This window comes from Actinoplanes solisilvae (assembly GCF_003999975.1).
Taxonomy (GTDB): domain Bacteria; phylum Actinomycetota; class Actinomycetes; order Mycobacteriales; family Micromonosporaceae; genus Actinoplanes; species Actinoplanes solisilvae.
In genome coordinates this window covers 1,138,836-1,194,841 of record NZ_RJAC01000001.1, presented here as the reverse complement: position 1 = coordinate 1,194,841, position 56,006 = coordinate 1,138,836, and the positions used below count along the sequence as shown (strand labels likewise).

The window sequence follows — 56,006 nt, the reverse complement described above, 5'->3', positions numbered from 1 at the left end:
GCCGGACGGGGTGAAGATGCCGCGGCCGAGGTGGCGGCGGTCGACGGCCGGGTCTTCGCCCGAGCGAGCCGTCACGTAGGGCGCGGTGAACGTGTCGACGCCCGTGCCCAGGTGAGCGCCGGGGCGGTAGGTCACGGTGACGGCGCGGGGAGAGGCTGCCTCGATGACGCCGGCGCGCCAGCCGTCGCGGTAGACCCACACGCGGTCGGAGGGGTGGTAGCTGTCGGCGGGCGCCACGTCCGCCGGGTCGCGCTGGGGCGGAGTGATGGACGGGGTAGACGTCGGTGCCGTGGACATCGAGATGACCCTCCAAGATCTCGGGACTCGTTCGCACGGATGGCGGGGGAACGCCACCGCGGCTTGCGTGTCGGCCGAGAAGCCGAACATTCAGCACGCTGTGTCAGCAGACGGTGCGTGTCTGTCAGCTATCATGCTCGCGTACAAGGGCGTTCGCAAGGCCGGATGCACGTGCATCCGCATTGGGCAGACGCCCGAGCGCATGCCCGAGCTGTTTCGTGTTGGACGATCTCCCCCTTAGGATGCTGAGGGACTGCGGCCAGGCAGCCCCTTGACGAGCGATGACGAGGAGCCAGGTGAGCGCGGGTACGCAGCAGGAGGAGGCGCCGACCGGCGGACCCACCGTCCTGCGCATCCTCCTCGGAACCCAGCTTCGGCGACTGCGCGAGGCCAAGGCCATCACTCGCGAGGACGCCGGGTGGGAGATCCGGGCGTCCGGATCCAAGATCAGCCGCATGGAGCTTGGCCGGGTCAGCTTCAAGGAGCGCGATGTCAGCGACCTGCTGACCCTCTATGGAGTGACCGAGTCGCACGAGCGTGAAGCTCTGCTCGTGCTGGCCCGCCAGGCCAACAACCCGGGCTGGTGGCAGCAGTTCAGCGACGTCATGCCCGGCTGGTTCCAGTCCTATCTGGGGCTCGAGGCGGCCGCCACGCTGATCCGCACCTACGAGATCCAGTTCGTGCCGGGCCTGCTGCAGACGCCCGACTACGCCCGCTCGGTCATCATGCTCGGCCACGCCGGCGTGACGCCCGAAGAGATGAACAAGCGCGTCGAACTGCGTCGTCAGCGGCAGCAGATTCTTGACCGCCCCGGCGCGCCGCAGCTCTGGGCGGTGATCGACGAGGCGGTGCTCCGCCGGCCGATCGGTGGCGTCGAGGTGATGAAGGCGCAGATCGAGTTCCTCATCGAGGCGTCGAAGAAGCCCAACGTTCGGCTGCAGATCATCCCGTTCCACGCGGGCGGTCACGCCGCGGCGGGCGGCCCGTTCGCGATCCTGCGCTTCCCCGAGCCCGAGCTCCCCGACGTGGTCTACGTCGAACAGCTCACGAGCGCGATCTACCTGGACAAGCGCGAAGACGTCGACCAGTACGCGATGGCGATGGAGCGGGTCTGCATCGACGCCGAGCCGCCGAACCACACGCCCGAGATCCTGGGCAAGCTGCTGCACGAGGTCGGGCATCCCGCCTGATCTTCCGGCGCGACTGTCTGGAACCGCGCGCCGACGCGGGGTAAGCTCTGCGATCTCGCCTTCGGCCACGAGGCCGGGGTGAGGCATTGGTAAGGGGCTCGTCCACGCCCGCTGCCGACGACCGTGGACGAACCGTTCTACCGTTCTGGGTCCTGCCTGGCTTGAACCGCTAGGCAGGCCCATCTCTTTTTCGGGTACGCGTTCATGATGATCGCGTCGCCCGGCTGTGGGCTGTTGCGATCGGATCGAAGGCTCGTCGGCCGCGACGCGGAGATGGGCGCGTCACGCCCGAAGCGGCCGGCCAGAGGCCAGCGCCTTTCCAACTGTGCCGGTTCGGTGCGGGCCGGCTCGGTGTTCGCCGACTCGTGCCGTACCGGATCGTGATTGTCCGATGCCATCCGAGGCGAACCCTCGCCGGAGGAGATTCAGGCTTTCGGGGTACGCCGGCTCAGGCGAGCAGGTTGTCGAAGTCGCCGTCGCGGACGCCGCCGAGGAACGCCTCGATCTCGGCCCGGGTGTAGATGAGCGCCGGACCCTCGGGGTCGCGGGAGTTGCGCATGGCCACCTCGCCGTTGGGGAGGAGGGCAGTCTCGACGCAGTTGCCGCTGGGGTTGCTGCGCCGGCTCTTCTGCCAGGTGACACCTTCCAACTGGCCGGCGGGGATGCCGTTGACCGCGTACGTCATGTTGAAGCTCCCTTGATTTGCTCCGGCCGGCGATCGTCCGGAGTCAGATGCTCTCCTGTGTGCAATCGTCGCCTCACACCTTGTGCAAATGCACGTGCATTTGGCCTTGCGTACTCACGGGATTGTGAGCATGATAACGCACGTACGCATTTTGCGGGTGTCACTTAGGGTGACATCTTTGTGTGACTGATCGGTCGCGGAAACGGCGTCTGCGGCCCTCGACGCAAGGCTCCCTGGCGGGGGCGTCCTAGCGAGAGGTAACGAGATGGCCGTTCCGAACATCGGTCCCGAGCACTTCGACCAGGGCGACTCCGATACGGGCGAACCGCGTCGGGGGAATCCCGCGCCGCTCTACCGCGACGAGCCGCTCACCGACGACGTCAGTGCCGCGACAACTCGCGCCGCCGTGGTATCACACCGATTCGGCGGGGTTCGGTACGCATTGACCCGGCCGCCCGCCCGCCCGGCGGACCGTCCGCAGTCCACCGAGGAGGAAGAGTCTGATGCCGGCGATTGACGACCGAGCACACTCGACTCCGGAGATGACGGGGCGTCAGCGTTGATCACTTTCCGTGAAGAGAACGGACTCGGTGACGCATCGCCCGCGGCGGACGGTCGCGGGCGAGCCACGGTTACGGACCGTCGCCGCGATGTGGCGCCCGGCGGCGGCCGCGCAAAGTTTGCTTGCCGGACGGCAAATTCCCGAACGCGAGGTCGTCTAAACCTCAGTTGATGAAAATTTCACGACGCCTCACACGAGCGTGCAGGCGTTGTCCGGCTCCGGCCGGGTCGTCCGGTTCCCCCGTGCCGGTCGGCCCGGCCGGTTGAGCCCTCAGGGCTTGCGCGCCACGCCCGACCAGTAGTACGCAGCCTTCGGGTTGTCGACCGGCTCGTCGGGGCGCCAGCTCGAGACCGGCACCAGGCCCGGCTCCAGCAGTTCCCAGTCGCCGAAGAAGCGGCGGACCTGCGACTCGGTGCGCGCGACCAGGGTCATGCCCGCACCGGTGGCGGCGGCCACGGCTTCGTTCACCTCGTCGGGAGCGAAATCGGCCGTCGGGTGGGTGATCGCCAGCAGGCTGCCCGAGGGCATTTTGTCGCGCAGGACGTCGACCGTGGACCAGGGGTCGTCCTCGTCGGCGATCAGCATGAGGATGGCGATCAGCGTGAGACCGATCGGCTCCGAGAAGTCGAGGGTTTCGTTCAGCACCTTGTCGGCGAGGATCGACTCGGGATCGCGCAGGTCGGCCGAGATGTACTCACTGCGGCCCTCGTCGGTGCTGATCATCAGGGCGCGTGCGTGGACCAGCACGATCGGGTCGTTGTCCACATAGACGACGCGGGCCTCGCGCGCGTGCCGCTGGGCGATCTCGTGCAGGTTGGGCCGGGTCGGAATGCCGGTGCCGACGTCGAGGAACTGCCGGACGCCTTCCTTCTTCACCAGGTCACGGGCGACCCGGTGGACGAACTTGCGGTTCTCGCCGGCCATGTAGCGCATGCCGGGAATCGCCTTGATCATGGCTTCGCCGACCGCGCGGTCGACGGCGAAGTTGTCCTTGCCGCCCAGCCAGTAGTCGTAGATGCGGGCGGAGTGGGGAACGTTGATGTTGACGCCCGGAGGCGCGACCTCGGGGGTGTCGCTCACATCCGCCTCCTCGCCCGACCCGCACCGGGCCGACAGTCCGTCAGTGCGGTAAAGAGTAACGGTCGAGGGCGATCAAAATCACGCCCGTCGCTGGGGCGAGAACGCGCAGCTCAGGCGGCCGAGGCGCGATCGCGGTAGGTGCGGGTCCTATCCGGATTGGGGGCTCCGCATACCACCCGGTCGCGGCCGCCGTGCTTCGCGGCGTAGAGGTGGCGGTCGGCTGTGGACAGCAGGCTCGGCTGCGAGAGCGTCTCGGCCTCGCCGACCCCGGCCACGCCGATGCTGACGGAGACTCGCAAGCCGCGCGTGATGCCGGCCCAGTCGTAGGCCGCGACCGCACGCCGGATGCCATCGATCTTGCCGCAGGCCTTCGACGGCGGACAGCCGGGCACGACGAGCAGGAACTCCTCGCCACCCATGCGGGCGACGAAGCCCTCGGGCGACACGGCGGCCAGCTCGGTCTCGAGCAGCTTCGCGACCTGCACGAGCACCTGGTCACCGACGTCGTGCGAGAGCTGGTCGTTGATCTGCTTGAAGTGGTCGAGGTCGACCAGGGCGACGGTCAGGTCGGGGTCAGCCCCGATCAGGCGCGGGAGCTGCTCGTCGATGAAGCGGCGGTTGCGCAGGCCGGTCAGCGGGTCGCGCCGGGCCTGCTCGCGGAAGCGCTCAGCCTCCTGCCGGGCCTCGGCGGTCTCGAAGAGCGCCTGCCGGGTGCGGGCCTGCGCCTCCTGCTGCCGCGACCGCAGCGCCTGGTGAGCCTCGAAGAACATCTTGTGAGCCTCGTACGCCTCGGCGAACTCACCACGGGCGGCGTGGAGCTCGGCCTGCTCCTGGTGGGTCTGCACGAGGAAATGGCCCAGGTCGCGGTCGGCACAGAGGCGGCGCGATTCGTCGAGAGTGTGTTGTGCCCTCTCGTACGCCCCCAGCCCGCGCTGCGCCCGAGCCAGGTTGAGCAGGTGTTCGGGCAGAGCGTCGGCGTCGTCACGGGCGGTCGAACGGTATTTCGCGATGCACGTCAGCATGGTGCGCTCGGCCGCGGCGAAGTGGCCGTTGCCCAGTTCGATCGCGCCGATCGTGTCAAGCACGGTGGAGTCGAGCTCAAAGCCGTGCGTGGCGGCGAGCGTGCGCAGCCGGGCGGCGGTGTGCTCGGCCAGCTCGTAGTTGCCGGCGGCGTGTTCCGAATAGGCGTAGTTGTTGAGCACGAACAGCCGCAGGTCGGGCCGGTCGAGCTCGACCGTCAGCCGCTCGGCCTGGTCGAACCGCTCGCGGGCGGCGAGCAGCGAGCCGGCGAAGGCCAACGCGTCGGCCAGCTTGGCCAGGTGCCAGATGCGCATGTGATCAGTGGCGGAGTCGTCGAGCAGCTCGACGCTGCGCACGGCGTGCTCGAGGCTCTGCGCCGCGTCGCCGAGGTGGCGGTGGATCGCGGACCAGACCAGATGGGTGCGGGCGGTGAGCTGGCGGACGTCATGGTCGACGGCCCACTGATGGATCTGCCAGATGAGCTGGGCGGCGTCGGCCACTTCACCGGCGCGCATGCGCATGTTGGCCTGGCTGAGCCGCGCGCGAGCGACCAGCGTCTCGTCGCCGAGATGGCGAGCCACGCGCTCATAACGTTCCGCGCGCGCGAGCATGGTGGCCGGGTCCCAGTGGATCTCGTCTTCCATCGCGAGGAGGGCGGCGTGCAGTCCCTGGGCGTCCACCGCCTCCGGCTCTGGGTCCACCTGGCCGACCCCCTTTCCGCTCATGGGCACGCTATTCGTCAGCTTCCCCGTGTGTTGAGGGAAACCGCAGGATCAGCGCTCCGCTTCCGAAGGCTAGCTCTGAGTGAGCCGTTGATCCCATGTTCACAAGCGTGAGCAATCTCGCCCATCAGAAATGAAAGGGCGGCGCCCGCCGCAGCGAGCGCCGCCCTCGGGGGACGGCCGGAAATGATCAGCGGATCAGGGGAGTGGGGATCTTGGCCGGATCGCCGGAGGCAGAGGGGGTGTCGGGGAGGGAGGCCGGGGAGCGGGTCGCGGGGTCCCCCGGGGTGTCGGTGTCGACCGTCGAGCGGAGCTCGGCCGGGCGCATCAGGGCGGCCGCGATCACGCCGACGACCGCGATCGCCGCGCTGATCAGGAAGATGTGGCCGGTCGCGTCGCCGTAGGCGGCCCGCACGATGTGCTGGATCGCGTCGGGCAGCGCCGCCAGGTTCAGCGTGCTGCCGCCGCTCGTGCTGCCGGCCGGGACGCCCGCGGCGGTCAGGTCGTGGGTGATCTGGTCGGAGACCCGGTGGGCGAGCACCGCGCCGAGGACCGAGACGCCGATCGTGCCGCCCAGCGAGCGGAAGAACGCGACCGTCGAGCTGGCCGCGCCGATGTCCTTGAGCGCCACCGTGTTCTGCACCGACAGCACCAGGTTCTGCATCGACATGCCGACGCCCACACCGACCAGGCCCATAGCCACCCCGACGTACCAGAGCGGGGTCTCATGGTCGAGCATCGAGAGCCCGGCAAAGCCGATGACCAGGGCAATCGTGCCGGTCAGGAGGTACGGCTTGAGCTTGCCGCTCTTGGTGATCATGCGGCCGGTGACCGTCGACGAGACCAGGATGCCGGCCATCATCGGGATCGTCAGCAGGCCCGCCTGGGTGGGGCTGTAACCGCGGCCGATCTGGAAATACTGACCGAGGAAGACCGCGCCGCCGAACATCGCCATGCCCACGGCCAGACTCGCGATGATCGCCAGTGCGGTGTTGCGCTTCTTCACGATGTCGAGCGGGACGACCGGCTCGGCGACCTTCGACTCGACCCGGATGGCCAGGGCGAGCAGCACCACGCCGGCGCCGACCATCGCGAGGGTCGGCCACGAGATCCAGCCGAACGAGTTGTCGACGAACGAGACCCAGACCAACAGGACGCTGACCCCGGCCGCGATGAGCCCGGCGCCCAAGTAGTCGATCTTCACGTTGGCCCGCCGGATGACCTCGAGGTTCAGGGTCTTCTGGAGCACGAAGAGGGCGATCACGGCGATCGGCGCGCCGATGAAGAAGCACCAGCGCCAGCCGAGCCAGTCGGTGTCGACGATCAGGCCGCCGAGCAGCGGGCCGCCGACCGTGGCCAGGGCCATCACGCCGCCCAGATAGCCGTTGTAACGGCCGCGCTCGCGCGGCGGGATCATCGCGGCGATCGCGACCTGGACCAGCGCCTGCACGCCGCCCATGCCGAGGCCCTGGAACGCGCGGGCGGCGATGAGCTGCCCGGCCGTCTGGGCGAAACCGGCCACGATCGAGCCGAGGACGAAGACCACGATCGCGACCTGGACCAGCAGCTTCTTGCTGTAGAGATCGGCCAGCTTGCCCCAGATGGGGGTCGAGGCGGTGGCGGTCAGCAGCGTGGCGGTGACCACCCAGGTGTACTGCGTCTGGGTGCCGTCGAGCGCGCCGATGATCCTGGGCAGGGCCGTCGAGACGATGGTCGAGCTGGCCATCGCTACGAAGAGCACCAGCAGGAGGCCGGAGAGCGCCTCCATGATCTGGCGGTGGGACATGGCGCCCGGTCGGACGCTCGTGGTGGTCGGGGCGCTCATCGCGCAGCCTCCGTGACAGTCGTGGGTGAAGCGCTGAAGCGCGAACCGGTTGCTTCATGCAACTATCTAAAAAGCTTGCCTATTGCGCAAGTTTGCGCTTTGAGAACGAAGTCACAGGCCGGTACCCTCACGTCATGAGCACCGCTGCCGAGCCCGGACTACGCGAGCGCAAGAAGGCCGCGACCAGGCAGGCCCTGCACGCGGCCGCGATGCGCCTGGCCATCGAGCACGGCTTCGACCGGGTCACCGTCGAGGCCGTCGCCGACGAGGCGGGCGTCTCCCGGCGTACGTTCTCGAACTATTTCGGCAGCAAGGAAGAGGCCCTGCTCTACGGGGACTACCAGCGCATCCACCTGTTGATCGAGCAGGTGCGGGCACGGCCGGCGGCCGAGACTCCCTGGGCGGCGCTCACCGCGGCGGCCGAGCAGTTCTATCTCAAGCTCGGCGACCTCGACCCGCAGTGGATCGCGCAGAGCCGTCTCGTGCGCGCTCAGCCCGCTCTGGTCGCGGCCCAGGTGCAGACCTTCGCGGCGCTCGAGCGCGACCTGTCCACCGAGATCGCGGCCCGCACCGGTGACGACCCTTCCGGCGTACGGGTGCGGATGACGTCGGCGGCCTTTCTCGCCTCCCTGCGGGTCGCGCTGCACATCTGGCTCGACAAGCCACCCGGCACGAACCTGTGGGACCTCGTCTCCGAAGCGCTGGCCGAGGCCGGCCGCGGCTTCGAGTCCTAGCGCGCGCCGAGACCGTCCAGCACGAGACTGAGCTGACGGCGCCACGCGTCCGGGTCGGCCGAGCTGCGCAGCACGCCGGCGTTCGCGCGCATCAGCAGACTGATGTCCTTGCGGGTGAAGTCGGGGCGCAGCCGGCCGGCCGCCTGAGCCCGCTCGATCACCTCGGTGGCGCCTCGCTGCGCCGTGGCCAGCAGCCCGGCGAGCCGCTCGTCCTCGTCGAACCCGCTGGTGACCAGCAGTTCGGACAGGCCCCGGTCGGTCGCCTGGATTTCGAACAGCCGGGTCAGATAGGTCACGAAGGCGGCCCACGGGTCGCGTTCGGCCAGCGCGCGTTCGGCCAGCTCGACATATCCTGTCATCTGACCCACGAAGACCTCGGCGATCAGGTCCCGCCGGGTCGGGAACCGCCGGTAGAGCGTCGCGTTGCCGACCCGGGCCCGCCGCGCGATCTCGTCGAGCGAGGCGTCGAGGCCGTGCTCGCCGAAGACCTCGCGGGCCGCGGCGAGAAGCGCGGCCCGGTTACGCTGCGCGTCGGCGCGCAGTCGATCTGCCATGAGGGACAGGGTACGACGAGACCGGGGATGCATCCCCGCTTGGTGCTACCGTCGCGATGATCGACAGGATTCCCGGAGGGCACCATGCTGACGACCGTGCAGATCCCGACCGCGGACGGCACCGCCGACGCCTACCTCGTGAAGCCCGACGGCCCCGGCCCGTACCCCGGCGTTCTTCTCTTCGCCGACGCCTTCGGGCTGCGGCCACGGATCGCCGAGATGGCCACCCGCATCGCTGATCGTGGCTATGCCGTGCTGGCCGTGAACCTGCTCTACCGCGGGGGTCCGTCGCCGCTCGTGCAGCCCGACGAGCTGACCGACGACCAGAAGCGCGACGCCGTGTTCGCCCGGCTGGGGCCGCTGATCCGAGGGCTGACCGCCGACCGCATCGCCGCGGACTCGGGCAGCTACCTCGACTTCCTCGCCGCCCAGGAAGGTGTGGCCGACCGGCCGGTGCTGGTTGTCGGCTACTGCATGGGCGGCACGAACGCGCTGCGGGCGATCGAGGCGCACCCCGACCGGATCACCGCCGTCGCGACCTTCCACGCCGGCCGCCTCGCCACCGACGACCCGGACAGCCCGCACCTGCGGGTCGGCGCGATCACCGGCGAGGCCTACTTCGCGCACGCCGACCACGACCCGTCGATGAACGCCGACCAGATCAGGGTGCTCGAGGCGGCCCTGGACGAGGCCGGGGTGACCTACACGTCCGAGGTCTACACCGGTGCGGCGCACGGCTTCACCATGTCGGACACCGCCCCGTACAACCGGGAGGCCGAGCAGCGGCACTGGGTGAACCTCTTCGCCCTGCTCGACCGCGCGCTGCCGGTGAGCTAATTCTCGTAGAGGCCGGGGAAGAATCGGTCGGTGGCGGTGACGTCGTAGACCTGCCGCACCTCGGTGATGCGGCCGCCGGCCACGGTCAGGAACTCCACCATCCGGGTCGTGCCGAACGGCGCGCGCAGGTCGTAGATCAGCGCCGCGCCGTCGTCGGCCCGGGTCAGCCCGACCACGGTGACCTCGTCGGCGAAGACCGCGATCCGGTGCAGCGTCTGAGTCAGCTCCTCGTCGTCGACCGGGGCGTCGAGGTTCCATTCGACCTCGGCGTCGGGCGCGAGCAGGTGCCGTACGGCGACCCGGTCGTCGCTGATCCACGAGCGGGACCAGAACCCCACGACATCCATCGGACTCTCCTTCATCGGACCGCGCCCGCCGTCGAGTGGGCGGGCATCGGGTCGGGGAACTGACCGTGACCGAGCAGTGCCGCGGCCGCCTGGGCAACGCGGTACGCGGCGAGGCCGTCACCGTAGGGGTTGCCGCCGGCCGCCATCGCGTCACGGCGTACGCGGCTCTCGAACAGCCGGGCCACCTCGCTCGCGATCGTCGCCGGGTCGGGGTCGACCAGCCTTGTGCTCCCGACGTGCAGGGTCTCCGAGTGGCGCGAGGCGGGTCCGATCATCAGCACCGGGCAGCCGGCGGCCAGCGACTCCTCGACCAGGTCCTCGTCGTCGGTGATCATGACGTAGGCCTGCGCGAGCAACGTGGCGAACTCCAAGCCGGGCGCGACGTCGGCGGCCCGTACGACTTCGAGGTGCCGGTGACGTCCGGCGAGATAGCGCACCGCGGGGCCGATCGCCTGGGCCCGCTCGACGCCCACGCCCAGCACCACCGTCCCGTACACACGGTGCCGGCCGGCGTTGGTCGCCGGGGCGAGGAACTCGGCCGCGTCCTGGGCGGTGCCGCCGGTCAGCAGCGTGTCGCCCGCGATCACGCGCTCGTCCAGCAGGTTCATCGCGGCGAGCGGGGTGGCCGCCAGGTGCACGGTGGTGACCTGGGCGAGCAGGCGGCACTGGGCCTCGTGGACGGTGGCCGAGCCCAGCTCGCCCGAGCGTCGTCCGGCGTCGATGGTCAGCACCGGGACGCGCCGCCAGAACGCCGCGAGCGCCGGGGCGAGCCCGTCCCGAACGATCACCGCGGCCGGGGTGCGGGCCGCCCACAGCTCGTCGAAACGGCTCATCGTCTCGTTCTGGCCGGTTCCGGAGGGCAGGGTGATCTGCGGGGTGAGCCCGAACGCGGCGAAGGTGCGGCCGACCGAGTCAGGGTCGGCGCCGGTGGCCAGCGGGACCGCGGTGAGTCGTTGCTGCTCCCGCATGGCCAGGGCGACCGGGGCGAGCCGCACCGCCTCGGCGGCGGAGCCGGCGACCAGATGGACTTCGGGAAGCGACATCGAACTCTCCGGGGGGCGGGAGCGGCCGGCCCGCGAAAGTCACGCGCCGTAAGGAGGAACGGCTCGGACGCTATTTCAGTTACGGAGAGTAATTCAAGGGCTGAGGGCTGGATGTGGCCGAAAGGGCTAACCCAGACATCTCAGATGGGCCAGAGCAGCCCAAACCGGTCGAGCAATTCCGACTGCGGTGAAACTACTCTGCGTCAACCCCGCGGGTTCTCGAGCAGTGAGGGGTCGTCGCGCAGCAGGGCCGCGAGGCGGCGGGCCGCGATCTCGGTCTCTTCCGGCCGCTCGACCTGCAGCGGGATCGGCTTGGGCAGCGGCGTCGGCATGCCGCGCTGCTCGGGTGCCGGGCGCGCCGGGGCATCGGGCTCGGCGGCGGCCGGGCGGTGCTGCTCGGGATCGATGCGCCGGGTCGCTCCGTGTGGATCTTCCGCGGGGACCGGGACCGGCGGCGGAGGTGTGGCCGCGAACGGGTGCGGCTGCGGGGCCGGCTGACCGTTGGTGGCCATGCCGAGGTCGCGCAGGCGGGCGCCGAGATCACGGGACGTCTCGCCGGGGTCGCGCGACGGGTAACGCGGGTCTTCCTGGGCGTCGAACGAGCCGTAGCGCCGCTCGGCCGTGTCGGACTCGGCGAAGTAGTGCTGGTCGGCGGGCCCCTGGCGGTAGCCGTCGTCGGTCTCGATGTCGAAATCGGCGTGACGGGGGCTCTCGTCGGGTGACAGTGCCGCCGCGCTCTCGGCGTTTACCTGCACCTGGCCGTCGGCGAGGTAGAAGTGCAGCAGGAGCGGATCGCCGGCGCCCTCGACGCCCACGCTCACGCCCAGCTCGGGATGGCGGGCGACGACCGCGGCGACCGCCTCGACCAGCTCGGTCACGGCCGCAGGGGTGCCCGGTGTCTCGCCCGTGGCGCGCCGACGCAGCTCGTCGCGACGCGCGAGCTTGTCGAGAGCGTCATCCAGTCCGCCGCGCACCTGATCGTCCTTCCGTAGCGGGTCACGCTGTTACCACTCTGCCCGCTCGCAGGCCGATTTGGGAACCTCGATCTCAGCGACTCGCCGCACACCCGTCGTCAGGGTTACGACGACTTCTGGCGGATCGCCTTGTCGAGGGCCTGGTCGAGCACGACGAGCAGCGCATCCCTGACCGAGCCACGGAAACGGGCATCGAAGGAGAGCACCGGCACGTCTTCGCGAACGGCGAGTGCCCAGCGTACTTCGTCCAGGCTGTAGGTCATTTGCCCGTTGAAGGTGTTGACGCCGACCACGAACGGAAGCCCGGCACGCTCGAAGTAGTCCACCGCCGGATAGCAGTCGTCGATCCGGTTCGTGTCCACCACGACCAACGCGCCGAGGGCACCCTTGATCAGGTCGTCCCACATGAAGGCGAACCGCGACTGCCCCGGCGTGCCGAAGATGTAGAGCTTCAGCGTCTGGTCGATCGTGAGTACGCCGAAGTCCATCGCGATGGTCGTCGTCGTCTTCATCGTCGCCTGGCCCGGGTCGTCGATGCCCACCGACGCGGAGGTCATCTCGGCCTCGGTGGTCAGCGGGGAGATCTCCGAGATGGCGCCGACGGTGGTCGTCTTACCCACCCCGAAGCCGCCGGCCACGATGATTTTGACCGGTACGGGCGCCTTCTTCGGACGGCCGCCACTTCCCATCGCGGCGGTGCCGACGACGCGGTCAGGTGATTGCTCGAAGTCCACGGATCACTCGCATGATGGTCTCAGGGTCGGGGGTCTCGTTGTCCAGCACGTGCACGTCCAGTTGCCCGGCGGCCCGCAGGTCGCCGACGAGGATGCGGGTGACGCCGAGATGCAGGCGCAACCGGGCGGAGATCTCCGCCACGGAGACGGGTTCGCCACAGAGACCCACTATGGCTCGCATCTCGGGGGAGAGACGGACCGGACCGGCGGAAGGGCTGACGGTTACCTGGGTCTCCATCCCGATGTTGGGATCGGCACCGTCGGTGCGCCCGGACGTGATGACGAACGGACGCAGAGCAGTGGTCTGCTCGCCGGCCGGTGGCTGGTCGTCGCGGTGCGCGGGACGGTAGCCGCCGGCCGAGAGCGCGCCGGACTGCAGGAAGGGCCGGACACTCGGCCGAGCCGGGTGTGCCGGGTCGTCGGGGTCCGGATATGTCATTGCTGAACGGCGTTCTTCAGTTCGGCGATCAGGCGCGGGCTCAGGGCACCACCGGCGCGGGTGGCGAAGAGCGTCATCTCGTACGCCAGGGTGCCGAGATTCGCCGAGCGGTCCGCGATGACCCCGAGCACCGATCCCGCGCTGATCGCCGTGACCAGCAGGTACCCGTCAGCCATGTCGATGATGACCCGGTTGAGCGAGCCCAGCCTGTACCAGCTCGCGGCACCGCCGGCGAGGCTCGTCAGACCCGAGACAACCGCGGCGAGGCGCTCCGCGTTCGGCCGGTCCTTGATCGCCGACATCGCCATCAACAGGCCGTCGGACGACACCGCGATGGCCTCGATCACGCCGGCCGTGCCGGAGGTGAAGGAGTCCAGCAGCCAGTTGAAGGTCTTGGCCTCGGCGCTCAGTTGTGACTGGGCATAGTCGCGGCCGTTACCGGTGTCGGTGCTGTAGGGGGAAGTCATCGCGGTTGTCCCTCGGGTTGTGGCTTAGTTTCGTTCAGCGCGAGTGCGACTCCGTACTCGAACTGTTCCATCAGGGCTCGGGCTTCGTCCGGGTTCAGCGGCAGGCTCGGCGAGGCCGGTGGCGGATAGTTCGGCTCGTCCATCGGCAGCGTGGCGCCCGGCACCCGGCGGGCGAGGGGCGAGTGCCCGGCCGACGGCGGTGACGACATCTGCGTCTCGGCGGCGTCCCACTGCGCCCGGTTGACTCCGGCCTCGAAGTCGTCGAACGCGGCCCGCGCGGCGAGCGCGTCGTTCTGCGACGGCGGACGGCTCGGCACGGGGCGGCCGCCCTCTTCCGGAAGCTGGCTGCCCGGAATACGACGACGCAACGGGCCGGTGGGCTCGGCCTGCGGCTGCTGAGGCTGGGCCTGCGGCTGCTGGTATTGCGGCTGGGGCACCTCCGCGGGACGCTGCTCGGGCATCGACGGCTGCTGGTACGCCTGGGGAGCGTACCGGTAATCGTCGTCGTTCGTACGCTGCTGCGGAATGGCCGGTACGACCGGTGCCGCCTCGACGGCGGGCTGCGTCCACGTGGCCTGCGGCGGCGTCGGCTGCTGCTGGTGCCACGCGCTCGGACCGGCGGCCGGCAGCTCCGGCATCGCCGCCGGGACGCGGCCCGCGACCGGAGCGTTCAGGTCGTAGTCGGACGCGACCATCGGCTGCTGATAGGCGACCGGTTCCTGATAGGCGACCGGCTGCTGGTAGGCGACCGGCTGCTGGTAGGCGACCGGCTGCTGGTAGGCCGGCCCCGGGGTGTAGACCGTCTCGGCCTCGTAGACGGGCTGCCCGGCGTACGGGTCGGCCGGGGTCTCGACCACCGGAGCGCCGGCCCGGGCCGGGGCGAACGCGTTCCACGACCGTCCGGTCTCGAGGGTCTGGGTCGCCCGGTGGAGCACGTTGGCGTCGAACGGCTGCTGGCTGCCCGGCACCGAGGCCCGCGCCGCGGATCCCGCGATGACCTGCGCGAACTCGGCGGTGTGGTAGCTCGGCGGCACGTTCGGCGTGACCACCGGCGGGAACGGCGGAGCCTGCGGCGCGGTGGTGCTCGTGACCCGGGCGATCAGGTGCGACGGGTTCAGGTCGATCCACGCCGTGATGCCGCCGCCGTGAGTCTCGGTCAGGGTGACCTCGATGCCGTGCCGGCGGGCGAGCCGGCCGACCACGAACAGGCCGAGCACCTCACTGGGGGCGAGGTCGAGACGCTCGCGGCGGGTGAGCCGGGCGTTCTCCTCGACGAGCCGCTCGGGCGGCATGCCGAGGCCCTGGTCGACGATCGAGAGCCGGGCGCCTCCGCGCAGCTCGGTCGCGCTGATCACGACGCGGGTCTGCGGCGGCGAGAACGACGTCGCGTTCTCCATCAGCTCGGCGAGCAGCAGGGTCAGGTCGGCCAGGACGGCCGGGACGACCACGATCTCCTCGGGGACGTCGACGTCCACACGGGTGTAGTCCTCGATCTCACCGAGGGCGAGACGCACGACGTCCTGCAGGGCCAGCGGGGCCATGTGCTCGTTCGCGCCGGCGCCGCCGGAGAGCACAACGAGGCTGGACGCGTTCCGGCGCAGACGGCTGGACATGTGGTCGAGGCGGTAGAGCTCGGAGAGGCGGTCGCTGTCGGTCTCGCGGCGCTCCAGGTTGTCGATCAGCGCGAGCTGGCGGCCGACCAGGTTCTGGGTGCGGCGTCCGACGTGCGCGAACATCTGGGCGACGTTGCGCCGGCCGAGCACCTGCCGCTCCACCAGCCGCACGGCGGTGGTCTGCACGCGGTCGAACGCGCGGGCCAGGTCGCCGATCTCGTCCTGGGCCTCGACGTCGACCGGGTCGAGGCGGATCGGGCGGACCGACTCGGCGTCGTCGTCGGCCACCCTTTCGAGCTCGGCCTCGGCGGCGCGGGCGATCCGGTCGGCCGAGGTGGTGAGACGGCGCAGCGGCCGGGCCACGGCGCGGGCCATGAAGAGGCTCAGCAGAACCACGAGCAGCAGCAGGACCAGCGAGCCGCCACCGATGAGGAACGCGTCGCGGATGGCGGCATCGCGGTTGTTGGTCACGATCGCGTCCACGTCCGCGGCGACGCGCTTCTCGACGAAGCCACCGAGGACGAGCACCGACTGCAGCGACGGGAACAGTGTCTCGATCTTGAGCTGCTGGATGGCGGTGATCGGGTCGGTCGCCGCGATCGCGAGGAACTGCGAGCCGACGCGGGACGAGAACGCGTCCTGCGCGCCCAGGTACAGCTTGTACTGGCTGTCGGTGAAGAACGCCTCGGCGTTCGCGATGACCTGCTGGAGCTGGATCAGCGACTGCGAGAAGAGCCCGATGAGGCCCGCGTTGTTGGTCTTCACGGCCGCGACCAGGTAGCCGGAGGCCTGGCTGATCAGGTCGTCACTGCGCAGCGCCTGCTCGAGGGCGAACAGCTGCCGGCCGACACCGGTCTTGAGGTCGGCGTTCGTCGACAGCGCGAGTCCGTTGATGACCGGCGTGATGAGCTTGGTGAACTCGTCGACGATCGCGTTCGGCAGGATCGCGCCGTTCAGCACGTTGAGCCGGGTGTTGTCGAGCTTGGTGAGGTTGCGCAGGGCCCGAGCCAGATCCCGCGAGACAGTCTCGCCGCCGTCGTCCACGCGGGCCACGGCGTCGCGGGCGGCGGCGCTCTGCACGACCAGGTCGGAGCGGTCGACGAGCTGGAAGAGGTAGCCGACCGAGAGCAGGCGTTCCTCCTGGAGCTCCTGCACGGCCGTGCCGACCCGGGTGGCCAGAGCCACGGTGTCCGAGGTGTTCTGTGCGTCCGTGGCGGCCGAGACACGGTTGACGATGACCGGCACGCTCAGCGCCACGACGCCGAGAAGGGGTACGAGGACGAGCAGGGCGAGCTTGCCCAGGATGCGGAACTTACCGAATAGCACCGGACCGCTCCCGCCGTGTCTGGTCGTGGTCGCCGTAGCCCGGCGCCTGGTCGTACGGGTTCGGGCTGCCGTAGGGGCTACCCGAGCGGTTGCTCATCGCGACGTCGCGGGTGGATTCGCCGACCGGGCGCTCGGGACTCGCCTCGGTCTCACGGCGGCGGTTGAAGGACGGCCAGAGCAGGGCGCCCAGCACCAGCAGCAGGGCGAGCGCGCCCATGATGACCGCCTCGGTGCGCCGGTAGTTCAGCGAGGAGAGGCGGTCGTCGAGCAGACGGTCGGTCTCCTTCAGCGTGGTGCCGGAGAGGCTGTTGAGCGCCGTCTGCAGGGTGGACTGGGCGGTGGACATGGTGGCGGCGTTCGGGGTGCCACCCGGGTTGGCGCCACGGCTCATCGATTCGACGCCGCGACGGAACGAGTCGAGCGAGTTGACCAGGCTGCCGCTCAGCGTCTGGCTCTTGGTGTCGTCCACCGCGGCCTGCAGGTTCTCGGTGAGCTGCTTGACCGAGTCCTGCACGGCGATGACCTCGTGGCCGAACTGCGCCTGCACCTGGCCGCGGCTGGCGGCGGGCAGGCCCTGCAGCAGGTTGGCGTAGTCGCCCATCCGGTTCACCCGTACGACCGTGGTCGGCATGTCGATCGCCACGGCCTGCTGGAGGTTCGAGATGTCGCCGTCGGGGTCGCGGTTGAGCTCGGCGTTGCGCCGGACGGCGGCGTAGAGGGCCAGGGTCAGGTCGGTCACCTCGACGTGGGCGTTGAGGATGTTGACCGAGCCGGTGACCTTCGGCAGCTTGCTGATCTTGCTCTTCAGGTCGGCCCAGCGGTCCTGGGTCCGCAGCTCGGCGCCGAGTTTGGCGTCCACGGCGGACACCTGGGCCACCGCGGGGGCCAGGGTCGGCGGGGGCTTGCTGACGCCCTGGATGCCCGTGGACTGCGATTCCGCGAGCGCGTTGACCAGCGGGGTGAGTGCGGTGATGTACTCCACACCCTTCTTCTCCATCTCGGTGCTGCCGCGCTTGTCAGAATTGTCGGTCCAAACTCGACCGAACAGGACCGCGGTCGGCACAAGCACCAAAACCGTCAAAATCACCGCGAGTGCGGAGCCTAAACGGGTTCGCCGGCTGTTCATTGCTTTCGTCCTCCGCCATGCAACACGCGATGAGCCGTTATTGCGGCTACTTTCCGTAGCCGTGAGGCGCACGGATCCGGGCCAATCTATCCGAGAAAACCTCAGTAAACCCCTTTCCAAGGGACGGAACTCTCTCGGCTGATCGGGGGATACAGGGTGCCGTTGTCCTCGTTGTAACGAGCGTTCAGTTCCGTTACCGGGGCCAGAATCCCAGCCCACGCCGGTTCCGGAAGACGGAAAAGTTACCGCGGCGATGGTAACTGCACGGACGCCGGACGAAAAGTCACAAGATCCATAAAGGATATCTGATAAGACCCGAATCAATTAAACAGTCCGTAGTGGACTGATCGCTCACAGCAAGGAAATGCCGGAAAGTGCTGGACCGCTCACGGGGAAGCGGGCTTTTCCCCGGCGCGAACCGGGGAAAAGCCCGAAACGGGTCAGATGCGGGCGAGTGCCTTGCGCAGGGGATCAAGACCGACGGAACCAAGATTTAACGCGTCCCGATGGAATGTCTTCAAATCGAAATCTGCGCCCTTGCGACGGCGGGTCTCCTCGCGAGCCTGCAGCCAGATCCGCTCGCCGATCTTGTACGACGGCGCCTGTCCCGGCCAGCCGAGGTAACGCTTCCACTCGAAGCGCAGCGTCTTCTCCTCCATGCGAGTGTGCGCACGCAAGAACTCCCAGCCGAGCTCCGGCGTCCAGCGTTCGCCCGGGTGGAAACCGAACGGGTTGTCCCGCGGGATCTCGAGCTCGAGGTGCATGCCGATGTCGACGATCACCCGGGTGGCCCGCAGCGCCTGCGCGTCGAGCATGCCGAGCCGGTCGCCCGGGTCGCCGAGGTAACCCAGCTCGTCCATCAGCCGCTCGGCGTAGAGGGCCCAGCCTTCGCCGTGCCCCGAACACCAGCACAGCAGCCGCTGCCAGCGGTTGAGCGTGTCGGCCCGCAGCAGCGCCTGGCTGATCTGCAGGTGATGGCCCGGCACCCCCTCGTGATAGACCGTGGTGACCTCGCGCCAGGTGGAGAACTCGGTGACCCCCTCGGGCACCGCCCACCACATGCGACCGGGCCGGCTGAAGTCCTCACTCGGGCCGGTGTAGTAGATGCCGCCGTCACTGGTCGGCGTCAGGCAGCACTCGATGCGGCGCGCGGGCGGCTCGATGTCGAAGTGGGTGCCGTTCAGCTCGGAGATCGCCTTGTCGGCCAGCGCCTGCATCCAGTCGCGGAAAGCCTCCTTGCCTGGAATGCTGCGCGCCGGGTCGGCGTCGAGCGCGGCGACCGCCTCGTCGATCGTCGCGCCCGAGCCGGCGATCGCGGCCGACGTCGCCCGCATCTCCTGCTCGATCCGGAAGAGCTCGGCGAAGCCCCACTCGTACGTCTCCTGCAGGTCGACCTTGGCCCCGAGGAAATACTGCGACGCGAGCTCGTAGCGCTCGAGGCCGGCGGCCTCCTTCTCGCGGCCGCGGGGCGCCAGGTCACGCCGCAGGAACTCGGCGAAATCAGCGGTGGCCGCGGTGGCCGCCTCGGCGCCGCGGTTCAGCTCGGCCGCGAGCGCGCCGCTCGCGTCGACCCGCCCGGCCAAGCCGCGATAGAAGTCGTCGCGGTCGGGATCGGTCCAGGCGTCGCACTGCTCGGCGACCGCCAGCAACTGCGCGCGGGCGCTGATGCGGCCCGCGTCCGCCTCCTCGAGCAGGGTGCGGCGGTATTGGTCGAGCGCGTGCGGCAGGTCGGTGAGCCGCGCCGCGATGTTGGCGACCGCCTCCTCGCCCTCGGTCGGCATCACGTCGAAGACGCCGCGCAAGGCGTGCAGCCCGCTCGTGATGACGCTGACCGCGCTCCGCGAGAAGCCGGCCTCGTCGGTGGCCAGCTCGAGGCCGAGCCGCTCCATCATCGCGTCCTTGGCGACCGCCTCGGTCTCGTGCTCGGGCTCGATCAGGTCGAGCTGGATGAGGGTGCGCCGGGTCAGCTCGGTCTGGGCGGCGAAGCCTTCGGGCGAGAGGTCGTCGGTCCGGTTGTCGTGCCCGGCGATGCCGACGTAGGTGGCGCCGATCGGGCTGAGCCGGGCCCACTCGTCGACGTAGTTCTCGGCTAGGTCATCAATTCGTCCCACGCGCCGACCCTACGGGTTTTCACACGTGCCCGGCGGTCCACTTCAGCAGGCGATCCATCGGCCAGGTGTTGACCACCTGCTCGACCGGCACACCGCAGAGCGCGGCCCGCTCGCAGCCGAACCGCAGCCAGTCGAGCTGGCCGGGAGCGTGCGCGTCGGTGTCGATGCTGAACAGGCAGCCCGCCTCGACCGCGACGGTCAGCATCCGTTTCGGCGGGTCCAGCCGGTCGGGCCGCGAGTTGATCTCGATGGCCTTGCCGTGCTCGAGAGCCGCGGCGATCACCCGGTCGAGGTCGAACGTGCTCGGGGGCCGGGTGCGGCCGCCGCGGTGGGCGCGGTCGCCTTCCCCCGCCGCCGACACCTTCCGGCCGGTCATGTGGCCCAGGATGTCCAGGTGGGGATTGGACAGCGCCTTCACCATCCGCTTGGTCATCCGCGGCGACTCGTCGCGCAACTTGCTGTGCACCGAGCCGACGACCACGTCGAGCCGGGCCAGCAGCGCGTCCTCCTGATCGAGGGAGCCGTCGTCGAGAATGTCGACCTCGATGCCGGTGAGGATGCGGAAGCCGTCGGGCAGCGCGTCGTTCAGCTTGGCCACGTAGTCGAGCTGGCGGCGCAACCGGGCCGGGGTCAGCCCGCGGGCCACGGTGAGGCGGGGCGAGTGGTCGGTGAGCACCAGGTATTCGTGGCCCAGTTCGACCGCGGCCAGCGCCATCTCCTCGATCGGTGAGCCGCCGTCCGACCAGTCCGAGTGGGCGTGGCAATCGCCCCGCAGGGCCTCGCGCAGCTTCAGGGCCGCACCCATCAGGTCGGAGCCCTCGGTGGACTCGAGCCGGCGCAGGTAGACCGGCTCCTCACCGGCGAGCGACTCGGCGACGCAGCGGGCCGTGACGTCGCCGACGCCGGAGAGCTCGCTCAGCGTGCCGGCCGCGGCGCGCTCGGCCAGCTCGGTCACCGGCAGGGCGGCGATCGTCGTGGCGGCCGAGCGGAACGCGCGCACCCGATAGGTCGCCTCGTTCGCGCGTTCCAGCAGGAACGCGATGCGCCGCAGGTCGGCCACCGGATCACGAGATGCCATGGCCCTAGTATCGCGGCATGCGGACGATCGATTGGGTCGACGGAGCCATCGAGATCATCGATCAGACGGCGCTGCCCGGGGAGCTCAAGATCTTGCGCCTGCACACGGTGGGCGAGCTGGTCGCGGCGATCCAGTCCTTGGCCGTACGAGGTGCGCCCGCGCTCGGCGTGGCCGGGGCCTTCGGCGTCGCGCTGGCGGCCCGGGTGCACGCCGACGATCCGCAGGCGCTGGCGGCCGCCGTGCACCGCGTCGAGACAGCCCGGCCGACCGCGGTGAACCTGGCCCGCGGCGCCCGGCGAGCAGCGTTGTTGCTGCCGCAGGGCCCGCAGGCCGTGCTGCGCGAGGCCTGCCGGGTGCGCGACGAGGAGATCGCCGCCTCCGACGCGATGGCCGCCCTCGGCGCCGACCTGCTGGTCGAGCTGTGCGGCACCCGGCCGCGGCTGCTCACCCACTGCAACACCGGCGGGCTGGCCGCGGTGACCATCGGTACGGCGCTCGGCGTCGTCCACGAACTGCACCGGCGGGGCCAATTGGCCGGGGTGATCGCGAGCGAGACTCGTCCGCTGTTGCAGGGGGCCCGGCTCACCTCGTGGGAGCTCACAGGGTGGGGCATCGAGCACCGGGTGGCGGTCGACTCGGCCGGGCCGTTCCTGATGGCGCGCGGCGAGATCGACGCGGTGATCCTGGGCGCCGACCGCATCTGCGCCAACGGCGACGTGATCAACAAGATCGGGACGTACGCCCACGCGCTCGGCGCCCGAGCCGCGGGGTTGCCGTTCGTGGTGGTCGCGCCCGAGTCGACGGTCGACCTCGGCACCCCGAGCGGGGACGCGGTGACGATCGAGGACCGAGGGTCGAGCGAGGTCACGCCGTGGGCCGCGGCGGCGAACCCGGCCTTCGACGTGACCCCGCACGACCTGGTGACGGCCATCGTGACCGACCGGCGAGTGATCCGGCTCGACCGCGGGGAGCTCTTGTGACCACCGGCCCGGTAGCGCCCAACGGCCTTTTGCCGCACTCAGCTCGCAGGAGCGCCCAGGGCCGCCCCAATGCGGTTGTCGGACTCGACGACGCGTACGTCTAAGCGGGTTTCCAGGGTTTGAGCCAGTCGGTCTCGGGCCAGCCCTCGGCTGCGGCCATCAGCGGATAGGCGGTGGCGCCGTCGACCGATTCGCGAATGATGTCGGCATGGCCGGTGTGACGGGCGGTCTCCTGGATCAGGTGCAGCAGGACCCAGCGGAGGGTCCAGTGGGTCATGTCCTTGCTGTTCCAGGGCACGGAGTGATCGATCGGGATCTGGTGACCGAGATCGTCGAGCTCGGTGACCGTCTTCTCGGTCAGCTCGGCGACCTGGTCGTAGCGGGCCAGCACGTCGTCGATGGACTCGCCGTCGGCCAGGCGGAAGTTGTCGGCGTAGGCCTGGTAGTCGAGTTCCTGCTGCTCGCCGCGCACCTGGCTGATCCAGCCGGCCTCGGTCGACGAACAATGCTTGATCAGGCCGCCGATGCTCAGGCCGCTGGCCGACGGAGTGGCCCGCAGCTGCTCGTCGGTGAGGCCGTGGGCGGTCAGCCGCAACACGTAGCGCATCTGGGCTAGGTAGGCGAGCAGACCCTGCTGCTCGTTGTCGATGGAACCGACCTGACCTGGCATCGCGGACTCCTTGGTCTTGTTGTCACCGACCACGTTAGGAGCTATTGCGGTCAGTTTCCGGCCGCTTCGACCTCGCCGTTGTCGCTGATCGCGGTGACCCAGCCACCGTTGCGGCCCAGATCCAGCAGGGCATCGACGGTGGGGGTCAGCTCGCGGATGTGGCCGGACTTGGCGGGCCAGGCTCGGCGCAGGTCGCCGGCCCGTCGCACGGTGGGGGTCAGATCCTCGGATTCGAGGTGTCGGCGCATCTGCTCGAGGTCGCCGATCAGGCGGGAGAGGGCGTTGCTCACCTCGGCCTTGTTGCCGCCGCACATCGCGACGATCAACTCGGCCCGAGTGGCGGCGACGCGGGTGCCGTCGCGGAAGGAGCCCGCGGCCAGGGTGCCGGCCAGCGGGTTGCCTTCGAGCTGCAGGGCCAGCGCCGCCGCGAACAGGTGCGGGACGTGGCTGACCTCGGCGACGGCGCGATCGTGCTCGGCGGCGGTCGTCGGGACCACGCGGGCGCCGAGCGTGGTGAAGAGCCGCGCGAGGGTCAGCCAGTCGGACAGGTCTGTCTCGTGGGGTTCCAAGGTCAGGACCCAGGCGCAGCCGTCGAAGAGAGTCGCCTCGGTGGCGGCGAAGCCGGAGGTCTCCTTGCCGGCCATGGGGTGCCCACCTACGAAACGGCGCAGTCGGTGGGCTAGATCGCGGACGGGGCGCTTGACCGAGGTCACGTCGGTGACCAGGCCGTCGTAGTCGGTCATCTCGTCGAGGACGCCGGGGAGGGCGGGGAGGGGGACGGCCAGGATCGTGAGGTCGGTGCCGGAGATCGCGGTGGGCACCGAGCCGGCGACCGGGAAACCGGCGGCGGAGGCCTGGTCGCGGGTGGTCGGGTCGGCGTCGTAGCCGGTGACGTGGTGGCCGGCCGCGGTCAGCGCCCGCAGCAGAGACCCGCCGATGAGCCCGAGCCCGACGATCGCGATATCCACATCCGAAACTCTTCCACAGCCCCTGTGGATAACCGGCAAGGCCCGCGCCGCAGAGCCACTAGCGTCACCCCCACGTCCCTTGGGTGGGAGGGGGAGGCGGTGGCTTCTCCGAAGATCAACCGTTCGGCCAGGCCGTGATCATCCGTCTCAGCCGGGGCTTTTGTCCGTTTCGAGACTGCCGAGCCACCCAATCCCACCATTACGGTGATCACGTGACTTACCGGGGTAAAACACTCACCACGGCGCTCGTCATCGGTGCCGCGATCACCTGCGCCACGCCGGCCGCCCAGGCTCAGAGCTCCGACGCCATGCCCAGCTTCAACGGCGCCGTCCTCACCATCGCCTACGCCAAGAACACCGTCTACGTAGGCGGCGACTTCACCGCCGCGATCGTCAACGGCAAACCGGTAGCCCGCCAGCACCTGGCCGCCGTCGACGCTCGCACCGGCACTCTCCTCCCCTGGTCACCCCCCACCGACGGGCGCGTCAAGGCGCTGGTCCTGAGCGGCTCTTCGCTCTACCTGGCTGGAGACTTCGCCACCGTCGCCGGCCAGAAGCGCGACAGCCTCGCCCGGGTGGACGCCACCAGCGGCACCCTCGACGGCGCCTTCAAACACTCGGTCACCGGACGCCCCCTGGCCGCCTTCGCTGCTCACGGCCGCCTCTACGTCGGCGGCACCCTCACCGCGGTCAACGGTCAGCCACGCACCCGCCTAGCGGCATTCACCCTGAGCAGCGGCAAGCTCGACACCGTTTGGCGCCCCACCGCCGACGACCAGGTCGAGACGATCGCGGCGGCCGGCGGGCGCGTCTATGTCGGCGGCAAGTTCCGCAAGGTCAACAGCCTTCCCGGGTACGCGAGACTCGCCGCGCTCGATCCCAAGAGCTCGGCGATCGTTCCCGGTTTCAAACCCCAGCCACCCGTGATCACGTACGCCCTGGCCGTCACCGACACCGCGGTCTACTCGGCGCACGGCGGTCAGGGCGGCAAAGTCACCCGCTACTCGCCGGAGGGCGCGTTGAAGTGGTCGGCCACGTTCGACGGTGACGCGCAGGCGGTGACCGTTCTCGGCGAGACCGTGTACGCCGGCGGGCACTTCGACCGGGCCTGCAGCACCGCTCGCACCGGGTCGCAGGGCGCATGTGTGGACGGTTCGGACAACCGGGTCAAGCTGGCTGCGCTTTCGACGGCCGACGGGCGGCTGCTCGACTGGACCGCCGACGCCAACGGTGTCGAGGGCGTGCTCGCCCTGGCCAGCAGCGCGAAGCTCGGCAAGGTCGCGATGGGCGGCGCCTTCACCACCGTCGAAGGCCGTCAGCAGAAGCGGTTCGCTCAGTTCAGTTAGGTCTTTCCTCCGGCGGCACGGGGTCGCATCCTCTTGGGCGAGGGTGCGGCCCCGTGCGTTTTCAGGCCTTGCAGTTGTGTGCGCGCTTCCACGCCGCGACCTCGGCCACGGGGCTCTTGCCGCCACCCTTGCGCCACGACGACAGGTACGAATAGGGCCAGACCACGCCGCGGCGGACCTTCCAGTCGCCGACCTGGGCGCACGGCGGCGAGATGCCGTAGTGCAGGTGGCAGACGTTGTTCGCGTTGCCGGTGCGGCCGACCTTGCCGAGCGCCTGGCCGGCCGTGACCCGGACGCCCTTCTCGATGCCGCTCTGCACCTTGCTCAGGTGCGAGCCGTAGTAGCGCACGCCGTCGTCGCCGAGCAGCGAGACCGACAGGCCGCCGTTGTTCGGGCCGTCCGGCGACCCCTTGACGTACGCGTCCTTGAGGCTGATCTCGAGCACAATGCCGCTGGTCGTGGCCACGACCGTCTCGCCACAGTCGGCGAAGATGTCGGTCGCCTTGTATTTCGAGTGGGTCGTGTGCCAGTCGACGTTCGACGCCTTCACCGGGAAGACGTACTTCACCTTGGTGTTGGCGGTGACGGTCGAGGCTGACCGGGACGGCGTCGGCGCAATTGTTGCCGGGGCGGCTGGTGCCGCCGCAGGGGACGACGGCGGAGCGGCCGCCTGCGAGCTCGTCAGCGGGGGAACGAAGTGCGGCGTCTCGGTCGCCTGGCCGGGAGCGCCGTTGCCACCACAGCCGGCGAGGCAGAGGGCCAGGACGGTCAGACCGGAGAGCGTACGGAGCATTGGCACCGGGCCATCGTGGCAGAACTGACCGGCTCCCGCCGAGTCAAGCTGACTAGGCTGGCACGGTGGGACCGGTCCGAGCCGTGGGGGTGCACAGTGACAGACGCGCGTGAGGCCTGGTCCGCGTCGCCCTACCCGCCGCCGCGCGACGAGCGGCCGGTCGCGCCGATGCGTCCGCCGTCGGGTCTCTTCCCGGGCCCGACCCGGCCGGTCTATCGCGAGCCGCACCCGGTCAACGCCGGCCCGCTGCTGGCCGGCATCGCCGCGGGCGTGGTCTGGCTGACGCTGTTCGGCGCGCTCGGCCGTGACCTGGCCTCCTATGCGTGGTGGACCTTGCTCGCGGCCGTGACTGCCTGGGCGGTCGCGCTGGTCATGACGTTCATCGGCGATCGGGGAGCCGCCGTCGGCGTGGCGCTCGCGAGCGGCCTCGGGCTGTCCGTCGCGTTGGCTTTCGTGGGTGCGAGGTGGATCACTACACAGGACTGGCCCCTGTGGTGATTGTCCGATCTTGACCGGCTTGTCGGCGACCGGATGTGCCGTCCTCGTCGCGGTCCGCACTGGGCCTTGACTTAAAGACTTGAAAAGGTTCAACCTCGGGTTCATGCCCCCCACATCCCCTCGGCTCGATCCCGATCGCCGGCGGCGCCGGCTCGAGCTGCTGGCGGCCCTCGCCGACGCGAAGACGGCGCGGGAGACCAGGCAGCCCCAGCGGCTGCGCCGGGCACGGCTGCGCGAGCTCATCGCCATGCGTCGTCGCCTGGTCAACTGACTTCATCCGGCGTCAAGGCGTGGCGCGTGGCGCCCGCCGTACTACCGACTACCGTCACTCGCGAGAACTTCAGTCGCGTGGGGGGAAAGTTGTCGACATTCGCTGCCGCCGTGGGCCGCGGCAAGAACGGCTGGACGGCGTCCGAGCTCGACCTGGGCGGGCTGGCCGACATCGACGAGGTGGTCGACGCGCTGCGGGACGTCGAACCGGACACCGACGTGTCCCTGCTCTTCGTCGAGAGCGACGACCAATATCTGGCCGTCCTGCGTCTCGACGAGGGCGAGGACCTGCGGGTCTTCGGCTCCGACTCGGCGTTCGCCGAGGAATCGCGGATCGGCGCGATGCTGCTCGGTGAGATCGAGGCGCCGGCGCTGGAGATCGACGAGCTGACCGCGGGCGGTGACGACGACGAGACCGACCGCCCGGCGGCCGACCCCGACGCCGACCCGGTGGGCGACGCCGAACTGCTCAACGACCTGGGAATCAGCGCGCACCGGTTGCTGACGCTCTGCGCGCTCGAGGGCATGATGCCCGCCGACGTGACCGCCGAGATCTGCCAGCGCATCGGCTGCGGCGACGAGATGGAAGAGCTGCGCGAGGCGTGAGTCTGGCCGTGTCACCGCGGCACGAGGCCTGGATGCGGCGGGCCCTCGACGTGGCCGCCGCTACCGGGGACGACGTACCCGTGGGCGCCGTGCTGCTCGACGCCGACGGCCGGGAGCTGGCCGCGGCGGGCAACGAGCGCGAGGCGACCGGCGACCCGACCGCGCACGCCGAGATCCTGGTGCTGCGGCGCGCGGCCGAGCGGGCCGGCACGTGGCGGCTCGACGGCAGCACGCTGGTGGTCACGCTGGAGCCGTGCACGATGTGTGCCGGGGCGTTGGTGCTGGCCCGCGTGTCGACCCTCGTCTTTGGCGCCTGGGAGCCCAAGACAGGCGCGGTCGGGTCGCTCTGGGACGTGGTGCGTGACCGGCGGCTCAACCACCGGCCCGAGGTCTATGCCGGGGTGCTGGCCGACGAGTGCGCGACCCTGCTGCGCGACTTCTTCCGCTGACACACCCCTCTTCCCGTACGCCCCCACGCGCACGACCGCGTGCGTGGGGGCATCGGGCCTAGGACGCGCCGGTGATCGCGGTTTCGAGACCGATCCGGACCATGTCGCCGAAGCCCTGCTCGCGCTGGGCCGAGTCCATCTTGGCGCCGGTCTTGATGTGGTCGCTGACCGTCAGGATTGTCAGGGCCTTCGCGCCGTAGCGGGCGGCGATCGTATAGATCGCGGCCGACTCCATCTCGACCGCCAGCACGCCGTAGTCGGCCAGCGAGTCGTAGAGATCGGGACGGTCGGTGTAGAACGCGTCGGCGGCCAGGATCGGGCCGACCCGCATCGACGTGCCCTGCCGCTCGGCCACCTCGACCGCGGTGCGCAGCAGGCTGAAGTCGGCCACCGGCGCATAGTCGATCAGTCCGTCGAAGCGGGCCCGGTTCATGTTGGAGTCGGTCGCTGACCCGATCGCGGCGATCACGTCGCCGAGCTGAAGGTCGGGGGCCAGCGCGCCGCACGAGCCGATCCGGATGACCGACTTCACGCCGTACTCGTTGATCAGCTCGTGGGTGTAGATCGACGCCGACGGCATGCCCATGCCGGAGCCCTGCACGGAAACCGGGACGCCCTGGTAGGTGCCGGTGTAGCCGAGCATCCCGCGGACCTGGGTGTAGCACTTGGCGTCCTGCAGGAAGGTCTCGGCGATCCACTTCGCTCGCATCGGGTCGCCCGGAAGCAGGACCCGCTCGGCGATGTCGCCCGGCTGTCCGCCGATGTGCACGCTCATCGCCGCGTCTCTTCTCGCTCGTTCATACCGCTCATACCGGCGATCCTGCCAGGTCCGCCCTGGTCGGTCAGGGTCGGAGCGGTAAAGGGGAACCCGATCGTCAGCCCCGTGCGGCGTCCGGTAACGTACTTCCCGGTGGTGTGTCCGAGCGGCCTAAGGAGCACGCCTCGAAAGCGTGTGAGGGTGCAAGCCCTCCAAGGGTTCAAATCCCTTCACCACCGCCAAGGCCCGCCGGCTTCGTGATCACGAAGCCGGCGGGTTTTTTTATGCACCTTCATCGTCACCCGCTGTGATGGCTGACCGATCGGTTGATCGACCTCGTTCGGCGTGATCACATATCGTGAAAGTAACGCTGCGGTTTCGGTGACCGCCCATTGCGATCTCTAGCTGCATCGATGACGGACGGTGGCTGCGACGATACGGCGCAAAGACTGCCGCTGTAGCGCAAGTCACGCGGGCGAAAACCACCGGATCAGTCAGTGCGCTTTTATCCGCCTGGTGAGAAACTTTCACAAGATAGCCCTGCGCCGATGCCTAGAAACTGTCCTAGATTTGACTGGTGAGAGTTGAGCATCACTGGTGGAATGGTGACGTCCGGCTTGCACGCCGTGACGTCTACGTCCGCACCGACGGCGAGCTCTGGGAAGTTGAAGCTCAGATGGGCGGTCCGGAGGGCAAGTCGAAGGTGCAGCAGTGTCCAGGTCGGGCTTCGGCCATGATCCTGGCTGACGCGTGGCGCGGTCCACGCTGGCGGTGGCGCAAGCTGTAACGGCGCCAGGAGCCCAGGCTGCGCCGCACGCTTGAGACCATCGGCCAGCCGAACTTTCCAATGAGGGTCGGATCCTTTCGGGTCCGGCCCTCATTGCGTTCCGGGTCGGCCGCACTAGTTGTGCGATGACAATTGTTGGGGCGCACCTACCCTGAGCTGCCATCAACAGCCCAGGAAGCGATTCCCCATGCAGGCCACAGTTACCGATCACCGCAGTGACATCGCCGTTCTGCACCTGCGCGGCGAACTCGACTCGGACACCGCGATCCAACTCCACGCGACCCTCGCGGACCTGCTGGAACGCCCGGTTCCGCGGATCGTCGTCGACCTCACCGATCTTAAATTCTGCGATTCGGTCGGGTTGAGCGCCTTCATAACCAGCAAGCAAGTGATCACAGCGCGTGGCGGGTGGCTCAGTTTCGCGGGCGCCAACCCGTTCCTCAACCAATTGATGGAGACGGTCGGCCTGGCCCGTTACTTCGCGATCTTCCCCGAGGTGGACGACGCCATCGCGGCCGCCCAGCTCTAACGCCCGGCTGTGTTCCCGGCCGCCCGTGGCCTGTGACCCGGGCGGCTTTTTGCTGCCCGGCCTGGACGGCTTGTGGCGCCGGCCCGGGCAGCGTTCGGGCGGTTTGCGGCGCCGGCCTCCGAACATGCGAAAAGCCCGAACATGCGAAAAGCCGGGCACCAGGCCCGGCTCGTCGACGTGATCACGGCGTGCGACACCAGGCCGCTTGCCGATGGCGGAGGATACGAGATTCGAACTCGTGAGGGGTTTCCCCCAACACGCTTTCCAAGCGTGCGCCCTAGGCCACTAGGCGAATCCTCCGTCAGCCAGGATACAGACGACCGTGGGTGGGTGGACGGAGGGTCCCCGCCCCGCGGCGGGCGCTGGGCGGGTAAGCTCATGGACAGCCTCTCGTGCGGCGTGCATCTCGTGAACCTCCCCAGGGCCGGAAGGCAGCAAGGATAAGCGGGCTCTGACGGGTGCACGGGAGGCCCTTTTTGTCTCTGCTCTGCCTCAGCCCTCCCTGTGTTCTTCCACCCCAGCGGTACCTGGGTTGGTTCTTGTCGTACCCCCGACGGACAATGGCGCGGTCGTCGAGGAGGGTCTTGGAGTGGCACTCGCGCTATATCGCAAGTACCGTCCGCGCACGTTCGCGGAGATCATCGGCCAGGAGCACGTCACTGAGCCGCTGTCGCAGGCATTGCGCAGCGGCCGGCTGCACCACGCCTATCTCTTCTCCGGACCGCGCGGCTGTGGCAAGACATCCAGCGCCCGAATTCTGGCCCGATCGCTCAACTGTGAGCAGGGGCCGACGCCCGAACCGTGCGGGGTGTGCGGCTCGTGCCGCTCGCTAGCGAACGACGGCGCCGGCTCGATCGACGTCATCGAGATCGACGCGGCCAGCCACGGTGGCGTCGACGACGCTCGTGAGCTGCGGGAAAAGGCGTTCTTCGCCCCCGCCAGCAGCCGATACAAGATCTACGTGATCGACGAGGCGCACATGGTCTCGTCGGCCGGCTTCAACGCGCTACTCAAGCTCGTCGAAGAGCCGCCCGACTACGTGAAGTTCATCTTCGCCACCACCGAGCCCGAAAAGGTGCTCGGCACCATCCGCTCGCGCACCCACCACTACCCGTTCCGGCTCATCCCGCCCGCGACGCTGCGGCCCTATCTGCAGCAGCTCACCGAGGCCGAGGGCGTCCAGGTCGAACCGGCCGTGTTCCCGCTCGTGGTGCGGGCCGGCGGGGGCAGCGCGCGCGACACGCTGTCGGTTCTCGATCAGCTCATCGCCGGCGCCGGGCCCGACGGGGTCAGCTACGCGCGAGCGGTCTCCCTACTGGGTGTCACCGACGTCACGCTGCTCGACGAGATGTGCGACGCGCTCGCGGCGGGCGACGGCGCGGCGGCCTATTCGACGATCGACCGGGTGGCCGAGGCCGGCCACGACCCACGCCGGTTCGCGTCCGACCTGCTCGAGCGCTTCCGCGACCTGATCGTGCTGCAGCAGGTGCCCGACGCGGTCGCCAAGGGCCTGATCGACGGCCCGGCCGACCAGCTCGAGACGATGGGGGCCCAGGCGGCTCGCCTCGGCCCGGCGACGCTTTCGCGCTGCGCCGACATCGTGCACAACGGCCTGGTCGAGATGCGTGGCACGACGGCTCCGCGCCTGCTGCTCGAACTGGTCACGGCGCGCATGCTGCTGCCCGGCGCCGAAGACTCGACGGGGTCGCTGCTGCAGCGCCTCGAGCGCATGGAGCGGCGGCTGGCCCTGGGCGGCGAGCCGTTGGCACTTCCCGAGGCTGCGGCCCCGCCCGCCGCCGGCGGGGTTGTCACTCCCGTTGCTGCTGGTCCCGCGCCTGCCGACCCCGCACCTGTGGCGTCCGCGGCTGCCGTCGACGGGGTCGGCCGTTCGGCGGCGCGGGCCGCCGCCGCGGCCGCGGCCCGGCGTGGGGGTGTGAGCGGCGGCGCTGCGCGACCCACGGCGGCTCAGACCGCGGCGGCGGCGCCGGTCAGCGCGATCCCGGTCTCCGCTGCTCCCGACTCCGCTACTCCCGTCTCCGCTGCTGCTGTCTCGGCCGCGCCGGTTTCCGCTGCTCCGGTTTCGGCCGCGCCGGTTTCGGCCGCTCCCGTTTCGGCCGCGCCGGTTTCGGCCGCTCCTTCTGCTGCCCCGGCCGGCTCGGTCCCGGCCGCTGCGGAGCCCGACTGGAATGACGTTGCCGACGGCACGCCGGCAGACCGGGGTGGTCCTGCCACCGGGGTTGACGACGACCCGCCGTGGGACGACGAACCTGACTTCGACTCGCCGTCCAACGAGCGCGCCGAAGCCGTCGAGCCCGTCGCACAGGCCGCGCCCGTGGCCGCCCCGGCCGTCCCCGCCGCCCCGTCCGAGCCTTCGGAGAGCGTCGCTCCGGCGCGCCGGGCTGAGCCGGTCGGGGTGCTGCCCGACGCCCCTGAGGAACCGGGAGCCGCCGCGGTCGAGGCTGTGGCGGCCGGTCCGGGGCAGCTCACGGCGCACGCCGTCCGGCAGGTGTGGCCCGAGGTGCTCGCCGAGGTCAAGAAGCAGCCGCGCGGCGTGGTGCTGAGGGCGATGGCCGCCGACGCCACGGTGCGAGAGCTCGAGGGCGAGACAGTCGTTCTCACCGTGCCTTCGCCGCGGCACGCTCAGGGCATCACCCAGGGTGCGGCGCTCATCGTCAACGCGCTCTATGAGGTGCTCGGCGGTCAGTGGTCGGTTCGCTGCGAGATCGCGGGCGCCGCCGGGGCCACCTCTTACGGGTCGGCGCCGCAGGGAGGGTCCGGCCGCGACGGCGGCGGGCGTTCGCAAGCGCGCGGTCAGACCGCGCCGGGCCAGCGACAGGATGCGGGCGGGCAACGGCCTGCGCCGGCTGCGGTCCGCGCCGGCGCGGCGCCGGCGGGTTCGGCCCAGCCGGCGGGTCAGCCGGCCGCGGCCGCGCGGGCTCCGCACACTCAACGGCGTCAGGCCGAGACCCCGGCGTCCGGTGGCGACGACGAGTGGCCGGAGCCGGCCAGACCGGGCGGCCCATCGGTGTCGACCGCGAGCCAGGCGCCGGCCGTCGAGGAAGATGACGGCGGTTGGCCCGAGGTGCGTGTGATCCCGGTGTCCGACCCGACGGCCGGTGAAGACGCATCCGACCAGGCTGAGCCCAGCGCTCCGGCCGAACGGGATTCCGGCGCCGCCGCGACCGACGGTGCTCTGCCCACTGGTCCGGCGGCTGGCAGCGCGGAATACGGCGAGTCAGGCCCGGCCGGTCAGGCGGCTGGGGCTCGGCCGGGCAGTGACATCGCTGCCGGCGGTGAAGCATTCGCAACGGACGGCGGTCTAGAAGAGACTTCCACGGCCGGGTCCGACGCGATCAGTGGGGCTTCTGCTCGGCGAGACAGCTCCGCCGAGATCGGCGCTGGTCCGGGTGGCGGCGCGGGTCCGACTGGCAGCGCGGGTCCGAGTGCGGCTGCGGGCGTGGGTCCGGCTGCCGTCGCGGCGGGCGGAGATGTGTCTTCGGGCGGGAGCGCGGCCCTGGCGGCGGCTCGGGCCGCTGCCGCTCGTGCGTCCGCGGGGAACGCCTCCCGTGCGGCCGCGGCAGCAGCGCCCCAAGCGGGAGCGGCGACATCACCGGCGGCTGCGGGCGGCGGGTCCGCGAGTGCGGGCCGCGCGTCCGGGCCGGGTAGTGGGCTGGCCGCGGCCCGGGCGGCGGCCGCGGGGGCGCGGGCCGGCGCGGGAACCCGCCAGACGGCGAAGCCGGCCGACGAGGCCTGGGCCGACGGGTCGCCCGCCGAAGAGGCGCCCTACGACCCCGAGTTCGACGGTCCGCCGGGGCGTGGGGCGAAGTACGAGGGCTTCGATCCGGGTGACGAGCCGCTCGACGACGTCATCGACGAGAAGACCGCGCGGGAGAGCAGCGAGCAACAGGCCATGCGCCTGCTGCAGGAGGCCTTCGGCGCCGAGAAGATCGGCGAGAGCTGACAGTCGCGCTGCCTGGCTTGGGTCGGACGGTCGCGCTGCCTGGCTTGGGTCGGACGGTCGCGCTGCCCGGTTTGGGGCTGACGGTCGCCCCGCCCGGCTTCGGCCTGGCGGGGGCGGCCAGCGGGTGAGTGACGCCGGCCCGGCGGCGGGGTATGGCCTTGAGTGGCAGCGCGTCAGCCCGTCGGCCCGGTTCGGCCGCAGTGCGGTTGTTTCACCTGACGTCCCGTACGGGATGGGGATTTTGGTCCCGAGTGGCGAGTGGTGTCGTGTGCGCAGGCGGCGGCTACGCTGGGCGGCGATCGCGTTGGCGCGGGTCGTGGTTATCGACGGGCGTCAGCGTGTTGTGACTTCGAAGCGGATTTGAGGAGCGGTGCCATGCGCCCCGGTGGACAGCCGAACATGCAGCAGATCATGAAGCAGGCGCAGAAGATGCAGGAGCAGGTCGCGCGTGCTCAGGCCGAGCTGGCCGCGGCCGAGCTGACCGGCACCGCGGGCGGTGGGCTCGTGACCGTCGTCGTGACGGGGCTCGGGGAGTACAAGTCGGTGAAGATCGATCCGACGGCGGTCGACCCCGAGGATGTCGAGACGCTGGAAGACCTGGTGCTCGCGGCGATCCACAACGCGGCCGAGGCGCAGCGCGAGCTGACCGAGGCGAAGATGGGGCCGGCCACCGGTGGCCTGTCCCTGCCCGGGTTCTGATCGCGTGTACGAAGGTGCCATTCAGGATCTGATCGACGAGCTGGGGCGGCTGCCGGGTGTCGGCCCGAAGAGCGCTCAGCGCATCGCCTTTTACGTCCTGTCCGCGGATCCGGCCGACGTCAACCGGCTGTCGACCGCCCTGCGCAAGGTCAAGGAACTGGTGCGGTTCTGCACCACCTGTTTCAACGTGGCCGAGTCGGAACAGTGCCGCATCTGCCGCGACACCCGCCGCACCAACGAGGTGCTCTGCGTCGTCGAGGAGCCCAAGGACGTCGTGGCGATCGAGCGGACCGGCGAGTTCCGGGGCCGCTATCACGTGCTGGGCGGGGCCATCAATCCGCTCGAAGGGATCGGACCCGACAATCTGCGCATCCGCGAGCTGCTGATGAGGCTGGGTACCGGCGAGGTCAAGGAGTTGATTCTCGCCACAGATCCCAACACGGAGGGTGAGGCCACAGCGACGTATCTGGCGCTGATGGTCAAGCCGATGGGCATTGCTGTTACCCGTTTGGCAAGTGGTCTGCCGGTCGGAGGTGACCTCGAATATGCCGACGAGATCACGCTCGGTCGAGCCTTCGAGGGGCGCCGGGCGGTCTAGGCGTACGCTGGGTAATGGCATGATCACAAGGCGATAGCATTTTCGCCCAGAATCACTGCTTGCAGGACATCTACGCGGTAGTTTCCGTTTGGTCGGAGCCGTAGGTAACGGTCACATCACGACGGGGACACGGAACCGTTCGTGTGCGGTCCGTGAACTTGACCTGAAGCACCGCATTAGGTGAGTGTTCCTTCCGATGGCGGCACACCCGCCGTCGAGTGCTCTCGTGGCGTGGGTCGGATCAGACCGTCACGCGACGAGGGTCGGCACTCGAGGCATGCGATAACCGATCGGTTGCCGTTCGCTGCGTGGGCCATCGTCCTCCGGTCTCGCGGGTTCTTGTCGAACCTGTGGTCCGGGGTGGCCGTGGACTCATGCTCGTCGGCCGCCGGGAGAGGACCGACGCTTAGATGTCGCTTGGCCCTGAGGCGTCGGTCACCGACGAGTCGACCACGCCTGCTGCCGATGCGGCTGACCGTCCTGGAGAAAAGGCGGTCGCCGGCCGGTCGCTGAAGCAGATTGCTTGGCGCCGGCTGAAGAAGGACAAGGTCGCGATGGCTGGTGCCATCGTTGTCATTTTCCTGATTCTCGTCGCGATCCTCGCTCCGGTGCTGACCAGGCTGTTCGGTCACCCGATCGACGAGTACCACACCGACAAGATCGACCCGACGCTCGGCACGCCGATCGGCAGGCTGGGCGGCATCAGCTGGGACTTCCTGTTCGGTGTCGAGCCGCAGAGCGGCCGTGACATCTTCAGCCGCATCCTGTACGGCGCGCAGACCTCGCTCTCGGTCGCCTTCCTCTCGGCTTTCGTGTCGACGATCCTCGGCTCCGTGTTCGGCCTCATGGCCGGCTTCCTCGGTGGCTGGGTCGACGCGACGATCAGCCGAGTCATGGACTTCCTGCTTGCTTTCCCGCAGCTGCTCTTCGCGATCGCCCTCCTGTCCGTGCTGCCGGACGAGCTCTTCGGCCTCGGCGACCGCTGGTCGCGAGTGCTGGTGCTGGTGGGCGTCATCGGCTTCTTCGGCTGGCCCTACATCGGCCGGATCGTGCGTGGTCAAACACTTTCGTTGCGCGAACGCGAATTCGTAGAGGCGTCCCGCAGCCTGGGTGCCCGGTCGGGCCGCATCCTCTTCCGGGAGCTGCTGCCCAACCTGGCCGCCCCGATCCTCGTCTACACGACGCTGATCATCCCGACCAACATCCTGACGGAAGCCGCGTTGAGCTTCCTCGGCGTCGGCATCCCGCCGCCGAACCCGTCCTGGGGCGGGATGTTGTCGGACGCGGTGACCTTCTACCAGATCGACCCCATGTACATGATCATTCCGGGTGGAGTGATCTTCCTTACCGTGCTCGCCTTCAACCTCTTCGGTGACGGCCTGCGCGACGCGCTCGACCCGAAGGCTCGATGAGCCGGCGGGGGTCGAAAGAACCACTGCATTTTCCGCGGACCGGCCGGGTTCGCTTCGAGGAGGTAGGAGAACAGGTGGCACGCAAGACAAGAGTGCTGGCGGCGTCAGGCGTCGCTCTCGCACTCGGGCTGACCACCGCCGCGTGCGGTGGCGGCTCGGACAGTGACAACAAGGGCAGCACCTCGAATGGCAAGTCGGAGTTCGGCGCCGCCATCACCAACGTTGTCAACCCGAGCACGACCAAGGGCGGCACGCTCAACCTCTGGTCGTCTCAGGACGCCGACAGCTGGGACCCGGCGCGCGGTTACTACGCGTTCGTGTGGAACCTCAACCGTCTGTACACCCGCAAGCTGGTCGACTACGCGGCCGCTCCGGGCCAGGCCGGCCTGAAGCTGCAGCCCGACCTCGCCGAGGCCGAGCCGACGATCAGCGCTGACAAGCTGACCTACACGTTCAAGCTGCGCAGCGGCCTGAAGTGGGACGACGGCGCCCCCATCACGTCCAAGGACGTCAAGTACGGCATCGAGCGCGTCTGGGCGACCGACGTGATCTCCGGCGGCCCGTACTACCTGCCGAACGTCCTCGACCAGGGCCAGAACTACAAGGGCCCCTACAAGGACACCGCGCCCGACAAGCTGGGCCTCAAGACGGTCACCACGCCGGACGACTCGACCATCGTCTTCAAGCTGGCCAAGCCGTACTCGGACTTCATGTACCTGCTGGCGATGCCGGGTTCCGGCCCCGTCCCGCAGAAGCGTGACACCGGCGCGCAGTACGGCTCGAAGCCCGCTGCCTCGGGTCCGTACATGTTCTCGGAGATCCAGCCGGGCAAGGCGGCCAAGTGGGTCCGCAACCCGAACTGGGACCCGGCCAGCGACCCGATCCGTAAGGCTCTGCCGGACGCGATCAACCTGACCATCACCACCAACGCGGACGACCTCGACAACCGTCTGCTCTCGGGCACGGCGGACCTCGACGTCGGCCAGACCGGTGTGCAGGCCGCGGCCCGTACCAAGCTGCTGACCGACCCGACCCTGAAGGCGAACGCGGACGCCCCGAACACCGGCTTCCTCCGGTTCGCGGACATGACCCCGGTCGCGCCGATGGACAACGCCGACTGCCGCAAGGCGGTCATCTACGCGGCCGACCCGACCGCGATCCAGACCGCTCGCGGTGGCGAGTTCGCGGGTGGCGACATCGGCACCAGCATTCTGCCCCCGAACATCGCGGGCTCGGACGCGAACTACGACCCGTACAACCGCAAGCAGGGCAAGGCTCAGGTCGACAAGGCCAAGGAAGCTCTCGCCGCCTGTGGCAAGCCGAACGGCTTCGACGTGACCATCGCCGCTCGTAACAACCGGGCCGCCGAGGTCAAGACCGCCGAGGCGCTCCAGGCTTCGCTGAAGGTCGTCGGCATCAACGCCAAGATCGACCAGTACGACGGTGCGACGGACTCCGCCATCGGTGGTTCGCCGGAGATCGTGAAGAAGCGTGGCTACGGCATCATCATCACTGGTTGGGGTGCTGACTACCCGACCGGCGCCGGCTACATGCAGCCGCTGGCTGACAGCCGCTTCATCACCAAGAACGGCAACTTCAACCGGTCCGAGATCAAGGACCCGGCGATCGACAAGCTGTTCGACGACGCCGCTGCCGAGACCGACCCGGCCAAGGCTGCGACGATCTACACCGAGATCAACAAGAAGATCATGGAGGGGGCTTACGTCCTCCCGTTCGTGGTCGACAAGGCGCTCAACTACCGCAACCCGCGGCTGACGAACGCTTACGTCCACGAGTCCTTCGGCATGCTCGACTTCCAGGCTCTCGGCGTCAGCGACGGCAAGTGACGTCGTTCCACCCCAGTAGTAACGGGTAATTCGAAGGGTTGGTGAAGGCCGCCCCCGGTGGGCGGGCATCGAAGTCCTGAACGGATTTCGGTGCCCGCCCATCCCTCGGCCGACTGTCGTGCTGGCATATCTCATTCGGCGGCTGATCAACGCCGTCATCACGCTGCTTGTGGTGACCGCAGTCACCTTCGGCATTTTCTTCGCAATCCCGAAGGCCATCGGTAGCGATCCGGCTCTGCTTTACATCGGTAAGCAGTCCGACCCCGCCGCCATCGCCGGCATTTCGGCCAAGATGGGCTTCGACGACCCGATCGTCGTGCAGTACGGCAAGTTCCTCAAGGGCATCGTCGCCGGCCGGGACTACGCCAACGGCCCGGACGTCACCCACTGCCCCGCGCCCTGCCTCGGTTACTCGTTCGCGACCGACCAGGAAGTCACTCCGCTCCTGCTGGAGGACCTTCCGGTCACGCTCTCGCTCGCGCTCGGCGCCGCCGTGCTGTGGGTGATCCTCGGTGTGGCGACCGGTGTGCTCTCCGCCTTGCGAAGAGGCACGTTCGTCGACCGAGCGGCGATGACAACCGCGTTAGCGGGTGTATCGCTCCCCATCTACTTCACCGGTCTGCTCGCCTCCGCGATCTTCGTGTACTGGCTCGAGTGGCTGCCACAGGGCAACTACGTGCCATTCACCGAGAATCCAGGAGAGTGGTTCACCAGCCTGATCCTGCCCTGGATCACGTTGGCGTTCCTCTTCGCGGCGACCTACGCTCGCCTCACGAGGGCGAACATGCTGGAGACGCTCGGCGAGGACTACGTGCGTACCGCCCGGGCCAAGGGCCTGCGCGAGCGGACCGTCATCGGTAAGCACGCTCTGCGCTCCGGCCTGACCCCGCTGGTCACCGTCTTCGGTCTCGACCTCGGCGCGCTGCTCGGCGGCGCCGTGCTCACCGAGTCCGTCTTCAACCTCCGCGGTCTGGGCTACCAGGCTCTGACCGCGATCCGGCAGAGCGACCTGCCCATCATTCTCGGCGTCACGCTGATCGCCGCGTTCTTCATCGTCTTCGCGAACCTGGTCGTCGACCTGGTCTACGGCTGGATCGACCCGCGCGTCCGGCTGGCCTGAGGGAGAGTCACATGTCCATCGGCGCCACCAACCCTCGCCCGTACCTCGAGATCAAGGACCTCAACGTCCGGTTCGAGACGGACGACGGCATCGTCCAGGCGGTCTCCGACTCGAACTTCACGCTCGAGCGCGGCAAGACCCTCGGCATCGTCGGCGAGTCCGGCTCGGGCAAGAGCGTCACCTCGCTCGCGATCCTCGGTCTGCACCGCGCCCGCAGCAACGCCAAGGTCACCGGTGAGGTCTGGCTCGACGACGAGGAACTCGTCTCCGCCACCGACGAGCAGGTTCGCAAGCTCCGCGGCGGCAAGATGGCGATGATCTTCCAGGACCCGCTGAGCGCGATGCACCCGTACTTCACCGTCGGGTCGCAGATCGTCGAGGCCTACCGGGTGCACCACCCCGGCGTGAACAAGAAGGTGGCCCGCGAGCGGGCGATCGACATGCTCGCCCGGGTCGGCATCCCGCAGCCGGAGCGGCGCTTCAACGACTACGCCCACCAGTTCTCGGGCGGTATGCGTCAGCGCGCGATGATCGCGATGGCCCTGGTCAACGACCCGAAGCTGCTGATCGCCGACGAGCCCACCACGGCCCTCGACGTGACCGTGCAGGCACAGATCCTCGACCTGATCCGGGACCTGCAGGAGGAGTTCGGCTCCGCGGTCATCATGATCACCCACGACCTCGGCGTGGTGGCCGAGCTCGCCGACGACGTCCTGGTGATGTACGGCGGCAAGGTGATCGAGAAGGGTCCGGCGCTGGACGTCTTCCAGAATCCGCAGCACCCGTACACCTGGGGTCTTCTCGGCTCGATGCCGCGGCTCGACCGGGACGTGCGGGAGCGGCTCAGCCCGGTCAAGGGCTCACCGCCGAGCCTGATCAATCTGCCGAACGGGTGTGCGTTCCACCCGCGGTGCCCCTACGCCGGACGCAACGGCGACCGATCTTTCACCGAGGTGCCCCTGCTGCGTGGAGACACGCACAAGGTCGCCTGCCACCTGTCGCAGGAGGACCGAACGCAGATCTTCCAGCAGGAAGTTCTGCCGAACCTCTGAGCGGAGAGAAGTTGAGATGAGCGAGAACCTGCTCGAGGTGTCGGGGCTCGAAAAGCACTTCCCGATCACTAAGGGCCTGCTGAAGCGTCAGGTCGGTGCCGTGCGCGCCGTCGACGGGATCGACCTGCAGGTGAAGGCCGGCGAGACGCTCGGCCTGGTCGGCGAGTCCGGCTGTGGCAAGTCGACCGCGGGCCGGCTCTTCACCCGGATCCTGGAGCCGACCGGCGGCAAGATCGTCTTCGAGGGTGAGGACATCTCCCACCGGTCGGGAGCCCAGCTGCGTCCGTTGCGCCGCGACGTGCAGATGATCTTCCAGGACCCGTACTCGTCGCTGAACCCGCGGCACACCGTCGGCTCGATCGTGGCGGCGCCCCTGCAGATCCAGAACATGCCGACCCCGCAGGGCCTCAAGAAGGCCGTGCAGGAGCTGCTGGAGCTCGTGGGTCTCAACCCCGAGCACTACAACCGCTACCCGCACGAATTCTCGGGCGGTCAGCGGCAGCGCATCGGCATCGCGCGGGCCCTCGCCCTGCGGCCCAAGCTGATCGTCGCCGACGAGCCGGTGTCCGCGCTCGACGTGTCGATCCAGGCCCAGGTCGTCAACCTGCTCGACGACCTGCAGCGCGAGTTCGACCTGACCTACGTGTTCATCGCCCACGACCTGTCCGTGGTGCGGCACATCTCGAACCGGGTCGCGGTCATGTACCTGGGCAAGGTCGTGGAGATCGCCGAGCGCGACGACCTCTACAAGAACCCGCGCCACCCGTACACGGTCGCCCTGATGTCGGCCGTGCCGGTGCCCGACCCGGCCCGGCGTGACCGCGCGCAGCGTGACCGGGTGCTGCTCACCGGCGACGTGCCCAGCCCGATCAACCCGCCGTCCGGCTGCCGGTTCCGCACCCGCTGCTGGAAGGCGCAGGACATCTGCGCCACGGAGGAGCCGCCGCTGGTCACCCGGCTCGACGACCCCGAGTCGCACCTCACCGCCTGCCACTTCCCGGTGGTCGACGACGAGGCCGTGGTGGGTCGCAAGCCGGCCGCGACGCCCGTCTGATCCAGACACGAAAAGAACGGCCGCTCCGAGTTCGGAGCGGCCGTTCTGCTATGTGGTCAGCGGCGGATCTGCTGCTGCTCGGCCTTCATCTCGCGAAGGACGCGGTCAGCTTTCTCCTGTCCCTTGGCCTGCGCGGTCCGGGCCGCCAGCGCGCCGGAACCCAACTCGCAGTCGACGGCCGATTCGCCGGGCTCGTCGGCGTCGAGGCAGATGTCGTACCCGTCGCCGCCGTTCAACTGATCGATGCCCTCGTAGCCCAGGAGGCTGTCGTCGCCGGCGGCGCCGGTGATCGTGTCGTTGCCGCCGTAGCCGACCAGCATCTCGGGGCGGTCCGTGCCGATCAGCCGGTCGTTGCCCTCTCCGCCGTAGATGTCCTCGACAGACGTGGAGATGGTGTCTTTCTCGCCGGAGAAGCCGTCATCGCCCGTGACGCTGTCGGCGTCGGCGGTAACGCCCTTCACCCGGTCGATGTAGAACACGATGTCGTTGCCGTCGCCACCGTTGAAGGTGTCGGCGTCGGCCCCTGCGGCAAACTCGACGGTCTGGTCGAAGTAGTCGTCGCCACCGCCACCGTTCTCGACGTCGTTGCCGGCGTCACCGGAGAGGAAGTCGTGCTCGAGGCCGCCCACGAGCGTGTCGTTGCCGACGCCGCCGACGAGGAGGTTCTCGCCGTTGCCGCCCTCGAGCCGGTCGTTGCCCGCGTCTCCGGAGAGGTAGTCCTCGCCAGAGCCACTCAGCAGCCGGTCCTCGTTGTTGCCGCCGTAGAGGTAGTTGTTGCCGTTGCCGCCGTCGACGGCGTCGTTGCCGTCGCCGCCTTGGATCTCGTCGTTGCCGTCGCCACCCTTGATGGTGTCCCAGCCGCCCTCGCCGCGCACGATGTCGTCGCCGCCGAGGCTCTCGGCCGTGTCGGTGCCCAGGCCGAGATAGATGTCGTCGCGGGTGGGGCCGCCGGTGACCAGGTCGTTGCCGGTGCCGGCGCGGACGGTCGTGCCCAGGTTGGTGCGGTTGTAGATCTTGTCGTTGCCGTCGCCCGTGTCGACCCGGATCCAGACGGGCGCGACCTTCGGCGTGCAGCTGATGCGGGTCACGTCGCCGCTGACCTTGACGCAGCCCGCACCGGCCGAGATGCCGTAGATGTCGTCGACCAGGATCGTGTTGCCCGAACGGAGCAGGGTGACGACGTTCGCCTTCCCGCTCGCCGCCGTGTAGGTGATGACGTTCGAGCTGACGACGGAGACGACGCCGGTGGTCGCCGCCGAGGCCGGAAGGGCGATCCAGGCGACCCCGGCGACCGCGGCGGTGCCGAGGACGGCCGTCGCGGCCCGGATGGTAGTCCTGTGGATCTTCAAGGCTGAACCTCTCGCATGGAGCGGGGGAATCGAAGCCTCAAGATATTAGAACGGTACGGGCCCGTCCCGCTGTCCCGTTTCCGGTGAGCGACTCAACCTTCCGGTCTGTTGAGGATGCCCGCGACGACAGCGTGGACCGCGTCGGCGTCGGCCGGGTCACGCAGCGGCGCCTTCGCACCGGTCACCGTGTACCACTCGTCGGCGTCCTTGTATTGCACGCGGACGGTGACGTCGAAGCCGGAGACCTCCGTACGCAGTGTGAGGTCGCCCGTCACGACGCCGACCTCGTCGGTCATGACCCCACCGGGGCCGGCCACGATGTCGGTGGTGGGCGGAGTCGGGCTCGTCATGTGCACTTCTCCAACATGTCCCGGAGCGCGGTCTTCTCCTTGGCGGTGACCGTCAGCTTCCACTTGGCCTTCACCTCGATCCAGTCTTGCGCATAGTCGCACCAACTGCTGGATTCTGTGGGTTTCCAGGTGGACGGATCCTGATCGCCCTTCGACCGGTTGGAAGCGGCCGACACCGCGATGAGCTGCGGGTCGTCGAGGTCGTTGGCGAATTCCTCGCGCTCGTCGGTGCTCCACTTCGAGGCGCCGGACCGCCACGCGTTGGCCAACGGCACCATGTGGTCGATGTCCACCTTGGTCGGCGAGTCGAGCACTTTGCCGTCGTAGAAGCTGTTCCAGGTGCCGGCGACGACGTTGCAGCCCGACGTCTTGACGTTCTTCCCGTCGCGTTTGAGCACGGTGTCGCGTATGTCGCAGTTACTGCCCGTGCTGCGCCAGTGCGGGAACTTCTCGCGGCTGTAGCCGCTCATGGAACCGGTCTTGGCGACCACGGTCAGCTCGTCGAGCTGGGCCGAGGAGCTGGTGGCGTCCTGCGTGGAGGTCGGCGTGGGTTCGAGGGTGACGCCCTGGCAACCGGCGAGGGTGAGCAGGGCGGTGGCCAAAATCAGGGGGGTACGAGGGGACACAAGCCCCAGCGTAGGAGGAGTGCGCCCGTTCCGCGCGCCACGGTCGATGGATGGCGCGCGGAACGAGAGGGATCAGCGTGCGCGGTTGATCGCGCTCGTGACCGCCTTGATCGAGGCACTCACGATGTTCTCGTCGATGCCGACACCCCACACCGTACGGTCACCGACCTCGACCTCGACGTAGGCCGCGGCCTGGGCGTCCCCACCCGAGGTCAGGGCGTGCTCGGTGTAGTCGAGGACCCGCGCGTTGATGCCCAGCGGCTCGATGGCCTGCACGAACGCGTCGATCGGGCCGTTGCCCACGCCGACCAGCGGGCGACGCTGTCCACGGTGGAAGACCTCGATGTCGATCTCGACCTTACCGTCGCGGATCGACGTGCTGTAGTCGGCGATCTGGAAGGCCGACGTCATCTGGTGCTCGACCAGGTATTCGCCGGCGAAGATGTCCCACATCGCCTGCGGGCTGACCTCGCCACCCTCTTCGTCGGTGTGGTGCTGCACCACGCCGGAGAACTCGATCTGCAGCCGTCGCGGCAGCTCGAGCTTGTGCTCCTCCTTCATGATGTACGCCACGCCGCCCTTGCCGGACTGCGAGTTGACCCGGATGACCGCCTCGTAGGTGCGGCCCACGTCCTTCGGGTCGATCGGCAGGTAGGGCACGCCCCAGGTGAACTTGTCGATCTCGGTGCCGGCCGCGTCGGCGTCGGCCTGCAGGGCGGTGAAGCCCTTCTTGATCGCGTCCTGGTGCGAGCCCGAGAACGCGGTGTAGACCAGGTCACCGACGTACGGGTGGCGCTCGTGCACGGGCAGCTGGTTGCAGTACTCGACGGCCCGCTTGACCTCGTCGATGTCCGAGAAGTCGATCATCGGGTCGATGCCCTGCGAGAAGATGTTCAGACCCAGGGTGACCAGGTCGACGTTGCCGGTGCGCTCACCGTTGCCGAACAGGCAGCCCTCGATGCGGTCGGCCCCGGCCAGCAGGCCCAGCTCGGCCGCGGCCACGGCCGTACCCCGGTCGTTGTGGGGGTGCAGCGAGAGCACCACCGACTCGCGCCGCGGCAGGTTGCGGTGCATCCACTCGATCGAGTCGGCGTAGACGTTCGGCGTGGCCATCTCGACCGTGGCCGGCAGGTTGATGATCAGCGGCCGGTCCGGCGTGGGGTCGATGACGTCGATCACGGCGGAACAGATCTCCAGGGCGTACTCCAGCTCGGTGCCCGTGTAGGACTCCGGCGAGTACTCGTAGAAGATCTCGGTGTCCGGGGTGTGGATCTCCGCGTACTTCTGGCAGAGCCGCGCCCCGGTGGTGGCGATGTCGGTGATGCCGTCCTTGTCGAGGCCGAAGACCACCCGGCGCTGCAGCGTGGACGTCGAGTTGTAGAAGTGCACGATCGCGCGCTTGGCGCCCCGGATCGACTCGAAGGTGCGGTCGATCAGGTGCTCACGGCACTGCACCAGCACCTGGATCGTGACGTCGTCGGGGATCAGGTCCTGCTCGATGAGCTGGCGGACGAAGTCGAAGTCGGTCTGGCTGGCGGCCGGGAAGCCGACCTCGATCTCCTTGTAACCCATCTGTACGAGCAGCATGAACATGCGCCGCTTGCGCTCGGGCGACATCGGGTCGATCAGGGCCTGGTTGCCGTCGCGCAGGTCGACCGCGCACCAGCGCGGGGCGGTCTCGACGCTGCGGGCCGGCCACTGACGGTCGGGCAGGTCGATCGCGAACTGCTTCTGATAGGGGACGTAGCGCTCGAACGGCATTTTGCTGGCGCGCTGCGTCGTAAAGGGACTGGACATGTGGGTGGGCTCCCAAGGGCGAAGACGAGAAGGCGGCGCGCGTCAACTCCGCGACGAGGTGCCGGCCTCGAGTGGGGCCTCGTCGCGGCAGCGAAGGAGGAGCAGCGCGTGCCACATGTCAAAACTGACCCTACGTGATCGATTGGGGCGTTGCCAGAGCCTCGCCCGGATCGTGGGACCCGTTACGCCGACGGGGTGGGCAGCGACGGCTCCGGCACCGGCGGCAGGCCGTCGATGCCCATCGGCGAGCCCGTCTCGGGCCCCGGCAGCGGCACCGTCGCCGGACCGTCGATCTGGCTGACCAGCTTGACCACGCCGAAGCCGACCCGGGCCGCGGTGAGCACCCCGTCCTCGGCGTAGCAGTAGACGCCGATGTCGACCGGGTCGGCCAGCGACGCCGAGATCGAGTCGATCGAGAAACAGGAGCCCTTCGCCCCGCTCAGCGGCTGCACCTCGGTGACCGCGAGGCCGGCCTGCCGGTCGGTGAAGACGGTCAGCCACTGCCGGAACAGGCGCTCCACCGGCGGGTCGTAGTCGGCGGGCACGCGCTTGCCCGGCTTGGCGACCTTGGCGCAGGTAGAGGCGATCGGGTTGCTCTGCGAGCCGAGGGTGCACTGATAGACCCCGGCCGGGGTGGAGACGATGCTCACGTCGGTCGTGCCGCCGAGCGCCCCGCCGCTGACGTCGACCCGCCAGGTGCCGTCCTTACCGACCGTGGCGACGACGTTGCGGGGCTCGCCCCGGCCGTCGTCGAAGGAATAGAGAGCCGCGTACGCCTTGTCCATCGCCAGCGCGGCCCGGGCGGCGAGCGCGCCCCGGGCGGGGGAGGCGGCCTCGGGTGCCGGAGCCTCGCTGCTGGGCGCGGGCGAACCCTCGGAAGCGCCGCCACACGCCGTCAGGGCCAGTGCGGCTGACACAGCCAGGACCGGGGCGGGAGAGCGTGGGCGCATCGAGCCATTCTCGCCTCCGGCCGCCGTCACACCCGATCACGCTTCGGCGTGTCGCGCGTGCCCGTTTCGGCCACCCGGCCGGATTCTGGGATCGCCTGTCGGAGGCGGGCGGGGGCGCGGCTACTGTGGTGGCGATTGTCCTGACCGGCCCCGCCGGTACGCACAACCGAAAGATGGGTTTCGCCGTGGCATTGGTGGTGCAGAAGTACGGTGGCTCGTCGGTCGCGACCGCCGAGCGCATCAAGCGCGTCGCCGAGCGCATCGTCGCGGCCCGCAAGGGTGGCGACGACGTGGTGGTCGTGGTCTCCGCGATGGGTGACACCACCGACGAGCTCATGGACCTGGCCAACCAGGTCAGCCCGCTGCCGCCCGGCCGCGAGCTCGACATGCTGCTCACCTCGGGCGAGCGCATCTCGATGGCCCTGCTCGCGATGGCGATCCACAACCTCGGCTACGAGGCCCGGTCCTACACGGGTTCGCAGGCCGGCGTGCTCACCACCTCGGTGCATGGCCGCGCCCGCATCATCGACGTGACCCCGGGCCGGCTCCGCAGCGCGCTCGACGAGGGCGCGATCGCGATCGTCGCCGGCTTCCAGGGCGTCTCACAGGACACCAAAGACATCACGACGCTCGGCCGCGGCGGCTCCGACACCACGGCGGTCGCGCTGGCCGCCGCCCTGCACGCCGACGTCTGCGAGATCTACACCGACGTCGACGGGGTCTTCACCGCCGACCCGCGGATCGTCCCCGACGCCAAGCACATCAAGCAGATCACGTACGAAGAGATGCTCGAACTCGCCGCGGGCGGGGCGAAGGTGCTGATGTTGCGATGCGTGGAGTACGCGCGCCGTTTCAAGGTGCCCATCCACGTACGCTCTTCCTACTCGAACAAGCCCGGCACCCTGGTCACCGGATCTATGGAGGACCCTGACGTGGAACAAGCGCTCATCACCGGGGTCGCTCACGACCGGAGCGAAGCCAAGATCACGATCGTCGGCGTGCCCGACGAGCCGGGCTCCGCGGGCCGCATCTTCGACACCGTCGCGCAGGCCGAGATCAACATCGACATGATCGTGCAGAACGTGTCGACTGAGGGCACCGGCCGCACCGATATCTCCTTCACCCTGCCGAAGGCCGACGGTCCCACCGCGATGACCGCTCTCGACAAGATCAAAGACCAGATCAAGTTCAAGAGCCTGCTCTTCGACGACCACGTCGGCAAGGTTTCCCTGGTCGGGGCGGGCATGCGGTCCCACCCGGGGGTCGCCGCGTCGTTCTTCGCCTGCATCGGGGAAGCCGGCGTCAACATCGAGATGATCTCCACCTCCGAGATCCGGGTCTCCGTGGTCTGCCGCGACAGCGACCTCGACACCGCGGTGCGCGCCGTGCACGACCAGTTCGAGCTCGGCGGCGGCGAGCAGGCAGTGGTCTACGCGGGCACCGGCCGGTAACGCCGGACATGGCGCAGCCCACGCTCGCCGTCGTCGGCGCCACCGGCTCCGTCGGGACGGTGATGCTCGAGCTGTTGTCCTCCCGGCGCAACGTCTGGGGTGAGATCCGGCTGATCGCCTCGTCGCGGTCGGCCGGCAAGCAGCTTCAGTGCCGCGGCGAGCCGCTGACGGTGGCCGAGCTGACCCCTGAGGCGTTCGACGGCGTCGACGTCGCGATGTTCGACGTGCCCGACGAGGTGTCGCTGCAGTGGGCGCCGATCATCGCGGCCCGCGGCGTCACCGTCGTCGACAACTCGGCCGCGTTCCGCATGGACCCCGACGTGCCGCTGGTCGTACCCGAGGTCAACCCCGACGCGCTGGCCCACCGCCCGCGCAACATCGTCGCGAACGCGAACTGCACCGTGCTGGCGATGATCATGGCGATCGCGCCGCTGCACCACGAGTACGGCCTTCGCGAACTCGTCCTGGCGTCCTACCAGGCCGCCTCGGGCGCCGGCCAGTTCGGCGTCGACACCCTGCACGACCAGCTCAGCAAGGTGGCCGGTGACCGGTCGCTCGGCTCCCGGCCGGGCAACGTGCGCCAGGCCGTCGGCGACGACCTCGGCCCGTTCCCGGCACCGCTGGCGCTCAACGTGGTGCCCTGGTCGGGCGCGCTCGAACCGCTCGGCTGGTCGTCCGAGGAGCTGAAGCTCCGCAACGAGTCCCGCAAGATCCTCGGCATCAACGCGCTGAAGGTCTCGGCCACCTGCGTCCGCGTCCCGGTCGTCACGTCCCACTCGATCGCCGTCCACGCCGTCTTCGGGTCCGAGGTCACCGCCGACGGCGCCCGCCAGGCCCTGCGCAACGCGCCCGGCGTGATCCTGGTCGACGACCCCGAGGCGGGCGAGTTCCCGATGCCGATCGACGCGGTCGGCACCGACCCGTCCTGGGTGGGTCGCATCCGGCGGGCGATGGACGACCCGCGAGCCCTCGACCTCTTCGTCACCGGCGACAATCGGCGCAAGGGGGCGGCCCTCAACACCGTCCAGATCGCCGAGCTGATCGCCGCCGAACTGACGGCCTAGGCCGTCGTCTTCACTTCCCGTCCGCTCTCCGCGGCTTCCTCCACGGCCAGCGCGAGCCGTTGATCCTGCGCGCCCTCGATCAGCGGATAGGGCGGCGGACCGTCACCGCGCACCCAGGCGGCCATCGCGTCCAGCAGGGTCGCGGTGGCCACCTCGTCGTCGTTGAACCGCTGCCCGACGTACGGATTGCGGTAGACCACCTCACCGTCGAGCGTGATCGTCTCGGTGTCGAAGCCGTTGAGGTCCAGGTCGTGACCGCTCTGCCGCCGCACCAGCTCGGTCCGGGCGATCGTTTCCGGCGCGGGCATGTGCACGATCGCGTTGTCGTGCAGCTCGCCGTGGGTGCCGCGCACGAGCAGCCGCCGGAATCGCAGCAGGTTACGGGTCTGATTGCTGGTGAAGTCGTACACGGCTGACCGCCCCGCCCCGAAGTCCAGCGTGGCGATGGTCGTAACGGCCGGTTCAGGCTCGGTGTTGCCGGTCCAGCCGCCACGGTCGAGCGGGTTGAGCAGCGGCGCGACGGTGCGGACGGCTCGTACGACGGCCGGCTCGTCATGGCCGACGCCCAGCAGACCACGGATCAGGCACATCGCGTGGTATTGCTGGGTCGACGAGACCTGCACCTGGGTCGGCGTGCCGATGATCCCCGAGCGGACCGCGGCCAGCCGGGCGGCGTGCGAGGGCATGAGCAGATATTGCTCCGCGACCTGCACCAGCCCCGACTTCCCGGCCGCGAGCGTTCGCAGCCCGTCAAGATCGTTGGCCGGGGGTGTCTCGGCCAGAACCGGCAGCCCCAGCTCGACCGCCTCGGCGATGACACGTGGGTTGGCCGCCCGTGGGACCGCGGTGACCACGAAGTCCGGTGCGGCCGCACGCAGACACTCGGCCAAGCTCCCAAACCCGGCGACGGGCAACGACCGCGCCCCCCCGCACCACGGCCCCGACACAGTCGACCTCGGGCAGCACCTGCGCCACCCGGTGAAAGGCCGCCGCGCGAAACCCGAAGCCGACCAGCGCGAACCTCGACATCGGACCACCGTAGCCAACGGGGCGGCGCCCATGGCGCGGAGTTCCTACGATCTTGCGGGTGACCGACGTGCCCTGGCCCTTGATGCTGCTCGGCCTACCAGTGTGGCTCGCTCCGGCATACTTGCTGCTCTTCACGCTGGCGCCGGCGCGCAAGGTCCGCTTCGTCGCCGGTGCGGTGCTGGCGGCCGCTCTGACATTTCTCTATCTGGTGACCGTCGGGCTGCTGTCAGGGCCGGGGCTGCCGATGTGGACCGAAGGACTGTTCCTGTGGGGACCGACCACCCTGGTGGTGAGCGGCGCGGCCTTTGTGGCCGACAGGTGGAGCGGGGCTCCGGCGACCGCTCGGCCCGAGGGTGGCTGGGCCCTGGTGGCGGTGTTCATGGTCCTGTCGTTCTGCTGCGGCGGCTGTGTGCTCACTCCCGCGGCCCACATGGTCGACATTCCCATCGACTCGCCGATGCCGGGGGTCGTGATGCCACTGCCGTCCGACCTGAGACTGATCAGCGCCGACCGCGACTGCGGCTCGGAGACGTGCTCCGACCTCTACGTGATCGACTCACCCGATGGGGCCGGCCGTGCCGAGCTGACGAATCGGCTCCGGGCGCATCTGGAGGGCACCAAGGGTTTCGAGCTCCGCGAGGACGGCTTCTGGTGTCAGCGATCCGGGTGGTTCGTCCAGGCGGAGTTCTGCGCTGCCATGTTCCCCGACCCGGCCGGCTCGGACAGCAAGGTCAATATGCACGTGTCATGAGATGCGACGAGCAGCACGAGATTTCGCTGGGATCGTGGTCCCGGCTCGATCCGAGGTGGCTCGGACGACGCGATTGACGTGCCCGGGCGCCCTGCGAGAGTGTCTAGCTCTGCCGTCGGCAATTGGGCGTACGGTACGCGCCATCTAGTCGCTTGTCAGGTGGCACTGAAGATGTTCGCGAGTAGGGAAAGAGGCCATCTCTCTGGTAGAGATGGCCTCTAACCCTGGTCGGGGTGGCCGGATTTGAACCGACGGCCTCTTCGTTCTGGGCGAGTATTTGACGAACCGGGCCTCGACTCGGGTGGCGGAGATCAGTGGTTCGGCCGGATCACGTCCTTGCCCGGGCCGCCGATGATGCGGTCGTTGCCGGCGCCGCCGTGGAGGGTGTCGTTGCCGCGCTCGCCGTAGAGCGTGTCGTTGCCCGTGTCGCCGTCGGCCCAGTCGTTGCCGTTGCCGCCGTAGATGCGGTCGTTGCCCGGTCCGCCGTCGATGGCGTCGTTGGCGCCCCGGCCGTAGATCGTGTCGTTGCCACTCTCACCGAACAGGCGGTCGATGTACGAACCGCCGATCAGCGTGTCGTTGCCGCTGCCGCCGTTGGCGACCATCCAGATGCCGGTCGTGTTGCGAACCGTGTCGTTCTTGTCGCCGAGGATGACGGTGATGTCGGTCGGCTTGCGGGCGGTGGTGCACTTGACCTTCGTACGGTCGCCCTTGACCGCCTTGCAGCCCTTGCCGGCCTTGATCGGATGAGGGTCGTTGAGGGTGACCGTGCGGCCCGAGATCGTGATGACCATCGAGTTCGCGTGACCCTTGGCCGCGATGAACTTGACGATGCTGTTGTGCAGTCCGAGCACCTCGGCCTTGCCGGCGGCGGCGGCCTGCGCCGGGGAGGCGACGAACACCGAAGTGGTCGCCACCGCCGCACCGATCATGGCCAGCATCTTGCGGTTGAACGAGAACATGTGAACCCCCGTGACATACAGCGGCTTCGTCCGCCGTGAGCAAGATCCTATGAGGACACGGAGGACCGCCAGTTCCCCCTTTCGTGCCACCTGGGGACTTTCGCGGGGCTATTCGTCCTCGGTCAGTTCCGTGAGGACGTCGCGAGCATCGCTGCTTCCGGCATCGGCGAGGCGGCGCAGTTCGTCGAGGTCTGAGCGGTCGGCCGCCAGCTCGACCAGGATGTCCACCGCGTCGCTGCTGCCCGCCGCGGCGAGCCGTCGCAGCTCCTCGAGATCACCGCGCTCCTGCGCCAGCTCGACCAGCTGATCCACCGCGTCGCGGTCACCCGCCTCGGCCCGGCTACGCAGAACAGCTAGATCGTCGTCGCTCATAGCGTCATTCTGCGCCGGCAGACGCGAGACCCGCGACGAAGCCCTCGCCCGGAGAGGGTGAGGGCTGTCGTCGTTACTGGGTGATCTGGTCGTTGCCCGGGCCGCCGCTGAGGCGGTCTTTGCCGGGGCCGCCCACCAGGATGTCGTCGCCGATTCCGCCGCTGAGAGCGTCGTTGCCGGCCTCGCCGAAGAGCCGGTCGTCGCCGGCCTGGCCGCGCAGGGTGTCGTTGCCCGCGCCGCCGGAGAGGTGGTCGCCCAGGTCGGGGATGTCGCCGTCGAGTTCGCCGCCGATGAGGTTGTCGTTGCCGGCGTCGCCCTGCAGACGGTCGAGGCCCGAACCGCCGGCGAGGGTGTCGTTGCCGTTGCCGCCTTCGAGCCGGTCGGTGTCGGCGTCGCCGTGCAGGTCGTCGCGGCCGTCGCCGCCCCTGAGGTTGTCGTGGCCGTTCTGGCCGTGGATGGTGTCGTTGCCGGCGTCGCCGAAGGCCCAGTCGTTGCCGTCGCCGCCGACGATGCGGTCGTTGCCCGGCCCGCCGAAGAGAGAATCCCATTCGCCGTAGCCGTACAGCCGGTCCTTGCCGCCACCGCCGAAGAGCACGTCGTGGTTCGAGCCTCCGAGCAGCGTGTCGTTGCCCGACTGGCCCTCGGCCGACATCGACAGCCCGGTCCTGTTGGTCACCTTGTCGTTCCTGTCGCTGAGGACGACCCTCACGTGGGTCGGCGTCCGCGGGGTGGTGCACCTGACCTTCGTACGGTCGCCCTTGACCGACGTGCATCCCGGCCCCGGCTTGATCGAGACCCGGTCGTCGAGCGTGACTGTCTGGCCCGAGACCGTGATGGTCAGCGAGTTGGTCTGCCCCGCCGCGGCGGTGAACTGCACGATGGTCGGGAACGCGACCTCGGCCCGAGCGGCAGAGGCCGCGTAAGCCGGGGCCGCGTAAGCCGGGGCCGCGTAAGCCGGGGCCGCGTGGGCCGGGGCCGCGTGGGCCGGGGCCGCGAACAGACCTGTGGTGACCACTGCGGCGCCGGCCGTGATCAGCGCCTTTCGCTTGAACATGAACATCAGCACCCCCGTGATGATTTGTTAACGACTTGTTCAAGCCGTGTTCACGAGCCTAAGAGGACGCCAATGAGGCCCGATTCCCCGTTTCGTGCCACGCGATGGTCAACGTCGAGAACGGCATAACAGCTTCGTTCCAGGGGTAACGAACGCTTACGGGAGGCTGAGCATGGCAATCAAGCGCATGGACAACGTGTTGATCGTTGTCGAAGACCTCGACGCGGTGATCGCGTTCTTCGTCGAGCTGGGCATGGAGCTCGAGGGCAAGGGGCCGGTGGAGGGCCGCTGGGTCGAGCGCGTCATCGGCATCGACGACGTTCGGCAGGACGTCGCCATGCTCAAGATCCCAGGTACGCCGGGCCGGGTCGAGCTGGTGCGGTTCCACGCCCCCGAGGCGATCAGGAACGATCCGAAGGACGCGCCGGCCAACACGCTGGGCCTGCGGCGCGTCATGTTCGCCGTGGACGACGTCGACGACACCGTCGCGCGCCTGCGTAAGCACGGCGCCGAGCTCGTCGGCACCGTAGAACAGTACGAGAACGTGTACCGGTTGTGCTATGTCCGCGGCCCCGAGGGCATCGTCGTTGGGCTGGCCGAAGAACTGAGCTGACCCCCGGGGCGCGAAAGATCAGGCGAGGTCGGCCCGGGTCAGCAAGGCGCGCAGGGTGATGCCCTCGGCCGAGAGCGCCTGAGCGCCGCCCTCCTGCCGGTCGATCACGCACAGCGCGTGGTCGACGTGCGCGCCGAGCTTGCGCAGGTCTCCGGTGGAGATGACGACCTGGCCACCCGAGGTCACCACGTCCTCGACGACCAGGACGCGACGACCGGCCACCTCGGCGCCCTCGGCCAGGCGCGCGGTGCCGTACTGCTTGGCCTGCTTGCGCACGAAAGCGGTGGGGAGCCGGGCGTGGCGGGCGAGCGCGGTCACGACCGCGATGCCGCCCATCTCGAGGCCGGCGAGCACCTCGGTGCCCTCGGGGATCAGCACGGCCATCTGCTCGGCGAGGCGGTCGAGCAGCTCGGGGTCGGCCTCGAACTGGTACTTGTCGAAGTATTCGTTCGCCACGCGGCCCGAGCGGAGGGTGAACTCGCCGGTCAGCCGGCTCACGTCGCGGACCTGCCGCGCGAGGTCAGAGTCAGTCACAAGTCCCAAGCCTGTCAGGTCCGTCCCGGACACCGGGCGGCACCCCACACGCAACCACTCAGCAACCGACAAACCGTGCCGATCAGAGGCTCATGAGCAACCCCCACCGGTGGTTCGGAGTGGGCCAGAGCGCCGCGGCCGATTCCCGCAAGGCGGGGGCCGGGGCCGCGGCGGAGGCGATCGGGCTGGGTGAGGCCAAGGCGCTGTTCGTCTTCGCGTCGGTCGCCCACGACCTGCCCGCATTGCTGGCCGGCGTACGCATGGAGGCCGGGCCGGACGCGGAGATCGTCGGCGCGACCTCGATGGGCGAGCTGGGCAGCGCGGGCGCCACCGACGGCGGGGTCGCGATCGCGGCGCTCGGCGGCGACGGCTTCACCGTGCAGACCCGGGCCGCCCTCATCAGCAAGGCCGACCCCCGGGACGCCGGCGCGCGGGCCGCGCAGGCGCTGCACGGCCTGGACGACGAACATCAAGTGCTGATCATGTTCAGCGAAGGGTTGTCGGGGCAGCCGCACGAGATCGTCCGCGGGGCCTATTCGGCCATCGACCCCGGCATTCCACTGGTCGGCGGCTTCGCGGCGGACGATCGGCACTTCTCCGAGACCTTCCAGTTCTACAACGACGAGGTGCTCGCCGGGGCGGTCGTCGGGCTGGGGCTGGGTTCGGACGGGCCGATCGGCATCGGCGTCGCGCACGGCTGGCGTCGCACCGAGCCGCCGATGGTGGTGACGAAGAGCAGCGGCCCGCACATCTACGAGCTCGACGGCGAACCGGCGTTGGACGTGCTGCTGCGCCGCAACGACTTCGACGGCTCGGCCGAGGAGTTCTTCGACCGGGGCCGCCAGCTGCAGCCGCTGGGCCTGTCCCGGCGCAGCGGCGAGGACATCCGGGTGATCCACGCGGGCGACGACGAGGCGCGTTCGGTCTGGGGGACGGCCGACGTCCCGCAGGGCGCGCTGGTGTGGCTGATGGAGGGCGATCGGCAGGCGATGCTCGACGGCGCGGCCTGGTCGTGCACCGAGGCGGTCGCCCGGCTCGACGGCCTGCCCCCGCTCGGCGTGCTCGCCTTCGACTGTGGCGGCCGACGGGCCGGTCTGATCGAGGGCGGGCTGGATCAAGAGATTCAGGCCATGCGTACGGCGTTGAGCGACGCGCCGTTCGCGGGGTTCTACTCTCTCGGGGAGATCGCGCGGGTGCGGGGCGCGTTGGGCACCCACCATCTGACCCTCGTCACGCTCGCTCTGGCCTGACGATGCCCAATTGGTCGACGCACCTGCTCACCGAGTACTTCACCGCGGTCAACGCGGCGGAGCACGAGGAGACGGCGATCGCCAGCGCCGTCGAACGGGCGACCGAGATGGTCGAGGCCGAGGCGGGCGCGGTGGTGCGCGACGGCCGGGTCATCGGGGCGTACGGCTTCGGTTCGGTCGTTCCCGAGATCGCGTTGGGCGAGGCCGCCGCGGGGCAGCCAATGATCGAGATCCCGTACGTCGGTGAGTTGCACGTCGCGAGCAACCCGCTGGGCGGCGAGACCGGTGACGCGCTGATCGTGGCCCGCCAGGCGGAGCCGTTCGACCCCGAGGAGCGCCAGATGCTCCAGGGCATGGGTCAGGTGCTCGGGCTGGCCCTGCGCAGCATCCGGGTGCTCGCCGCCGAGCGTCACCTGCGGGCCGAGAAGGAACGCCAGGCGACCAGTGCGCAGACCCGGCAGCGGCTGGTCGAGTCGCTGCTCACCATCCAGCGGGCGATCTCGGCGCGGCGGCCGCTGCCCGAGATCCTCGACGCGGTGACGTGCGGCGCGGCCGACCTGCTGGGCGGGGCCAAGGTGACGCTGATGCTGGCCGAGGGCGGTCCCGACCAGCGGTTGACCGCTGCCTCGACCTGCGGGGACGGCGACTCGCCGCCGGACAGCCTGGCCCAGGCGGCGATGGCCGGCGGGGCGGT

At 69.4% G+C, this 56,006-nt stretch carries 55 protein-coding genes, 2 tRNA genes and 1 other RNA gene (2 of these 58 cut by a window edge); 27 read left to right on the top strand and 31 right to left on the bottom strand.

Annotation, left to right across the window (positions count from 1 at the left end; genetic code table 11):
- A protein-coding gene (locus tag EER30_RS05720) for a hypothetical protein (RefSeq protein WP_127498862.1) crosses the window boundary here: on the bottom strand, window positions 1–297 show its 5' portion. The gene continues 27 nt to the left of window position 1, outside the view; only the first 297 of its 324 coding nucleotides appear in the window; its start codon is at window positions 295–297; its stop codon lies off the left edge, out of view.
- Between the two features lie 296 nt (window positions 298–593).
- Between EER30_RS05720 and EER30_RS05715 the strand changes: the two genes are divergently transcribed.
- Complete coding sequence (locus EER30_RS05715) at window positions 594–1,487, top strand: Sco1979 family transcriptional regulator (protein ID WP_127498860.1); 894 nt, start codon at window positions 594–596, stop codon at window positions 1,485–1,487.
- Between the two features lie 448 nt (window positions 1,488–1,935).
- On the opposite strand, the gene EER30_RS05710 is transcribed toward EER30_RS05715, so the two are convergent.
- Window positions 1,936–2,172 carry a DUF397 domain-containing protein gene (locus EER30_RS05710; RefSeq protein ID WP_127498858.1) on the bottom strand — a complete coding sequence of 79 codons (237 nt, stop codon included), beginning with the start codon at window positions 2,170–2,172 and terminating at the stop codon, window positions 1,936–1,938.
- Window positions 2,173–2,437: 265 nt separating this feature from the next.
- On the opposite strand from EER30_RS05710, the gene EER30_RS05705 reads away from it, so the two are divergent.
- Complete coding sequence (locus EER30_RS05705; protein ID WP_127498856.1) at window positions 2,438–2,689, top strand: hypothetical protein; 252 nt, start codon at window positions 2,438–2,440, stop codon at window positions 2,687–2,689.
- A 315-nt stretch (window positions 2,690–3,004) separates the two neighbouring features.
- Here the strand turns inward: EER30_RS05705 and EER30_RS05700 are convergent, their stop codons facing one another.
- The 3 genes from EER30_RS05700 to EER30_RS05690 form a co-directional block, all read right to left on the bottom strand.
- Entirely contained in the window at window positions 3,005–3,814 is an 810-nt protein-coding gene (locus EER30_RS05700; protein WP_127498854.1) for an SAM-dependent methyltransferase, read from the bottom strand.
- A gap of 110 nt (window positions 3,815–3,924) precedes the next feature.
- Complete coding sequence (locus EER30_RS05695; RefSeq protein ID WP_240669775.1) at window positions 3,925–5,559, bottom strand: tetratricopeptide repeat-containing diguanylate cyclase; 1,635 nt, start codon at window positions 5,557–5,559, stop codon at window positions 3,925–3,927.
- Window positions 5,560–5,746: 187 nt separating this feature from the next.
- Window positions 5,747–7,381: an MDR family MFS transporter gene (locus EER30_RS05690; RefSeq protein ID WP_127498853.1), complete on the bottom strand. Its 1,635-nt coding sequence runs from the start codon at window positions 7,379–7,381 to the stop codon at window positions 5,747–5,749.
- A 134-nt stretch (window positions 7,382–7,515) separates the two neighbouring features.
- On the opposite strand from EER30_RS05690, the gene EER30_RS05685 reads away from it, so the two are divergent.
- Complete coding sequence (locus EER30_RS05685) at window positions 7,516–8,115, top strand: TetR family transcriptional regulator (protein ID WP_127498851.1); 600 nt, start codon at window positions 7,516–7,518, stop codon at window positions 8,113–8,115.
- Here the strand turns inward: EER30_RS05685 and EER30_RS05680 are convergent.
- Entirely contained in the window at window positions 8,112–8,669 is a 558-nt protein-coding gene (locus EER30_RS05680) for a TetR/AcrR family transcriptional regulator (protein ID WP_127498850.1), read from the bottom strand. The genes EER30_RS05685 and EER30_RS05680 overlap by 4 nt on opposite strands.
- Before the next feature lie 84 nt (window positions 8,670–8,753).
- Here EER30_RS05680 and EER30_RS05675 point away from each other — a divergent pair, with 84 nt between their 5' ends.
- Window positions 8,754–9,506 carry a dienelactone hydrolase family protein gene (locus EER30_RS05675; RefSeq protein WP_127498848.1) on the top strand — a complete coding sequence of 251 codons (753 nt, stop codon included), beginning with the start codon at window positions 8,754–8,756 and terminating at the stop codon, window positions 9,504–9,506.
- On the opposite strand, the gene EER30_RS05670 is transcribed toward EER30_RS05675, so the two are convergent.
- The 10 genes from EER30_RS05670 to EER30_RS05625 all read right to left on the bottom strand — a co-directional run bounded on the left by EER30_RS05670 (window position 9,503) and on the right by EER30_RS05625 (window position 20,764).
- A complete protein-coding gene (locus EER30_RS05670; RefSeq protein ID WP_127498846.1) occupies window positions 9,503–9,853 on the bottom strand; it encodes a hypothetical protein in 351 nt (116 codons plus the stop codon). The genes EER30_RS05675 and EER30_RS05670 overlap by 4 nt on opposite strands.
- An 11-nt stretch (window positions 9,854–9,864) precedes the next feature.
- On the bottom strand, window positions 9,865–10,896 hold the full coding sequence (locus EER30_RS05665) for a UDP-N-acetylglucosamine 2-epimerase (RefSeq protein ID WP_127498844.1): 1,032 nt from the start codon (window positions 10,894–10,896) through the stop codon (window positions 9,865–9,867).
- 203 nt (window positions 10,897–11,099) lie between these two features.
- Window positions 11,100–11,870 carry a hypothetical protein gene (locus tag EER30_RS05660; protein WP_127498842.1) on the bottom strand — a complete coding sequence of 257 codons (771 nt, stop codon included), beginning with the start codon at window positions 11,868–11,870 and terminating at the stop codon, window positions 11,100–11,102.
- A 104-nt stretch (window positions 11,871–11,974) separates the two neighbouring features.
- Window positions 11,975–12,604, bottom strand: coding sequence for a GTP-binding protein (locus EER30_RS05655; RefSeq protein ID WP_240669773.1), 630 nt, complete (start codon window positions 12,602–12,604; stop codon window positions 11,975–11,977).
- Window positions 12,582–13,043 carry a DUF742 domain-containing protein gene (locus EER30_RS05650; protein ID WP_127498840.1) on the bottom strand — a complete coding sequence of 154 codons (462 nt, stop codon included), beginning with the start codon at window positions 13,041–13,043 and terminating at the stop codon, window positions 12,582–12,584. Before EER30_RS05650 ends, EER30_RS05655 begins: the two co-directional genes overlap by 23 nt.
- Window positions 13,040–13,510 carry a roadblock/LC7 domain-containing protein gene (locus tag EER30_RS05645; RefSeq protein ID WP_127498838.1) on the bottom strand — a complete coding sequence of 157 codons (471 nt, stop codon included), beginning with the start codon at window positions 13,508–13,510 and terminating at the stop codon, window positions 13,040–13,042. Before EER30_RS05645 ends, EER30_RS05650 begins: the two co-directional genes overlap by 4 nt.
- Window positions 13,507–16,449: a nitrate- and nitrite sensing domain-containing protein gene (locus EER30_RS05640; RefSeq protein WP_127498836.1), complete on the bottom strand. Its 2,943-nt coding sequence runs from the start codon at window positions 16,447–16,449 to the stop codon at window positions 13,507–13,509. The genes EER30_RS05645 and EER30_RS05640 overlap by 4 nt, the downstream gene beginning before the upstream one ends.
- A complete protein-coding gene (locus tag EER30_RS05635) occupies window positions 16,436–17,518 on the bottom strand; it encodes a hypothetical protein (protein ID WP_240669771.1) in 1,083 nt (360 codons plus the stop codon). The genes EER30_RS05640 and EER30_RS05635 overlap by 14 nt, the downstream gene beginning before the upstream one ends.
- Before the next feature lie 497 nt (window positions 17,519–18,015).
- Window positions 18,016–19,686 (bottom strand): DUF885 domain-containing protein, encoded by a 1,671-nt coding sequence (locus EER30_RS05630; protein ID WP_127498834.1) that lies wholly within the window; start codon window positions 19,684–19,686, stop codon window positions 18,016–18,018.
- Window positions 19,687–19,705: 19 nt separating this feature from the next.
- The gene (locus EER30_RS05625) at window positions 19,706–20,764 is read right to left on the bottom strand and encodes a PHP domain-containing protein (RefSeq protein ID WP_127498832.1); all 1,059 of its coding nucleotides are present in this window, start codon (window positions 20,762–20,764) and stop codon (window positions 19,706–19,708) included.
- 17 nt (window positions 20,765–20,781) lie between these two features.
- Here EER30_RS05625 and mtnA point away from each other — a divergent pair, with 17 nt between their 5' ends.
- A complete protein-coding gene (gene mtnA, locus EER30_RS05620) occupies window positions 20,782–21,744 on the top strand; it encodes an S-methyl-5-thioribose-1-phosphate isomerase (RefSeq protein ID WP_127498830.1) in 963 nt (320 codons plus the stop codon).
- 100 nt (window positions 21,745–21,844) lie between these two features.
- Here mtnA and EER30_RS05615 read toward each other — a convergent pair whose 3' ends face one another.
- Together EER30_RS05615 and EER30_RS05610 are read right to left on the bottom strand one after the other, a co-directional pair.
- Entirely contained in the window at window positions 21,845–22,414 is a 570-nt protein-coding gene (locus EER30_RS05615; RefSeq protein WP_127498828.1) for a DinB family protein, read from the bottom strand.
- A gap of 50 nt (window positions 22,415–22,464) precedes the next feature.
- Window positions 22,465–23,382, bottom strand: coding sequence for a prephenate dehydrogenase (locus EER30_RS05610; protein WP_240669769.1), 918 nt, complete (start codon window positions 23,380–23,382; stop codon window positions 22,465–22,467).
- Window positions 23,383–23,594: 212 nt separating this feature from the next.
- Between EER30_RS05610 and EER30_RS05605 the strand changes: the two genes are divergently transcribed.
- Window positions 23,595–24,728: a hypothetical protein gene (locus EER30_RS05605; RefSeq protein WP_240669768.1), complete on the top strand. Its 1,134-nt coding sequence runs from the start codon at window positions 23,595–23,597 to the stop codon at window positions 24,726–24,728.
- Between the two features lie 61 nt (window positions 24,729–24,789).
- Here the strand turns inward: EER30_RS05605 and EER30_RS05600 are convergent, their stop codons facing one another.
- Window positions 24,790–25,521: a M23 family metallopeptidase gene (locus tag EER30_RS05600; RefSeq protein ID WP_127499410.1), complete on the bottom strand. Its 732-nt coding sequence runs from the start codon at window positions 25,519–25,521 to the stop codon at window positions 24,790–24,792.
- Window positions 25,522–25,689: 168 nt separating this feature from the next.
- On the opposite strand from EER30_RS05600, the gene EER30_RS05595 reads away from it, so the two are divergent.
- From EER30_RS05595 to EER30_RS05585, 4 genes are all read left to right on the top strand, one after another.
- Window positions 25,690–26,019 (top strand): hypothetical protein, encoded by a 330-nt coding sequence (locus EER30_RS05595; RefSeq protein WP_127499408.1) that lies wholly within the window; start codon window positions 25,690–25,692, stop codon window positions 26,017–26,019.
- 103 nt (window positions 26,020–26,122) lie between these two features.
- The gene (locus EER30_RS46905) at window positions 26,123–26,290 is read left to right on the top strand and encodes a hypothetical protein (RefSeq protein ID WP_164842227.1); all 168 of its coding nucleotides are present in this window, start codon (window positions 26,123–26,125) and stop codon (window positions 26,288–26,290) included.
- An 89-nt stretch (window positions 26,291–26,379) separates the two neighbouring features.
- Window positions 26,380–26,895 carry a tRNA adenosine deaminase-associated protein gene (locus EER30_RS05590; protein WP_127498826.1) on the top strand — a complete coding sequence of 172 codons (516 nt, stop codon included), beginning with the start codon at window positions 26,380–26,382 and terminating at the stop codon, window positions 26,893–26,895.
- 32 nt (window positions 26,896–26,927) lie between these two features.
- The gene (locus EER30_RS05585; protein WP_127499406.1) at window positions 26,928–27,344 is read left to right on the top strand and encodes a nucleoside deaminase; all 417 of its coding nucleotides are present in this window, start codon (window positions 26,928–26,930) and stop codon (window positions 27,342–27,344) included.
- Between the two features lie 58 nt (window positions 27,345–27,402).
- Here the strand turns inward: EER30_RS05585 and deoD are convergent, their stop codons facing one another.
- On the bottom strand, window positions 27,403–28,119 hold the full coding sequence (deoD, locus tag EER30_RS05580) for a purine-nucleoside phosphorylase (protein ID WP_127498824.1): 717 nt from the start codon (window positions 28,117–28,119) through the stop codon (window positions 27,403–27,405).
- Between the two features lie 134 nt (window positions 28,120–28,253).
- Between deoD and EER30_RS05575 the strand changes: the two genes are divergently transcribed.
- Both EER30_RS05575 and EER30_RS05565 read left to right on the top strand, forming a co-directional pair.
- Window positions 28,254–28,343, top strand: a tRNA-Ser gene (locus EER30_RS05575).
- Between the two features lie 732 nt (window positions 28,344–29,075).
- A complete protein-coding gene (locus EER30_RS05565) occupies window positions 29,076–29,417 on the top strand; it encodes an STAS domain-containing protein (RefSeq protein ID WP_127498821.1) in 342 nt (113 codons plus the stop codon).
- 212 nt (window positions 29,418–29,629) lie between these two features.
- Here EER30_RS05565 and EER30_RS05560 read toward each other — a convergent pair.
- Window positions 29,630–29,717: transfer RNA gene (locus EER30_RS05560), tRNA-Ser, on the bottom strand.
- Between the two features lie 81 nt (window positions 29,718–29,798).
- On the opposite strand from EER30_RS05560, the gene ffs reads away from it, so the two are divergent.
- The 9 genes from ffs (at window position 29,799) to EER30_RS05515 (ending at window position 41,160) form a co-directional block, all read left to right on the top strand.
- Window positions 29,799–29,895: signal recognition particle sRNA small type (gene ffs, locus EER30_RS05555), an RNA gene on the top strand.
- A gap of 111 nt (window positions 29,896–30,006) precedes the next feature.
- Entirely contained in the window at window positions 30,007–33,378 is a 3,372-nt protein-coding gene (locus EER30_RS05550) for a DNA polymerase III subunit gamma and tau (RefSeq protein WP_127498819.1), read from the top strand.
- 399 nt (window positions 33,379–33,777) lie between these two features.
- The gene (locus EER30_RS05545) at window positions 33,778–34,077 is read left to right on the top strand and encodes a YbaB/EbfC family nucleoid-associated protein (RefSeq protein WP_240669857.1); all 300 of its coding nucleotides are present in this window, start codon (window positions 33,778–33,780) and stop codon (window positions 34,075–34,077) included.
- Between the two features lie 4 nt (window positions 34,078–34,081).
- Complete coding sequence (gene recR, locus EER30_RS05540; protein ID WP_127499404.1) at window positions 34,082–34,675, top strand: recombination mediator RecR; 594 nt, start codon at window positions 34,082–34,084, stop codon at window positions 34,673–34,675.
- A gap of 410 nt (window positions 34,676–35,085) precedes the next feature.
- Window positions 35,086–36,087: an ABC transporter permease gene (locus EER30_RS05535; protein WP_127498816.1), complete on the top strand. Its 1,002-nt coding sequence runs from the start codon at window positions 35,086–35,088 to the stop codon at window positions 36,085–36,087.
- A 74-nt stretch (window positions 36,088–36,161) separates the two neighbouring features.
- Complete coding sequence (locus EER30_RS05530) at window positions 36,162–37,934, top strand: ABC transporter substrate-binding protein (protein WP_240669765.1); 1,773 nt, start codon at window positions 36,162–36,164, stop codon at window positions 37,932–37,934.
- 118 nt (window positions 37,935–38,052) lie between these two features.
- Window positions 38,053–39,054 carry an ABC transporter permease gene (locus EER30_RS05525; protein ID WP_127498812.1) on the top strand — a complete coding sequence of 334 codons (1,002 nt, stop codon included), beginning with the start codon at window positions 38,053–38,055 and terminating at the stop codon, window positions 39,052–39,054.
- 11 nt (window positions 39,055–39,065) lie between these two features.
- Window positions 39,066–40,106, top strand: a complete 1,041-nt coding sequence (locus EER30_RS05520; RefSeq protein WP_127498810.1) for an ABC transporter ATP-binding protein — start codon at window positions 39,066–39,068, stop codon at window positions 40,104–40,106.
- A 16-nt stretch (window positions 40,107–40,122) separates the two neighbouring features.
- Complete coding sequence (locus EER30_RS05515) at window positions 40,123–41,160, top strand: ABC transporter ATP-binding protein (RefSeq protein WP_127498808.1); 1,038 nt, start codon at window positions 40,123–40,125, stop codon at window positions 41,158–41,160.
- A gap of 56 nt (window positions 41,161–41,216) precedes the next feature.
- On the opposite strand, the gene EER30_RS05510 is transcribed toward EER30_RS05515, so the two are convergent.
- The 5 genes from EER30_RS05510 to EER30_RS05490 all read right to left on the bottom strand — a co-directional run bounded on the left by EER30_RS05510 (window position 41,217) and on the right by EER30_RS05490 (window position 46,232).
- Window positions 41,217–42,509 carry a calcium-binding protein gene (locus EER30_RS05510; RefSeq protein WP_127498806.1) on the bottom strand — a complete coding sequence of 431 codons (1,293 nt, stop codon included), beginning with the start codon at window positions 42,507–42,509 and terminating at the stop codon, window positions 41,217–41,219.
- A gap of 92 nt (window positions 42,510–42,601) precedes the next feature.
- Window positions 42,602–42,943, bottom strand: coding sequence for a hypothetical protein (locus tag EER30_RS05505; protein WP_432417520.1), 342 nt, complete (start codon window positions 42,941–42,943; stop codon window positions 42,602–42,604).
- Window positions 42,856–43,485, bottom strand: a complete 630-nt coding sequence (locus tag EER30_RS05500; protein ID WP_127498802.1) for an HNH endonuclease family protein — start codon at window positions 43,483–43,485, stop codon at window positions 42,856–42,858. Before EER30_RS05500 ends, EER30_RS05505 begins: the two co-directional genes overlap by 88 nt.
- Window positions 43,486–43,557: 72 nt before the next feature.
- Window positions 43,558–45,282, bottom strand: a complete 1,725-nt coding sequence (gene leuA / locus EER30_RS05495; protein ID WP_127498800.1) for a 2-isopropylmalate synthase — start codon at window positions 45,280–45,282, stop codon at window positions 43,558–43,560.
- A gap of 182 nt (window positions 45,283–45,464) precedes the next feature.
- A complete protein-coding gene (locus EER30_RS05490; RefSeq protein WP_127498798.1) occupies window positions 45,465–46,232 on the bottom strand; it encodes a hypothetical protein in 768 nt (255 codons plus the stop codon).
- 185 nt (window positions 46,233–46,417) lie between these two features.
- On the opposite strand from EER30_RS05490, the gene EER30_RS05485 reads away from it, so the two are divergent.
- Entirely contained in the window at window positions 46,418–47,683 is a 1,266-nt protein-coding gene (locus tag EER30_RS05485) for an aspartate kinase (RefSeq protein ID WP_127499402.1), read from the top strand.
- An 8-nt stretch (window positions 47,684–47,691) separates the two neighbouring features.
- Window positions 47,692–48,747: an aspartate-semialdehyde dehydrogenase gene (locus tag EER30_RS05480; protein ID WP_127498796.1), complete on the top strand. Its 1,056-nt coding sequence runs from the start codon at window positions 47,692–47,694 to the stop codon at window positions 48,745–48,747.
- Here EER30_RS05480 and EER30_RS05475 read toward each other — a convergent pair.
- Complete coding sequence (locus tag EER30_RS05475) at window positions 48,744–49,637, bottom strand: Gfo/Idh/MocA family oxidoreductase (RefSeq protein WP_240669764.1); 894 nt, start codon at window positions 49,635–49,637, stop codon at window positions 48,744–48,746. The two genes, EER30_RS05480 and EER30_RS05475, sit on opposite strands and share 4 nt — an antisense overlap.
- 197 nt (window positions 49,638–49,834) lie before the next feature.
- Between EER30_RS05475 and EER30_RS05470 the strand changes: the two genes are divergently transcribed.
- Entirely contained in the window at window positions 49,835–50,527 is a 693-nt protein-coding gene (locus tag EER30_RS05470) for a hypothetical protein (protein ID WP_127498794.1), read from the top strand.
- A 311-nt stretch (window positions 50,528–50,838) separates the two neighbouring features.
- Here EER30_RS05470 and EER30_RS05465 read toward each other — a convergent pair whose 3' ends face one another.
- The 3 genes from EER30_RS05465 to EER30_RS47855 form a co-directional block, all read right to left on the bottom strand.
- Window positions 50,839–51,489: a calcium-binding protein gene (locus EER30_RS05465; RefSeq protein WP_127498792.1), complete on the bottom strand. Its 651-nt coding sequence runs from the start codon at window positions 51,487–51,489 to the stop codon at window positions 50,839–50,841.
- 108 nt (window positions 51,490–51,597) lie between these two features.
- Entirely contained in the window at window positions 51,598–51,861 is a 264-nt protein-coding gene (locus EER30_RS05460; RefSeq protein ID WP_127498790.1) for a hypothetical protein, read from the bottom strand.
- Between the two features lie 73 nt (window positions 51,862–51,934).
- Window positions 51,935–52,915: a calcium-binding protein gene (locus EER30_RS47855; protein WP_205650108.1), complete on the bottom strand. Its 981-nt coding sequence runs from the start codon at window positions 52,913–52,915 to the stop codon at window positions 51,935–51,937.
- Window positions 52,916–53,087: 172 nt separating this feature from the next.
- Between EER30_RS47855 and EER30_RS05450 the strand changes: the two genes are divergently transcribed.
- Window positions 53,088–53,528, top strand: coding sequence for a VOC family protein (locus EER30_RS05450; RefSeq protein WP_205650107.1), 441 nt, complete (start codon window positions 53,088–53,090; stop codon window positions 53,526–53,528).
- Between the two features lie 18 nt (window positions 53,529–53,546).
- Here EER30_RS05450 and pyrE read toward each other — a convergent pair whose 3' ends face one another.
- On the bottom strand, window positions 53,547–54,062 hold the full coding sequence (gene pyrE / locus EER30_RS05445; RefSeq protein WP_127498788.1) for an orotate phosphoribosyltransferase: 516 nt from the start codon (window positions 54,060–54,062) through the stop codon (window positions 53,547–53,549).
- Between the two features lie 92 nt (window positions 54,063–54,154).
- Between pyrE and EER30_RS05440 the strand changes: the two genes are divergently transcribed.
- Both EER30_RS05440 and EER30_RS05435 read left to right on the top strand, forming a co-directional pair.
- Window positions 54,155–55,312, top strand: a complete 1,158-nt coding sequence (locus EER30_RS05440) for an FIST signal transduction protein (protein WP_127498786.1) — start codon at window positions 54,155–54,157, stop codon at window positions 55,310–55,312.
- A gap of 2 nt (window positions 55,313–55,314) precedes the next feature.
- A protein-coding gene (locus EER30_RS05435; RefSeq protein ID WP_127498784.1) for a putative bifunctional diguanylate cyclase/phosphodiesterase crosses the window boundary here: on the top strand, window positions 55,315–56,006 show its beginning. It continues 1,516 nt past the right edge of the window; the window shows 692 of its 2,208 coding nt (coding positions 1–692); the start codon lies at window positions 55,315–55,317; the stop codon falls past the right edge of the window.

Coding starts and splice junctions, on each gene's coding strand:
- EER30_RS05465 (WP_127498792.1), bottom strand. CDS start 51,489: ATGTTCTCGTTCAACCGCAAGATGCTGGCCATGATCGGTGCGGCGGTG.
- EER30_RS05460 (WP_127498790.1), bottom strand. CDS start 51,861: ATGAGCGACGACGATCTAGCTGTTCTGCGTAGCCGGGCCGAGGCGGGT.
- mtnA (WP_127498830.1), top strand. CDS start 20,782: ATGCGGACGATCGATTGGGTCGACGGAGCCATCGAGATCATCGATCAG.
- EER30_RS05705 (WP_127498856.1), top strand. CDS start 2,438: ATGGCCGTTCCGAACATCGGTCCCGAGCACTTCGACCAGGGCGACTCC.
- EER30_RS05680 (WP_127498850.1), bottom strand. CDS start 8,669: ATGGCAGATCGACTGCGCGCCGACGCGCAGCGTAACCGGGCCGCGCTT.
- EER30_RS05670 (WP_127498846.1), bottom strand. CDS start 9,853: ATGGATGTCGTGGGGTTCTGGTCCCGCTCGTGGATCAGCGACGACCGG.
- EER30_RS05535 (WP_127498816.1), top strand. CDS start 35,086: ATGTCGCTTGGCCCTGAGGCGTCGGTCACCGACGAGTCGACCACGCCT.
- EER30_RS05690 (WP_127498853.1), bottom strand. CDS start 7,381: ATGAGCGCCCCGACCACCACGAGCGTCCGACCGGGCGCCATGTCCCAC.
- EER30_RS05545 (WP_240669857.1), top strand. CDS start 33,778: ATGCAGCAGATCATGAAGCAGGCGCAGAAGATGCAGGAGCAGGTCGCG.
- EER30_RS46905 (WP_164842227.1), top strand. CDS start 26,123: ATGCCCCCCACATCCCCTCGGCTCGATCCCGATCGCCGGCGGCGCCGG.
- EER30_RS05625 (WP_127498832.1), bottom strand. CDS start 20,764: ATGGCATCTCGTGATCCGGTGGCCGACCTGCGGCGCATCGCGTTCCTG.
- EER30_RS05600 (WP_127499410.1), bottom strand. CDS start 25,521: ATGCTCCGTACGCTCTCCGGTCTGACCGTCCTGGCCCTCTGCCTCGCC.
- EER30_RS47855 (WP_205650108.1), bottom strand. CDS start 52,915: ATGTTCAAGCGAAAGGCGCTGATCACGGCCGGCGCCGCAGTGGTCACC.
- EER30_RS05515 (WP_127498808.1), top strand. CDS start 40,123: ATGAGCGAGAACCTGCTCGAGGTGTCGGGGCTCGAAAAGCACTTCCCG.
- EER30_RS05565 (WP_127498821.1), top strand. CDS start 29,076: ATGCAGGCCACAGTTACCGATCACCGCAGTGACATCGCCGTTCTGCAC.
- EER30_RS05595 (WP_127499408.1), top strand. CDS start 25,690: ATGCGTCCGCCGTCGGGTCTCTTCCCGGGCCCGACCCGGCCGGTCTAT.
- EER30_RS05710 (WP_127498858.1), bottom strand. CDS start 2,172: ATGACGTACGCGGTCAACGGCATCCCCGCCGGCCAGTTGGAAGGTGTC.
- EER30_RS05685 (WP_127498851.1), top strand. CDS start 7,516: ATGAGCACCGCTGCCGAGCCCGGACTACGCGAGCGCAAGAAGGCCGCG.
- EER30_RS05695 (WP_240669775.1), bottom strand. CDS start 5,559: ATGAGCGGAAAGGGGGTCGGCCAGGTGGACCCAGAGCCGGAGGCGGTG.
- EER30_RS05645 (WP_127498838.1), bottom strand. CDS start 13,510: ATGACTTCCCCCTACAGCACCGACACCGGTAACGGCCGCGACTATGCC.
- leuA (WP_127498800.1), bottom strand. CDS start 45,282: ATGTCCAGTCCCTTTACGACGCAGCGCGCCAGCAAAATGCCGTTCGAG.
- deoD (WP_127498824.1), bottom strand. CDS start 28,119: ATGAGCGTGCACATCGGCGGACAGCCGGGCGACATCGCCGAGCGGGTC.
- EER30_RS05665 (WP_127498844.1), bottom strand. CDS start 10,896: ATGTCGCTTCCCGAAGTCCATCTGGTCGCCGGCTCCGCCGCCGAGGCG.
- EER30_RS05585 (WP_127499406.1), top strand. CDS start 26,928: ATGCGGCGGGCCCTCGACGTGGCCGCCGCTACCGGGGACGACGTACCC.
- EER30_RS05520 (WP_127498810.1), top strand. CDS start 39,066: ATGTCCATCGGCGCCACCAACCCTCGCCCGTACCTCGAGATCAAGGAC.
- EER30_RS05675 (WP_127498848.1), top strand. CDS start 8,754: ATGCTGACGACCGTGCAGATCCCGACCGCGGACGGCACCGCCGACGCC.
- EER30_RS05650 (WP_127498840.1), bottom strand. CDS start 13,043: ATGACATATCCGGACCCCGACGACCCGGCACACCCGGCTCGGCCGAGT.
- EER30_RS05480 (WP_127498796.1), top strand. CDS start 47,692: ATGGCGCAGCCCACGCTCGCCGTCGTCGGCGCCACCGGCTCCGTCGGG.
- EER30_RS05490 (WP_127498798.1), bottom strand. CDS start 46,232: ATGCGCCCACGCTCTCCCGCCCCGGTCCTGGCTGTGTCAGCCGCACTG.
- EER30_RS05615 (WP_127498828.1), bottom strand. CDS start 22,414: ATGCCAGGTCAGGTCGGTTCCATCGACAACGAGCAGCAGGGTCTGCTC.
- EER30_RS05440 (WP_127498786.1), top strand. CDS start 54,155: ATGAGCAACCCCCACCGGTGGTTCGGAGTGGGCCAGAGCGCCGCGGCC.
- EER30_RS05450 (WP_205650107.1), top strand. CDS start 53,088: ATGGCAATCAAGCGCATGGACAACGTGTTGATCGTTGTCGAAGACCTC.